This window comes from Tatumella sp. JGM94, assembly GCF_018257595.1.
Taxonomy (GTDB): Bacteria; Pseudomonadota; Gammaproteobacteria; order Enterobacterales; family Enterobacteriaceae; genus Tatumella; species Tatumella punctata.
In genome coordinates this window covers 222-57,892 of record NZ_JAERJN010000009.1, presented here as the reverse complement: position 1 = coordinate 57,892, position 57,671 = coordinate 222, and the positions used below count along the sequence as shown (strand labels likewise).

The window sequence follows — 57,671 nt, the reverse complement described above, 5'->3', positions numbered from 1 at the left end:
CAGACGGCTGGGGTTGCTGCCCCAGTCACCGGATGCGCCGGCCGGAATTACGGTCCGTGAACTGGTTTCCCGCGGGCGTTATCCCCATCAGCATCTGTTTGGCCGCTGGCGCGGTGAAGACACCCGTGCAGTCGATGATGCAATGCAGGCTACCCGGGTCGGTCACCTGGCCGGACAAACGGTGGATACTCTGTCGGGAGGACAGCGGCAGCGGGTGTGGATCGCCATGGTACTGGCGCAGCAGACACCGTTGCTGTTGCTGGATGAACCGACCACCTGGCTGGATATAACCCATCAGATCGAACTGATGGAATTAATCCGGGATCTTAACCGGCAACACGGACGCACCCTGGTAGTGGTCTTACATGAACTGAATCATGCCTGTCGTTATGCAACGCACCTGATTGCGATGCGTGATGGTCAGATTATTGCGGAAGGCAAACCCTGCGATATTGTGACCCCGGCGCTGATTGAGCAGGTTTACGGGCTGAAATGTATGATAATCAGTGATCCGGTAGCAGGGACACCGATGATTGTACCGCTGGGCAGAGAACAACCGTCCGTATAACCTGCTGTACCATGCCGGACGATACAATCTTCGTCCGGCATGAACAGTTTATGGTGCAGATGCTTTCAGATACTGATTGATGGCCGGGCCAAGCCGGGTGAATACCTTGTCAGAAAGAATCTCTGAATGAGCGCAGTTCAGCGGAACAATCTGTAATTGCGGGAGATACGGCGCCCAGCATTGCCGGGCATCCATGCCTGGCTGGCGGGTTTTTTCTGCCAGAAACATAACTGCATTACCGCCAAATTTCGCACTGCCAGCCGTTGTGAGTAAGCGTACTGCGCTGGCATAGTTAGCGCTGATAACATCAAACATTTCTGACATTTCTTCGCCTGCCATTGTGCGCTGGCTTTGCATAAACTGCTCTCGCTCACGGTCAACTTCGGCCAGCACTTCCGGATCCAACACATTTTTTCCCTGGCGTTCGTCCCAGTTCTGGGTTTCCGGCGGCCAGGTATCCAGCAGTCCGAGGAAAGCTACCTGCTCACCGGCCGCTTCCAGCCTGGCGGCCACCCCCTGAGCAAGTGTGCCACCCAGTGAATAACCGAGCAGATAATACGGCCCATGGGGCTGGCGCTGGCGGAGGCGTTGTAAATGTGCTTCGCAGACCTCATCAATATGCTGACTATTATTCAGAACCCCTTGTACGGCAGGGGACTGTATACCGGTGATTTGCCAGTGCGGGTCCAGATAACGTCGCAGGATACTGAATTGCCAGGCAAATCCGGAGGCCGGGTGGAAACAGAAAAGTTCTGGTCCGCCAGCTTCGCGTAACGGCAGCAGGTCAGAGAAACCCGCAGCCTCTGTGGTATTTTCTGTCGGCGCGGTCAGCAGCCTGGCAAGAGCTTCAACACCCGGAGCGATCATAATTTGTCCGACGGTCACGGGGATCGCTAAAACCTGGCGTAACCGTGCGGCAAGACGCATCGCCAGCAGTGAATGCCCCCCCAGAGCAAAGAAATCATCGCTGGCATAAACCTGGTCACAACCGAGTATGGCGGCGAACTCTGTCGCCAGTGTGCTTTCCAGTCCCGGCTCAGGCAAACGCTGTATTTTTCCGGCACCGGTCTCCGGCAGGGGTAAGGCTTTTCGATCCAGCTTGCCATTACTGCTCAGCGGGAAATCGTCCACCTGCATAATCACTATCGGTACCATATGGGCCGGCAAATGTGCTGACAACTCTGCACGCAGTTGTTCGCTGTCTGTCGGCTGATCGCTGATGACGTAAGAAATAAGCTGGCGGGCATCTTCCCAGCCCGCTTGGCTGCCATGACGGGGGGGCTGTAAAACACGCGCCACTGTAACTGCCTGACGTATACCTGCCAGTCCCTGTAGTAGATGATCTATTTCGGTCAGTTCGATGCGCTGGCCACGAATTTTCAGTTGATCGTCATTACGGCCGAGGTACTCGATAGCCCCTTTTTCCAGTCGTCGGACGACATCTCCGGTACGATACATACGTTCGCCATGTTTGCCGGGCAGTGCGACAAACCGGGTCGCTGTCAGTCCCGGACGGCCGAGGTAGCCCTCAGCCAGTTGTACACCGCTCAGCCATAGCTCCCCGGCAATACCCGGAGGTACCGGCTGCAGTCTGTTATCCAGAATATGCAGACCCGTATTCCATACGGGAAAACCTATAGGTACGCTGTTGCCAGTGACCGCCGCCAGGGCGTCCCCAAAAGCAGGATACACGCTGACGTCGACCGCCGCTTCCGTCGGGCCATATAAGTTGTGCAGTTCCGTGCCGCATAAAGTCTGCCACTGGCGGGCAAGAGAAGCCGGTAAGGCTTCGCCGCTGCAAAATACTCTGCGCAGTTGTTTTCCTGTCTGCGCCGCTGTTTCACTGTCCAGTGACGCAGTAAATGCTGCCAGCATGGAGGGGACAAAATGGAGCACAGTGACCTGATAGTCGAGAATTAACTGCAGTAAAATATCCGGTTCGCGGTGTGATTCCGGCGGAGCCATCATCAGCCGGGCCCCGGTGATCAGCGGCCAGAAGAATTCCCAGACAGAGACATCAAAACTGGCCGGTGTTTTTTGCAGCACCACATCACTGGCTGCCAGTGCATAGTGGTTTTGCATCCATAACAGGCGGTTGACTATTGCCTGATGGCCGACCAGTACGCCTTTTGGCCTGCCGGTTGAACCGGAGGTATAGATCAGATAAGCCCCGTCGCCGGGAGCGGGTTCTGTTGCTTTAAGGGGGACGGTTAAAGCAGGTAATAAAGACTGATAGTGATACCTGGCGACATCAGTGATCGCCTGAAAGCGTGCTGCCAGCCCGGCCTCAGTGATCAGCAGTTTCGGACCGGCATCTTCCAGCATTAGTTGCAGCCGGTCATCAGGATAACCCGTATCGAGTGGCAGCCAGATGGCCCCCAACCGGACAATGGCCTGCAGGGCCAGCGACAGATACACGGAACGGGGCAGGGCAACTGCCACAATATCGCCGTGTCTGACACCCGCCGCCAGCAGTTGCTGTGCCAGAGCCAGCACCTGCTGGTGCATTTCCCGGTAATCCAGCTGGCGGTGAATATCAGCCAGAGCAATCGCCTGCGGAGTGGATTGTGCCTGCTGTGCCAGCAGACTGTACAGTGTTTCTGCCGGTAAGCTGTGGTCTGTCTGGTTAATTTCAGCGATTTGCTGCTGTTCATGGCGGTTCAGTATGAGGGCTTCTGAACATTTAAGGCCGGCAGAGCGGCCGAATTGTTCAGCCAGCAGCGGCAGACGTTCCAGGTGTTCCTGTAATTGTCCGGCATCGTAACGTTCGGCATTCGCCAGTAATTCAACGGTCAGCTCACCGTTTTCGCCGGGATAAAGGGCTATTTCCAGGTCACGTACCGGTCCGGAAGCCAGATGGCGGGTTTCAGCCGGCAGCCCGTTAAAACACAGCTGATAATCGAACATTTTTACATTAATGACCGGACCGTACAGCGGATCATTATCCCCGTGCCTGCCTGCATCACGCATTACCTGTTCGGCATCATAGCGCTGGTGGCGGCGGTTGCGTTTTACTTCTTTTGTCAGACGGTTTGCCAGCTCAGTCAGAGTCAGGTCCGGATCATAGTCCACCGCCATCGGCAGTACATTGATTACCGGGCCGGTGGCGCATAATGCCGCAGACCCCAGCCGGCGCATAAAAATAAATCCGCAGCTGAAAGGTTGCTGGCCGGTCAGACGGGCCAGCCAGACCGCGATCAGCGCGATGGCTCCGTCTGTCAGAGTCAGCTGTTTCGCTGCCAGTTGTCCGGTAACTGGCTGTAATTCAGCGGCAGATAATGTCAGATGATGGCGCAACAGACGGGTCGCCGGAATTTGTCCGGCCAGCGGCTGTTCTGACAGAGTGACTGCCGGTGGCAGCGCTGCCACTTTCTCCTGCCAGTAGCCTGCATCCCGTTGCCATGCTACGGATTGCCGGTAGTCAAGATATTCACTCACTACTTCGCTGAACGGTATAAAAGGTGAAGGTCCGGCGGGGGCTGACTGACAACAGGCGGTATAGATGTCGGCGATACGTTTGGTCAGAGCGGTAAAACTAAAGCCGTCGATAGCAATATGATGATAACGCTGGTACCAGCGCCAGTGGTGATCCGCGACCTGTAATATCAGATGACGATACAGTGGTTTACCTGCAGCGAGTCGCAGATCACTGTGCAGATCCTGTTGTATCAGAGTATCAGCCGCCAGATACGGATCAGTCTGTTGCCGGAGATCGATATATTCAGGAGCAATCAGTGGCGCATTACCCTGGCCCTGTACTGCCTCCCCCTCGGTTTCCCGGAATACCATATGCAGAGTATCAGCTTCGGTCAGTCCGAGCTTAATTGCGGTGATTAAATGTGCCAGGGAAATATGCCCTGTCAGTTCGACAACGTGGGCAACCGCGTAAGCATTGCTGTGAGGTGACAGCTGATCTGCCATCCAGATACCCGGTTGTGCTGCGATCAGAGGCAGCCAGTTTACTTGCTCAGACATAACGACTTCCGGTATTCGGTGACTCTTCGGGACGGATATCCGTCCAGTGTGTTTCCAGCCACAGCAGGCATTGTTCCTGAGGCTGAGGGCCAGACACCGGCTGCCAGCCCGCGGGAATGGCCAGAAATGCGGGCCAGAAGCTGTACTGACCGGCATGATTTTTCAGGATAAAACCGTAAACATCAGGCTGATCAAAGGGATGAAGATTCTCCATATCATGTTCCTTCCTTTATTGCTTCGGAAACGGGATTAAGTATTGCCTGTAAGCCGTCGAGTAAACCTCCGCGCCAGCATAATGCGTCATGCCCTCCTTCGAACAACTTCAGTGTCGCATCAATATTCTGCTGCTTCAGGGCTCCCAGCATCACACTATTGGCCTGACAGATAATGTGTTCACGACGTCCTGCCTCAAGATAAATTCGTCGCGGTGCTGCAGCAAAAGCCTGCCGGTTAAGCTGTTCAGTCAGCCATCCGTCTGGCTTGCCACGGGCTGGCCACCAGAATGACCCGGATAAGCTGATTGCCGCAGAGAACACCTCTGGCCAGCGCAGGGCTGCATAGACGGCAGAGAGTCCGCCAAAGCTCTGACCCGCCACCAGCGTTCGTTCGGCAGCAGGCTGCCAGCGGGTCCATTGGCTAATCAGTGGTAATAACTCCTGCTGTATCGCCAGCCAGAACTCCGGATTACAGGTCAGCTCACGGGTGCGGTGCTGACGATCGATAATATCGATCATTACGTAAATAGCCGGTGGTAACCGGTGACGGGTGGTGAGGGAATGTAATGGCCCGGCCACCGGCATCTGGTCTGCCCAGAACTGGCCGTCCAGCAGCAGTACCAGAGGACGTGAAGCATCGTCCGGTGATCCTGTCTGGCAGAGATGTATTCTGCGCTGGTTACCCAGCAGAGCACTGTCCCACAGATATTTATCTGTTGGCGCCGCGGGCTGTCGGTTCTGATCCAGCGATTGCCATTCCGGCTGGGGCGGGGCATCGGGCATGTGCAGCGGGGACACAGACATTCCGCGTCCTCCTGACCAGTGGCGTAACGGATTCAGGGGATCGTGTCGGGCAACGGTAAATTTCTGGCGCCACCATTCACGGCGCTGATAAACATCAGCGGCATCATCAGGAGTATCGGTACTGCTATCGGGGATCAGGCAATAGCTGCCACGCCAGTCAGCCGGCAGGGTCGTTTGCCAGAACCAGACGTCGCTGCCGGCAATTCGCTGCAGTGAACGGGGCGGAGTTTTCTGATGGTGGTCAGTGATACCGGTGATGTTTATCCAGACATGCTGACAGGCAGAGGTTTTCTCGCAGCCCTGCGGATCGCGCCACAGGAATGTCACCAGACATTCACCTCCGGCCGGGTCTTCAATCCTGGGTAATCCTTGCTGTTGTTGTTGTTGCCACCAGGATTCACTCCCGGGGTGTTCAGTAAACCATTCAGGGATAGCCATCTGCGGGGTATTCACATCAGCAAAACAGTAATAGTGACTGATAATAGTATTGATAATTATTTCGGTTTGCAATAGTCTGTTTCACCGTCTGTTGTTAGCGCATTTATAACTGCTCACTGTTTCCGGATCTTCTGTAACCCCGCACAGCACAAGCAGTTGTCTGCAGGATCGCAGTCAGACACTGGATAAAAACCTGACTATATAACCGGATCTTCTGCTCCATATTTGCGCGCGGGAGAGGACCAGGATCTTACTATGAAAAAATTATCTCGGTTTTCCACGGCTGTATGCCTTGAGATTGGGGCTACAGCGTTCTTTTTATCCTTCCAGGCGGCCGCCGCAGAACCAGCCCCTGTTGACGGAGCAGTGACCAGCCAGCAAAAGGCATCTGAAACATCTGTCACCAGTAAGACAGACCCGCAAAATGGCACAATTATTGTGACCGCCAGACAGCAAAACTTACAGGCACCGGGTGTCTCGACGATTACTGCCGACGAAATCCGCAAGCATCCGCCGGCCCGCGATGTATCAGAAATTGTCCGGACCATGCCCGGGGTAAACCTTACGGGTAACTCGACCAGTGGCCAGCGCGGCAACAATCGTCAGATTGATATCCGTGGTATGGGGCCGGAAAACACCCTGATTCTGATCGATGGTAAACCGGTATCCAGCCGTAATTCAGTGCGCTTTGGCTGGCGTGGTGAACGTGATACCCGCGGTGATTCCAACTGGGTACCCCCGGAAATGATTGAGCGTATTGAAGTCATCCGTGGTCCGGCAGCAGCCCGCTACGGTAACGGCGCCATGGGCGGAGTGGTGAATATCATAACCAAACAGGCGACCAGCCAGTGGCATGGTTCATGGGATACTTACCTGAATGCACCGCAGCATAAAGCGGAAGGCGCCACCAAACGTACTAACTTCAGCCTGATGGGCCCCGTATCAGACAGCCTGACGCTGAGTATCTGGGGTAACCTGGATAAAACGCAGGCTGACTCTTACGATATCAACAAAGATCATACGACGCCGCGTTCCGGTATTTATACGGGCAGTTACCCGGCAGGGCGCGAAGGGGTAGTGGATAAAGAACTGCACGGTAAACTGAACTGGGAGTTTGCCCGCAACCAGCATCTGGAGTTTGAAGCCGGAACCAGTCGTCAGGGTAACCTGTATGCCGGCGATACTCAGAATACCAATACCTCCGATTATGTGAAGTCGATGTACGGCAAGGAAACCAACCGTATTTATCGCCAGAATTATGCCCTGACCTGGACCGGCGTCTGGGATAACGGGGTCAGCACTAATACTTATGCACAGTATGAAAGAACCCGTAACTCACGACTGGCCGAAGGTCTGGCTGGCGGCACTGAAGGTATTTTTAATACTGATGCCGGTTTTGCTGATATCGACCTGAGCGATGTATTATTGCACAGTGAAATCAGTATCCCGTTTACGGCGCTGGTCAATCAGAACCTGACCCTCGGTACCGAATGGAACCAGCAGAGGATGAAAGACGGTATTTCTACCAGCCAGGCACTGACCGGCAACAAAACGGGCGGAGCGATCGAGGGTGTGACTACCGGCACCCGTGATCCCTATTCCAGTGCTGATATCTTTTCTCTGTTTGCTGAAGATAATATGGATATTACCGACAGCACGGTATTAACGCCGGCACTGCGTTTTGACCACCATTCCATTTCAGGGACTAACTGGAGCCCGTCGCTGAATCTGTCCCAGAACCTGACCGACAATCTGACACTGAAGATGGGTATCGCCCGGGCATATAAAGCGCCTAACCTGTATCAGACCAACAACAACTACATTCTGTACAGTAATGGTCAGGGCTGTTATGGCTACACAGGAACCGGCGCGGGCTGTTATCTGATGGGTAACGATAACCTTAAAGCCGAAACCAGTGTTAACAAAGAGATCGGCCTGGAATACAAAAACGAGACGGGGCTACAGGCTGGAGTGACCTGGTTCCGCAATGATTATCGCAATAAAATTGAGGCCGGTAATAATATTCTGGGCACCAGCAGTACCGGAACGTATATCTATCAGTGGGAAAACGTACCTAAAGCGCTGGTGGAAGGTCTGGAAGGGACACTGAATATTCCGCTGACAGATACAGTCAACTGGAATAACAATATGACCTGGATGCTGCAGAGTAAAAATAAAACCACCGGCGATCGTTTATCGGTTATCCCGCAGTTTACGCTGAACTCCGGACTGACCTGGCAGGCGCGGGATGATCTTTCGCTGGCAACGACCTTCACCTGGTATGGTCGTCAGAAACCTAAACGCCTCGATTACCGCGGTAATGTGGTGGGTTATCCTGATACCCGGGAAGTCAGTCCTTACAGCATTGTCGGTGCCAGCGCGACCTGGGATGCCACCAAAAATGTCAGTATCACGGCGGGTATAGAAAACCTGTTTGATAAACGTCACTTCCGCGAAGGTAACGCTCAGTCAACAGGGACTATCACCTCAACAGGAGCGCTTAACCCGATTACCATCTACGGGGCAGGGGCGAATACCTATAACGAGTCCGGACGGACTTTTTATATGAGTCTTAATACCCACTTCTGATCCGCGGGTTACTTCCGTAAAAAAAGCCGCCTTCAGCAACGAAGGCGGCTTTCTGCTATCAGATGGCCGGTGACTAGTATTGCTGATATAAATCGCGATACAGGCGGCTTTCGAAGCGCACCAGAGGTACGCGGCGCGTGCGCTGGTCCTGCGGTGGTACAGCATATCCGGACAGGTACTGGACAAAAGCGACTTTGCTGCCGCTGGCTGTCGTCAGGAAGCCCGCCAGATTGTATACGCCTTGCAGAGAACCGGTTTTTGCTGACAACTTGCCATCGACCCCGGCCTCATGTAAACCGCCACGATATTGCAGGGTACCGTCATGGCCTGACAGGGGTAACATACTGATAAAGTCCAGGCTGCTGTCATTTTTGCCGATGTACTGCAGAGCCTGCATCATTGTTTCCGGAGAAACCAGATCATGGCGGGATAAACCGGAACCATCCATCTGTACTGTATTACCTAAATCAATACCGGCCTTTTCTTTCAGAATCCTTCTGACAGCGTCTGAGCCTGCGCGGTAGGTACCCGGCACATTAAAGTAATGATGGCCGATGGTACGGAAGATGGTGTCTGCATACATATTGTCGGAAACCTTCAGCATATGATGCAGCAGGTCATGCAAAGGTGCGGAATCGTGGCTGGCAAGTATTGTGCCTGCGGGGGTTGGCTGTGTCTGACGCAGCAGTTGTCCGCTGTAATCGATATCCGCCTGACGCAGTTCATCACGCAGAATTTCTCCGGCCCAGGCCGCGCCATTTTGTACAGCAAAGGCTAAAGGCAGCGGGTCGGCACGTTTGCGCAAGCATCCGGTCAGGGTATAACGGTTTAATTCTCCGGGTACCACATCCAGCTCGCAGTACTGACCTTCTCCGGAGTTCGGTGCGATGGTTTTTACCTCGCTGAACATATGAGCCGGATAGTAAGACGCAATGCGGATATAGGCATTCTGGCCGGGGGTATCGGCACTGTAAAGTGCGACGGAAAAGCAGTTTTTGTCGATGATCGCTGCACCCGGCGGGGCACTGAAACACTGGGTCAGATCATTCCACGGCCAGCCCGGAGCAGCATCGTGGCTGGCAAACACTGATGTATCAATCACCAGATTGCCCTGAATATGAGTGATCCCTTGTTTTTTCAGACTGTTTACCATGACCCGCAGGTCCTGGCGGGTAAAAGTCGGGTCGCCGGCAAACCGGGCAATTAAGTCTCCCTGTAATGTGCCGTTACTGATGTTACCTTTGGTTTCAAATGTGGTCTGAAACCTGAAATCTTTACCCAGCTCCAGTAATGCACTGAGTGCGGTGAATATTTTCATGGTACTGGCGGGGAGCGCCATCTGATGTGCACGGTAATCCACCAGGGGTTCCTGTGAGCCGACTTTTTGTGCCAGGAACGCAAGGCTGGCCCCGTCCGGCAAATATTGTGTATATTGCTCTACAGGGATAGCGGCCTGAGCCTGCAGAGTAAAAGCGAGAGTCAATCCTGATATAAGTCGTAAAAATCGCATAATCTCGGGCTAAGTGACGGAGGAAGCCGCAATACTACGTCCCATTGCAGGGCAAAGTAAACGATGACCCCCGGGGAACTCCGGGGTAAAATACGTATCAAAATGAAAAAATGATCCTTGCCTGTGGTTAATCATGCCCCGGGCAGGGTTGTTTTATGCTGAAATTAATGCGAGGCAGGACGCTATTTTCTGCTGTCATCAGTCAGGATGACACTTGTACACATAAGATAATGAGGAGTTGAAGATGAGTCAGGTTCCTATGACACTACGTGGTGCTGAAAAACTGCGTACAGAACTTGAAGAGCTGAAAACTGTTAAACGTCCGCGCATCATCGCCTCAATCGCGGAAGCACGTGAACACGGTGATCTTAAGGAAAATGCAGAGTATCACGCGGCACGTGAAGAGCAGGGATTCTGTGAAGGACGCATTCAGGAAATTGAAGCGAAATTATCTAACGCACAGATTATTGATATTACTAAAATGCCGGCCACTGGCCGTGTGATTTTTGGTGCAACAGTGACGGTTTACAATACCAGCACTGATGAAGAAGCGACCTACCGTATTGTGGGTGATGACGAAGCTGATTTTAAGCAAAATCTGATTTCTGTAAATTCGCCAATGGCACGCGGATTAATTTCCAAACAGCAGGATGATGTCGCGATTATCAAAACACCGGGTGGTGATGTGGAATATGAGATCCTGCGGGTGGAATACCTGTAATCTCTTGCTACGCTTAGATAACAGAACTCAGATTTAACAGATAACGTTATTTTATGGCTAAATATCGTAAATCTGTTCAGCAGGTCTGCAATGATGTACTTAGCGTGGTAACATAAATTGTCATGCTGAAATGTAAAAAACAGAAAAGGCCGCTGTGCGGCCTTTTCACCCACAGCAGACCTGTGGCAATTTCTGCTGGCACCGGAGCCGGTACCTGCCGAAATTTAGCGTGGCAAAGAGATTTTATTCTCTTTTGAACGACGATACAGCACCAGTACTTTGCCAATAACCTGAACTTCAGCGGCTTTGGTTTCGCGAACAATGGCATTAACAATCAAAGATTTAGTCTCGCGATCTTCGCCAGCTATTTTTACTTTGATCAGTTCATGGTGTTCGAGTGCATTTTCGATTTCAGCCAGAACACCTTCTGTCAGCCCGTTGTTACCTAACATAACAACCGGTTTCAGGGGATGGGCCAGACCTTTCAGGTGCTGTTTTTGTTTAGTACTCAGATTCATCGTATTATTTACTTACTCAGGGATTGAAAACGGGTCATTCTACCGCCATCTCTGGTATATCGCCAAATCAACGCGACATATACGTGGTGATTTATCGCGACGATATAGAATTAGTTGGAAAAATTATGACCGGTAAAAAGCGTTCGGCCAGTTCCAGCCGCTGGCTTCAGGAACACTTTAGCGACAAATATGTGCAACAGGCACAAAAAAAAGGGTTGCGTTCACGCGCCTGGTTTAAACTGGACGAAATTCAGCAAGGTGACAAATTATTTAAACCTGGTATGACAGTTGTTGACCTTGGTGCGGCACCGGGAGGCTGGTCACAGTATGTGGTACAGCAGATCGGTTCGAAAGGGCGCATTATTGCTTGCGACCTGTTACCGATGGACCCTATTGTAGGGGTAGACTTCCTGCAGGGCGATTTTCGGGATGAAGCGGTATTAGCAGCATTACTGGAACGCGTAGGTGATGAGAAAGTTCAGGTCGTCATGTCTGACATGGCACCGAATATGAGCGGTACTCCGGCAGTGGATATTCCACGTTCGATGTATTTGATAGAGCTGGCGTTGGATATGTGTCGGGATATTCTGGCGCCGGGTGGTAGTTTTGTAGTGAAAGTGTTTCAGGGAGATGGCTTCGATGAATACCTGCGGGAAATTCGCTCCCTGTTTACGAAAGTGAAAATTCGGAAGCCTGACGCTTCACGTTCACGTTCACGTGAAGTGTACATTGTAGCGACTGGGCGCAAACTATAGTACCCTACGCTGTCTGTTAACATCGTTGTAATATGAGGTTAATCCCTTGAGTGACATGGCGAAAAACCTGATTCTCTGGCTAGTCATCGCGGTTGTACTGATGTCGGTATTCCAGAGCTTTGGGCCCAGCGAGTCGAATGGCAAGAGGGTTGATTATTCAACTTTCCTGTCGGAAGTGAACCAGGATCAGGTCCGCGAGGCACGTATTAACGGGCGTGAAATTAACGTTATCAAAAAAGACAGTGGAAAATATACGACCTATATTCCTGTCAACGATCCCAAGTTGCTCGACAATTTGCTGACTAAAAATGTAACCGTAGTAGGTGAGCCACCGGAAGAACCAAGTCTGCTGACTTCTATCTTTATCTCGTGGTTCCCTATGTTGTTGCTGATCGGCGTGTGGATCTTCTTTATGCGTCAGATGCAAGGCGGTGGCGGTAAAGGCGCGATGTCTTTCGGAAAGAGCAAAGCACGTATGCTCACCGAAGATCAGATTAAGACCACCTTTGCCGATGTCGCAGGCTGTGATGAAGCGAAGGAAGAAGTCAGTGAACTGGTGGAATATCTGCGTGAACCGAGTCGTTTCCAGAAACTTGGCGGTAAAATTCCTAAAGGCGTTCTGATGGTCGGCCCTCCGGGTACCGGTAAAACCTTGCTGGCAAAAGCGATTGCCGGTGAAGCGAAAGTACCGTTCTTTACCATCTCCGGTTCTGACTTCGTTGAAATGTTTGTTGGTGTGGGTGCATCCCGTGTTCGTGATATGTTTGAACAGGCTAAAAAAGCCGCGCCCTGCATTATCTTTATCGATGAAATTGATGCCGTCGGTCGTCAGCGTGGTGCCGGTTTAGGTGGTGGTCACGATGAGCGTGAACAGACCCTGAACCAGATGCTGGTCGAAATGGATGGTTTTGAAGGTAACGAAGGTATTATCGTCATTGCCGCCACTAACCGTCCTGATGTACTGGACCCTGCGTTATTGCGTCCGGGCCGTTTTGACCGTCAGGTCGTGGTAGGGTTACCGGATGTGCGTGGCCGTGAGCAAATCCTGAAAGTACATATGCGTCGTGTCCCGCTGGCGACAGATATTGATGCGGCGATTATTGCCCGTGGTACACCGGGTTTCTCCGGTGCTGATCTGGCTAACCTGGTTAACGAAGCTGCTCTGTTTGCTGCGCGTGGTAACAAGCGTGTGGTATCGATGGTTGAGTTTGAAAAAGCCAAAGACAAAATCATGATGGGTGCTGAGCGCCGGTCGATGGTGATGACAGAGGCCCAGAAAGAGTCTACGGCATACCACGAAGCAGGACATGCGATTATCGGCCGGCTGGTACCGGAACATGATCCGGTACATAAAGTGACCATTATTCCTCGCGGACGTGCGTTAGGTGTGACTTTCTTCCTGCCGGAAGGAGATGCAATCAGCGCCAGTCGTCAGAAACTCGAAAGTCAGATCTCCACGCTGTATGGTGGCCGTCTGGCAGAAGAGATTATCTATGGCGTTGAACACGTTTCCACCGGGGCATCTAACGATATTAAAGTGGCGACTAACCTGGCACGTAATATGGTTACGCAATGGGGCTTCTCCGACAAGCTGGGACCACTACTGTACGCAGAGGAAGACGGTGAAGTATTCCTCGGCCGTTCGGTTGCCAAAGCGAAACATATGTCTGATGAAACGGCACGTATTATCGACCAGGAAATTAAACACCTGATCGACAGTAATTATCAGCGTGCCCGTACTATCCTTAATGAAAACATGGATATTCTGCATTCCATGAAAGATGCATTAATGAAGTACGAAACTATCGATGCACCACAGATTGATGATCTGATGGCGCGTCGCGAAGTCCGTCCGCCAGCCGGATGGGAAGAACCAAAAAATAATGGTTCTTCTTCAGACAATAACAATGGTACTCCTGCACCGCAGGCGCCTCGTCCGGTCGATGAACCGCGTACTGAGACCCCGGGCAATAACACCATGTCTGAATCATTCGATAAATAAGACGCTTTTACGTTAAAATACAACCCCGGCTTGTCCGGGGTTTTTTATTGCTGTTTTTTACTGCCGGGAGATACCGTCTGATGAAGTTGTACGCCAGGGATTCTGAACTCGACCTTTCATTTCCGCATGTGATGGGGATACTGAATATTACCCCTGATTCATTTTCCGATGGCGGCAGTCATGCGACTTTAACCGATGCTATCACCCATACCAATGAGATGGTGAATGCCGGTGCCACCATTATCGATGTTGGTGGTGAGTCTACCCGGCCAGGGGCTGCGGAAGTCAGTACCGAAGAAGAACTGGAGCGGGTTATCCCGGTAGTGACAGAAATTGCCCGTCGTTTCGACGTGTGGATTTCTGTCGATACCTCCCGGCCGGAAGTCATCCGCGAAGCGGCACAGGCCGGAGCACATATTATTAACGATATTCGTGCACTGCAGATGCCCGGAGCGCTATCTGCGGCGGCTGACACTGGCTTACCGGTCTGCCTGATGCATATGCAGGGCCAGCCAAAAACCATGCAACAGGCTCCTGATTATCAGGACGTAGTCGCAGACGTCGACCGTTTCTTTACTCAGCAGATTACCCGCTGTATTGACGGGGGCATAAAGAAAGAAAATCTGATACTGGATCCCGGCTTCGGTTTTGGCAAAAATCTTGCCCATAACTACCAGCTGCTGGCACATTTACATCATTTTCACCATTTCGGGCTGCCGTTACTGGCTGGTATGTCACGTAAGTCAATGATCGGCCAGCTACTGAATGTCGGCCCATCACAGCGGCTAAGCGGTAGCCTGGCATGCGCAGTGATTGCCGCTATGCAGGGCGCACAAATTCACCGTGTGCATGATGTAAAAGAAACAGTTGAAGCCATACGGGTTGCTGAGGCCACATTAAGAGCGAAAGGACAACATTATGAGTGAACATAAATATTTTGGCACTGACGGGATCCGTGGCAAAGTCGGAGAGGCACCGATCACCCCTGACTTTGTACTGAAACTGGGCTGGGCCGCCGGTAAAGTGCTGGCCCGCCATGGTTCAAAACAGATCATTATTGGTAAGGATACCCGTATTTCCGGTTATATGCTGGAGTCTGCCCTCGAGGCGGGACTGGCTGCTGCCGGTTTATCTGCCGCCTTTACCGGTCCGATGCCGACCCCGGCGATTGCCTACCTGACCCGCACTTTCCGTGCTGAGGCGGGGATTGTTATTTCGGCGTCTCACAATCCTTTTTATGATAACGGTATTAAGTTCTTCTCTACGGAAGGGACTAAACTGCCGGATGATGTGGAAACGGCTATCGAACGGGAAATGGAAAAAACCATTACCTGTGTGCCTTCTGCTGAACTGGGACGTGCCAGCCGAATCGTGGATGCTGCCGGCCGTTATATCGAGTTCTGTAAGGGCACTTTCCCCAGTGAACTCAGCCTGAACGGGATGAAAATTGTCGTCGATTGTGCCAATGGCGCAACCTACCACATTGCGCCTAATGTGCTGCGCGAACTGGGCGCCGAGGTCATTACCATCGCGGCTCAGCCGGACGGTATGAATATCAATAAAGAGTGCGGCGCGACGGATTTACGGCTATTACAGCAGAGAGTACTGGCTGAGCAGGCACATCTGGGGATCGCGTACGATGGCGATGGCGACCGGATTATGATGGTGGACCATGAGGGGAATAAGGTCGACGGTGACCAGATCCTCTACATCATCGCCCGTGAGAAGCTGCGCCAGGGGAATCTGCGGGGCGGGGTTGTCGGCACCCTGATGAGCAATATGGGGCTGGAGCTGGCCCTGAAGCAGCTGGGTATCCCGTTTGCCAGAGCGAAAGTGGGTGACCGTTATGTGCTGGAAAAATTACAGGAAAAAGGCTGGCAGTTAGGGGCCGAGAATTCAGGTCATGTGATTTTGCTGGATAAAACCACCACCGGTGACGGGATTGTGGCAGGTTTGCAGGTACTGACAGCGATGGTCCGCAATCATATGACACTGCATGACTTGTGCAGCGGTATGAAATTACTGCCACAGATACTGGTCAATGTCCGCTTTAGCGGTGAAACGGATCCACTGTCCGGTAACGCAGTGACGCTGGCGACAGCTGAAGCTGAAGCAGCACTGGCAGGCCGTGGCCGCGTACTGTTACGCAAATCCGGGACTGAACCTCTGATCCGGGTCATGGTGGAAGGTGAAGATCAGCAGCAAGTGACGGCACTGGCAAATAAGATTGCCGATGCTGTAAAAGCTGGCTGACGTTACCACGGTGCGAAGCGCCCGCCACTGTCCGGCGGCACAGCGGGCCCTCAGCCGGATAACCGATGATCGTCATCGCAGGTGGCTGGCGATAAATGCAGCGCTGTGCTGGTTTTATCGCCAAACGAGTGTGGCGGACAAAATTGCTCTTGCAGAGTCTGCGGCCATTGGTTAGTATTCAGACCCGCTTCTGATGGGTAGTGACTATCCGTCAGCGCCAGGTGAAGTTTTAACTGTACGGTAGCGTGCAAGGAAACAGGTTAATTATGTACGAAGCTCTTTTAGTTATTTTCCTTCTGATAGCAGTCAGCCTGGTAGGCATGGTTATGCTGCAGCAAGGTAAAGGCGCTGATATGGGAGCATCTTTTGGTGCTGGTGCGTCAGGAACATTGTTTGGTTCAACAGGGTCTGGTAACTTCATGACTCGTATGACCGGCATTCTGGCTGCGCTGTTCTTTATTATTAGTCTGATCCTTGGCAACCTGAACACCAACAAAAGCGCGAAAGGAAGTGAGTGGGATAATCTGAGTGCACCTGTAAAGTCTGAACAGACTCAGCAGCCTGCAAAACCAGCAGCACCAGGCAGTGACATCCCGCAGTAAGCAGTTCAGCAGTAACCCTACTTTCGGCGAATGACTTCTCTATCGTCTTAAGCAGTACCGAGGTGGTGGAATTGGTAGACACGCTACCTTGAGGTGGTAGTGCCCAATTGGGCTTACGGGTTCAAGTCCCGTCCTCGGTACCAATTCTTTATAACTTGCTTTTTAAGCATGTTCGGCGTAAAATTCGCCACGTTTTCGGACGCGGGGTGGAGCAGCCTGGTAGCTCGTCGGGCTCATAACCCGAAGGTCGTCGGTTCAAATCCGGCCCCCGCAACCACTTTCCCTTAGAGTTATTTTTCAAAATGTCTGCAGGTAACTGCAATCACCTGGTTTTGAAAAGAATTCTTTTGGTATGTGCTTTGTCGTATCACGGCAGACACAGGGTCCAGTGATAAAAAGCCCCGAATTTTCGGGGTTTTTTATTATCAGGTAATAGCAATTTTGGGCGTTAGCCCTTTTTTTATGTCTTGGGGGTGGGCTTGTCCACATTAGAGCAAAAATTAACTGAGTTAGTCACCGCTCCGGTAGAAGCGCTTGGCTACGAACTGGTCGGCATTGAGTTCGTTCGCGGCCGTGTATCGACACTGCGTATCTATATTGATAGTGAGAATGGCATCAACGTTGATGATTGTGCTGATGTCAGCCGCCAGGTCAGTGCAGTAATGGATGTCGAAGATCCGGTCACCGTTGCTTATAATCTTGAAGTTTCATCACCTGGTCTTGAAAGACCGTTGTTTAACGCAGCACACTATCAGCGTTTTACCGGAGATGAGGTAAGTCTGGTGTTGCGGATTGCGGTGCAGAACCGCCGTAAGTGGCAGGGCATCATTAAAGCCGTAGAAGGTGAAATGGTGACCGTGACCGTCGAGGGTAATGATGAAGTGTTCGCGCTGAGTAATATTCAGAAAGCGAATCTGGTCCCCCATTTTTAAACGTCCGGATTGAGGCTAACCAGGATGAACAAAGAAATCTTAGCTGTTGTAGAAGCCGTTTCTAACGAGAAATCCCTGCCGCGCGAAAAAATTTTTGAAGCGCTGGAAAGTGCGCTTGCAACGGCAACAAAGAAAAAATACGAACAGGAAATCGATGTTCGTGTTTGTATTGATCGTAAAAGTGGTGACTTTGATACCTTCCGTCGTTGGCTGATTGTTGATGAAGTGACGCTGCCAACCCGTGAAATCACGCTGGAGGCGGCTCAGTTTGAAGATGAGAACCTTACTCTCGGCGAGTTCGTGGAAGATCAGATCGAATCTGTGGTTTTCGACCGTATCACCACCCAGACAGCGAAACAGGTTATCGTCCAGAAAGTTCGCGAAGCCGAACGTGCGATGGTGGTTGATCAGTTCCGTGAGCAGGAAGGCGAAATCATTACCGGTGTGGTAAAAAAAGTTAACCGTGACAGCATCTCTCTGGAAGTGCGTCCGACCGACGGTTCTGCCACCAGTGCTGAAGCAGTGATCCTCCGTGAAGATATGCTGCCACGTGAAAACTTCCGCCCGGGCGACCGTATCCGCGGTATTCTTTATGCGGTGCGTCCTGAAGCCCGTGGAGCGCAGCTGTTTGTCAGCCGCTCTAAGCCTGAAATGCTGAAAGAGTTATTCCGCATTGAAGTGCCGGAAATCGGTGAAGAAGTTATCGAACTTAAAGGCGCGGCCCGTGATCCGGGATCACGTGCTAAAATTGCTGTAAAAACCAATGACAAACGTATCGATCCCGTAGGTGCCTGTGTAGGTATGCGTGGTGCTCGTGTACAGGCCGTTTCCAGTGAACTGGGCGGTGAGCGTATCGATATTGTGCTGTGGGATGATAATCCGGCACAGTTTGTGATTAATGCCATGGCACCTGCTGATGTCGCATCCATTGTGGTGGATGAAGACAATCACACCATGGATATCGCTGTTGAAGCCGGAAATCTGGCTCAGGCGATCGGCCGTAATGGCCAAAACGTACGTTTAGCCTCTCAGCTGAGTGGCTGGGAACTGAACGTAATGACGGTTGATGACCTGCAGGCGAAGCATCAGGCAGAAGCTCATGCAGCCATCGATATGTTTACGAAATACCTCGATATTGACGAGGAATTCGCTACTGTACTGGTAGAAGAAGGGTTCTCGACTCTCGAAGAACTGGCCTATGTGCCGGTAGATGAGCTGCTGGAAATTGACGGGCTCGAAGAAGAGATGGTAGAGGCTCTGCGTGAACGAGCTAAAAATGCGTTGACCACCCTGGCGTTGGCAAAAGAAGAAAGTCTGGGTAACCAGAAACCTGCAGATGATTTACTGGCTCTGCAGGGAATGGATAAAGACCTGGCCTATCGTCTGGCTGCTAAAGGCGTCAGCACTCTGGAAGAATTAGCTGAACAGGGTATTGATGACCTCACAGATATTGAAGAGCTTTCTGCAGAGAAAGCCGGCGAGCTGATTATGGCTGCACGTAATATCTGCTGGTTTGGCGGTGACGCATAACTAACAGGAAGGAACAGCATGACTGATGTAACTGTAAAATCGCTGGCTGCAGAAATTGAAACTCCTGTTGATCGTCTGGTACAGCAACTGGCTGATGCAGGCATCACTAAGTCTGAAAACGACTCTGTGACTGAACAGGAAAAACAAAGTTTACTGTCATACCTGAACCGTGAGCACGGTACTACGGATTCAGGTAAACTCACTTTGCAACGTAAAACACGCAGTACCTTGAATATTCCCGGCACCGGGGGTAAAAGTAAATCTGTGCAAATTGAAGTCCGCAAAAAGCGTACCTATGTGAAAGATGATGCCGAGGCGGAACGCCAGGCAGAAGCTGAAGCACAGGCACAGCGTGAAGCGGAAGAGGCAGCACGCCGTGAGGCAGAAGAAAAAGCCAGACGCGTTGCTGAAGAACAAGCGAAACGTGAAGCCGAAGATAAAGCTAAGCGTGAGGCAGAAGAAAAAGCCAGACGTGAAGCTGCGGAAACAAAAACTGTGACGAATCAACAAAAGAACGATATGACCCAGGCAGCACCATCAGAAAAAGCCCGTCGCGAAGCGGAAGCCGCTGAACTTAAGCGTAAAACCGAAGAAGAAGCACGCCGTAAGCTGGAAGCAGAAGCAAAGCGTGTTGCTGAAGAAGCCCGTAAACTGGCTGAAGAGAAAGGCGAAGAGTGGCAGAAGCCGGTGGAAACCGAAGACGCTTCTGACTACCACGTGACTACATCAACTCACGCCCGTCAGGCTGAAGACGAGAACGATCGTCAGGTTGAAGGTGGCCGTGGCCGTACCCGCACTGCGACCAAAAGCCCGCGTGCAAAGAAAAGTAACAAACACTCTGAAGCGAAAACTGACCGTGAAGAAGCACGTGCAGCTGTTCGCGGCGGTAAAGGCGGTAAACATCGTAAGGGCAGCGCTCTGCAGCAAGGCTTTAACAAGCCGGCGCAGGTGGTTAACCGTGATGTAGTGATCGGTGAAACGGTGACAGTCGCTGAACTGGCGAACAAAATGGCAGTGAAAGGTTCTCAGGTCATCAAAGTAATGATGAAACTGGGTGCCATGGCGACCATCAACCAGGTTATCGATCAGGAAACTGCTCAGCTGGTTGCCGAAGAAATGGGTCACAAAGTGATCCTGCGTCGTGAAAACGAGCTGGAAGAAGCGGTAATGAGTGACCGTGATATCGGCGGACATACAGAAGCTGAATCACGTGCGCCGGTGGTAACTATCATGGGTCACGTTGACCACGGTAAAACCTCGCTGCTGGATTATATCCGTTCTGCAAAAATTGCTTCCGGTGAAGCCGGTGGTATTACCCAGCATATCGGTGCTTACCACGTTGAAACCGGTAACGGCATGATCACTTTCCTGGATACTCCTGGCCACGCCGCGTTTACCGCAATGCGTGCCCGTGGTGCTCAGGCAACGGATATCGTTATCCTGGTAGTCGCAGCGGATGATGGTGTGATGCCTCAGACCGTAGAAGCTATCCAGCATGCTAAAGCGGCCAATGTACCGGTGGTGGTTGCAGTTAACAAAATCGATAAACCAGATTCTGATCCGGATCGGGTTAAAAATGAACTGACCCAGTACGGAATTATTCCGGAAGAGTGGGGCGGCGAAAACATGTTCGTCAATGTCTCTGCGAAAGCAGGTACCGGTGTTGATGACCTGTTACAGGCAATCCTGCTGCAGGCAGAAGTTCTGGAACTGAGAGCGGTACGCAGTGGTATGGCAAGCGGTGTGGTTATCGAATCCTTCCTTGATAAAGGCCGTGGTCCGGTTGCTACCGTACTGGTACGTGCCGGTACCCTGAACAAAGGCGATATCGTCCTTTGTGGCTTCGAATATGGCCGTGTCCGTGCGATGCGTAACGAACTGGGACGGGAAGTTCTGGAAGCCGGTCCGTCAATCCCGGTCGAAATTCTCGGTCTGTCAGGTGTACCTGCTGCCGGTGATGAAGCGACTGTGGTACGTGATGAGAAGAAAGCACGCGAAGTTGCTCTGTATCGTCAGGGTAAATTCCGTGAAGTTAAACTGGCTCGTCAGCAGAAATCTAAACTGGAAAACATGTTTGCTAACATGACAGAAGGTGACGTTTCTGAACTGAATATCGTACTGAAGGCAGACGTACAGGGCTCGGTTGAAGCTATTTCAGATTCATTACTGAAACTGTCTACCGATGAAGTTAAAGTGAAAATTGTCGGTTCCGGTGTCGGTGGTATTACCGAAACTGATGCCACTCTGGCAGCGGCATCTAATGCTATCGTGCTGGGCTTTAACGTTCGTGCTGATGCATCAGCGCGCCGTGTTATTGAAGCTGAAAGCCTGGATCTGCGTTACTACTCGGTTATCTATAACCTGATCGACGAAGTAAAAGCAGCAATGAGCGGTATGCTGGCACCGGAATACAAACAGCAGATCATTGGTCTGGCTGAAGTCCGTGATGTATTTAAATCACCGAAATTTGGTGCCATTGCCGGTTGTATGGTTACTGAAGGTGTGGTTAAACGTCATAATCCTATCCGTGTCCTGCGTGAGAACGTGGTTATTTATGAAGGCGAGCTGGAATCTCTGCGCCGCTTCAAAGATGACGTCAACGAAGTCCGTAATGGTATGGAATGTGGTATCGGTGTGAAGAACTATAATGATGTTCGCGCCGGCGATTCTATCGAAGTGTTTGAAGTTATTGAAATCAAACGTACTATCGATTAATCGTTACCAGGTTATGACTATTTGGGAGGCCGCTGGCCTCCCGAATTATTTGAAAGGAGCAAAAAGATGGCAAAAGAATTCGGTCGTTCTCAGCGTGTTGCTCAGGAATTGCAAAAAGAAATTGCCCTGATTATTCAGCGCGAAATCAAAGATCCCCGTCTCGGTATGATGGTAACCGTATCCAGTGTCGAAGTGTCACGCGACCTGGCCTATGCCAAAGTATTTGTCACATTCCTGAATGATAAAGACGAAGATGCAGTAAAAGCAGGGGTTAAAGCATTACAGGATGCTTCCGGCTTTATCCGTACTCTGCTGGGTAAAGCGATGCGCTTGCGTATTGTCCCGGAACTGACGTTTTTCTATGATAATTCCCTGGTCGAAGGTATGCGTATGTCTAACCTGGTATCCAATGTAGTTAAGCGGGATAACGAACGTCGCGGCGATAAGCCTGAAGAGCACGAGGAGGACTGATGGGACGTCCCCGTCGCCGTGGGCGTGATATCCACGGGGTATTACTGCTGGATAAGCCCACGGGTATATCCTCCAATGATTTGCTGCAAAAAGTAAAACGTATTTATAACGCGAACAGGGCCGGCCATACGGGCGCGCTGGATCCGCTGGCAACGGGCATGCTGCCCATTTGCCTCGGTGAAGCGACCAAATTTTCCCGTTACCTGCTCGACTCTGATAAACGTTACCGTGTTATCGCCCGGCTCGGCCAGCGTACCGATACCTCCGATGCGGATGGTAATGTGGTTGAAGAACGTCCGGTCCGTTTTACTGCCGCTGAGCTTGCTCAGGCGCTGGACAGTTTTCGCGGGCAAACCCTGCAAGTGCCTTCTATGTTTTCGGCACTGAAACATCAGGGACGCCCGTTATATGAATATGCCCGTCAGGGTATCACTGTTGAACGGGAACCCCGGCCGATCACTGTCCATGAGTTACAGTTTATCCGTCATCAGGATGATGAACTGGAGCTGGAAATTCATTGTTCAAAAGGCACCTATATCCGGACCATTATTGATGATCTGGGTGAAAAGCTTGGCTGCGGTGCTCATGTCACCATGCTGCGCCGTGTACAGGTCGCCCGTTATCCGATGGATAAAATGGTCACCCTGGAGCAGTTACAAACACTGGCCGCGCCGGACCCACAGGGACACACCGATCTGGCGGCCCTGGATGCGTTACTGATGCCAATGGACAGCCCTGCGGAAGACTATCCGCTGGTGAATTTGCCGGAATCCGTCAGTCACTGGTTTAAACTCGGTCAGCCGGTACAAATTGCCGGTGCGCCAGCCAATGGCCTGGTGCGCGTCAGTGAAGGCGACAGTCAGAAGTTTATCGGTATGGCAGAAATCGACGATCAGGGGCGTGTTGCACCGCGCCGACTGGTGGTTGAATATTTCGACTGAGTTATTTGCACTCATGTCGGCCGCAGAGTAGAATGACGCGGCTTTAAAGTGGGGAGCTGAATTAGAGATCGGCAACCTGAAATCAACACATATATTGGAGTTTATTATGTCTCTAAGCGTAGAAGCTAAAGCAGAGATCGTTGCTAAATTCGGTCGTGGTACCAATGACAGTGGTTCAACTGAAGTTCAGGTTGCTCTGCTGACTGCACAGATTAACCACCTGCAGGGTCACTTTTCTGAGCACAAAAAAGACCACCACAGCCGTCGCGGTCTGCTGCGTATGGTTTCCCAGCGTCGTAAGCTGCTGGATTACCTGAAGCGTAAAGATGTTGCACGTTACTCGAGCCTGATCGAAGCTCTGGGTCTGCGTCGCTAAGTCTGAAGAGTTTTTTCAATGGTCTGTACGTTGCGTTATCAGCCGTGCTGTTCCGGCGAAAAAATTTGAGCGAGTTTCGCGAAAAGGGGCCTGTATGGCCCCTTTTTTCGGGGGACTGGCAGTATTTCTGCTAAAACTCATGTATTGTTACCGTGAGTGATCTTTATTTGCACGATTCGCGCGGCTAATGAGAAACCTTATCCCACCGGCAGTACGGAAAGATTTGTCATTAGTCGCGAGGATGCTGGAAGATCAAAACCCATGATACAGAGAGCCTGAAAAAGGCTATCTGATTAAAAATTAAAGGATCTAAACTTTGCTGAATCCGATTGTACGTAAATTCCAGTATGGCCAGCATACCGTCACTCTGGAAACAGGAATGATGGCCCGTCAGGCGACTGCTGCTGTGATGGCAAGCATTGATGATACCTGTGTATTCGTGACCGTTGTCGGTCAGAAGAAAGCGAAACCAGGCCAGGACTTTTTCCCGTTAACGGTTAACTATCAGGAGCGTACTTACGCTGCCGGCCGTATCCCGGGAAGCTTCTTCCGTCGTGAAGGTCGTCCGAGTGAAGGTGAAACACTGATTGCGCGTCTGATTGACCGTCCGGTGCGTCCGCTGTTCCCTGAAGGTTTTGTCAATGAAGTACAGGTTATTGCAACTGTTGTTTCTGTTAACCCACAGGTTAACCCGGACATCGTGGCAATGATTGGTGCGTCAGCGGCCCTTTCTTTATCTGGTATTCCGTTCAATGGTCCCATCGGTGCAGCCCGTGTTGGTTACATCAATGATCAGTATGTTCTGAACCCGACCACTGAAGAGATGGCTAACACCCGTCTGGATCTGGTGGTGGCCGGTACCGAGAATGCGGTACTGATGGTTGAGTCAGAAGCTGATGTACTGAGCGAAGAACAAATGCTGGGTGCGGTGGTCTTTGGCCATGAGCAACAGCAGGTTGTGATCGAAAATATTAAATCTCTGGTTGCTGAAGCAGGCAAACCACGCTGGGACTGGCAGCCGGAAGCGGCAAATGAAGCTCTGAATTCACGTATTGCTGCACTGGCTGAAGCTCGTCTGAGTGACGCTTACCGCATTACAGAGAAACAGCAACGCTATGAGCAGGTTAACCTGATCAAAAGCGAAACTATTGCTGCACTGAAAGCAGAAGATGAAGCACTGGATGAAGGCGAAATCAGTGACCTGCTGCACGCCATCGAGAAAAACGTTGTCCGTGCACGTATTCTGAACGGCGAACCGCGTATCGATGGACGTGAAAAAGATATGGTTCGTGGTCTGGACGTTCGTACTGGTGTTCTGCCGCGTACCCACGGTTCAGCACTGTTTACCCGTGGTGAAACTCAGGCACTGGTTACGGCAACACTGGGTACCACCCGTGATGCGCAGAACCTGGATGAGCTGATGGGCGAAAGAACCGACAGCTTCCTGTTCCACTACAACTTCCCTCCGTACTCTGTGGGCGAAACCGGTATGGTGGGTTCACCAAAACGCCGTGAAATCGGCCACGGTCGTCTGGCGAAGCGCGGCGTGCTGGCGATGATGCCAAAAGCCGATGTCTTCCCGTACACTGTACGTGTGGTATCAGAAATCACCGAATCTAACGGTTCATCATCTATGGCATCAGTCTGTGGTGCTTCTCTGGCACTGATGGATGCCGGGGTGCCTATCAAAGCCGCAGTAGCGGGTATTGCGATGGGTCTGGTGAAAGACGGCGAACGTTATGTTGTCCTGTCTGATATCCTGGGCGACGAAGATCACCTGGGTGATATGGACTTTAAAGTTGCCGGTAGCCGCGACGGTGTGACTGCACTGCAGATGGACATCAAAATCGAAGGTATTACCCGCGAAATTATGCAGGTTGCATTGAACCAGGCGAAAGGTGCGCGTTTGCATATCCTGGGTACCATGGAACAGGCAATCAGCACCCCGCGTATCGAAATATCTGAATTTGCACCACGTATTCATACTATTCGTATCAATCCGGACAAAATCAAAGATGTTATCGGTAAGGGGGGGGCAGTTATCCGTGCTCTGACCGAAGAGACCGGTACCACTATCGAAATCGAAGATGACGGTACCGTAAAAATTGCGGCTACTGATGGTGACAAAGCGAAAGAAGCTATCCGCCGTATCGAAGAAATCACCGCAGAAATCGAAGTGGGCCGTATTTATAACGGTAAAGTCACCCGTATCGTTGATTTCGGAGCATTCGTTGCCATTGGTGGCGGTAAAGAAGGTCTGGTACATATTTCTCAGATCGCTGAAAAGCGTGTAGAAAAAGTGACAGACTATCTGCAGATGGGCCAGGAAGTTCCGGTTAAAGTACTGGAAGTCGACCGTCAGGGTCGTGTACGCCTGAGCATCAAAGAAGCGGCTGAAAAACCGCAGGCAGAAGAAACCGCAGCGACGAATCCGTCCGACGCCGGTTAAGCGTTCGATGATTTTCCTGCTCTCCGGACACCCGGAGAGCAGGATTTCTGTTATCGCGAGGGCAGGATTCCTTTGCACGGCAGGCGGATGACAGGATATTCATCCTAATGTTTGTATTCGGGAGTGGGATAATGAAGCCTTATTTGCGCTGGGGTTTTGTTGCGACAGCTTTATTGCTGGCAGGATGCAGCAGCTCTAATTGGCGTCAGAACGAAGTTCTTGCCGTGCCTTTGCAGCCAACGTTGCAGCAGGAAGTCATCCTGGCACGTATGGAACAAATTCTTGCCAGTCGTGCTCTCACCGATGATGAACGCGCACAGCTGTTATATGAGCGCGGAGTGTTGTATGATAGTTTAGGTTTGCGGGCACTCGCACGGAACGATTTTTCCCAGGCGTTGTCTATCAGACCAGATATGCCAGAAGTATTTAACTATCTTGGTATATACTTAACGCAGGCAGGTAATTTTGATTCTGCCTATGAAGCGTTTGATTCTGTACTTGAGCTTGATCCAACTTACAATTATGCGCATTTAAACCGTGGTATCGCGCTGTATTACGGCGGTCGATACAAGTTAGCGCAAGATGATCTGCTGGCGTTTTATCAGGACGATCCTAATGATCCTTTTCGTACGCTTTGGCTCTATCTCGACGAACGTGAGATAAATGCAGACAAAGCGAAAGTCGCGCTCAGGCAGCGTTATGACTCGGCGAACAGAGATCAATGGGGATGGAATATTGTCGAATTCTACCTGGGCGATATCAGTGAAAAAACACTGATGGCGCGTTTACAGGCGGATGCTACGGATAACACCTCGCTCGCTGAACATCTCAGTGAAACCAACTTCTATTTAGGTAAGTATTACCTAAGTCTGGGGGAGAAGGATAACGCGGAAGCGTTATTCAAACTGGCGGTTGCCAACAATGTGAATAACTTTGTTGAACACCGATACGCATTGTTGGAACTGGCGGAACTTGGCCAGGCACAAGACGATTTATCAGAATCCGACCAGCAATAGCTGACGACATTTAACGCCCTTTGTTTATGTATCCTGTCATCCTTCGGGGTGAGGGGTGTTTTATTCGTCAAAAACTTCTAATTTGAGCCGGTTCACACTTTTCAATGAAAATAACTGAAAGTTTTCATGACGAGTTATGTAGACTGGCCGCCGTTATCTAAGAGGCACGTGTACTACATGACTGATATTCAAACCACTTTTTCCGATCTGGGCCTTAACGAATCCATTTTGTCTGCACTGAATGACATGGGATACGTTAAACCATCGCCAATCCAGGCTGCCTGTATTCCTCATCTGCTGGAAGGCCGTGATGTTCTGGGTATGGCTCAGACCGGAAGTGGTAAAACAGCGGCATTCTCTTTGCCATTGCTGAACAACATTGATCCTTCTCTGAAAGCACCACAAATTCTGGTGCTGGCACCGACCCGTGAGTTGGCGGTACAGGTAGGTGAAGCTGCTACTGAGTTTTCTAAACATATGCGCGGCGTTAACGTTCTGGCCCTGTACGGTGGTCAGCGTTACGACGTACAGCTGCGCGCCCTGCGTCAGGGACCACAGATTGTTGTCGGTACTCCCGGCCGTCTGCTGGATCACCTGAAACGCGGTACTCTGGACCTGTCTAACCTGCGTGGTCTGGTGCTGGACGAAGCTGATGAAATGCTGCGTATGGGCTTCATCGAAGACGTTGAAACCATTATGGCGCAGATCCCTGAAGGGCATCAGACAGCGCTGTTCTCTGCGACTATGCCGGAAGCAATCCGTCGTATTACCCGTCGCTTTATGAAAGATCCACAGGAAGTGCGCATTCAGTCCAGCATCACTACCCGTCCGGACATCAGCCAGTCTTACTGGACTGCTTACGGCCGTAAGAGCGATGCACTGGTACGTTTCCTGGAAGCAGAAGATTTTGATGCGGCGATTATCTTCGTTCGTACCAAAAATGCCACCCTGGAAGTTGCTGAAACTCTGGAGCGCAGTGGTTACAGCAGTGCAGCACTGAACGGTGACATGAACCAGTCACTGCGTGAACAGACTCTGGAACGCCTGAAAGATGGTCGTCTGGATATTCTGATTGCCACCGACGTTGCCGCACGTGGTCTGGACGTTGAACGTATCAGCCTGGTGGTAAACTACGACATCCCTCTGGATGCAGAATCTTACGTACACCGTATTGGCCGTACTGGCCGTGCGGGTCGTGCGGGTCGTGCTTTACTGTTCGTGGAGAACCGTGAGCGTCGTCTGCTACGCAACATCGAACGCACCATGAAGCTGACGATTCCGGAAGTTGAACTGCCAAATGCAGAACTGCTGAGCAGCCGTCGTCAGGCGAAATTTGCTGAGCGCGTACAGCAGCAACTGGAAAGCAGCGATCTGGATCAGTATCGTGCACTGCTGGAGAAATTATCGCCGCAGGAAGATCTGGATATGGAAACTCTGGCTGCCGCTCTGCTGAAAATGGCCCAGGGTGAACGTCCGTTAATCGTCCCTGCTGATGCACCTCGTCCTGCACGCCGTGAGTTCCGTGACCGTGATGAGCGTGGCAGCCGTGATGATCGTCGTGGTAACCGTGAAGGTGGCCGTGATGGTGATCGTCCGCGTCGTGAGCGTCGCGATGTCGGCGAAATGCAGATGTACCGCATTGAAGTTGGCCGTGATGATGGTGTTGAAGTGCGTCATATCGTTGGTGCTATCGCTAACGAAGGTGATATCAGCAGCCGCTATATCGGTAACATCAAATTGTTTGGTACCCACTCAACAATTGAATTACCAAAAGGTATGCCGGGTGAAGTTCTGCAGCACTTTACGAAAACCCGTATTCTGAACAAGCCGATGAATATGCAACTGATTGGTGATGCACCACAGTCACGTGAGCCACGTCGTGGTGGCCGTGAAGGTGGTCGTGAGGGCGGCGGTCGTCGTTTTTCGGATCGTCGTGAAGGTGGTCGTGAAGGCGGTCGTGGTTTCGGTGGAAACCGTGAAGGTCATCGTGGTCAGCGTCGTGAAGATGGTGCCGCACCGGCTGCCCGTCGTCGCGAATATTAATCGTTAGTCACTACTGCCGGCGGGAACAGCATCGCTGTTTGCGCCGGGTCAGAAAATAAAAAAGCGATGGTGAAAACCATCGCTTTTTTTTATATCTGCTGGCCGGTGGCAGATCAGTGTTTCAGCGATTCTGCCGCGGCCATGGCCAGGGAGAACGAATAAATCCGTGCCTCATTATCAAAAATCTGCCCGTTAATCATCAGTTCATCTGGCTGGTATTGCTGCTGCAAAGATGCCAGTCCCTGGGTGACAGAGGCCTGGTCTCCGACCAGCGACATCCCCAGCGCCCGGTCAACACCATATTTTTCGGCCGGCGACCAGACCGTATCCATATTTTCGACCGGGGCAGGTAACGGCCCGGGCATACCACGACGCAGGTTAATAAACTGCTGTTGTTGTGAAGTAAACAGAAAGCGCGCTCTGGCTTTACTTTCGGCGGCAATCACATTCACACCAATCATCACATAAGGTGCTGCCAGCCGGTCGGAAGGACGGAAATTTTCGCGGTAAAGAGTCACTGCCTGCGACAGCATATCCGGTGCAAAATGAGAAGCGAAGGCGAAAGGTAACCCCATCCGCGCCGCAAGCTGTGCACTGTACAGGCTGGAACCCAGCAGCCATACCGGAACCCGTAGCCCGGTGCCCGGAACCGGCTGAACATCAAAAGCGGTACCTGCCGGAGCATCAAACCAGCGGATCAGCTGTTCAATGTCCTGCGGGAAGTTATCTTCGGCATTGCCACTCATATGACGGCGCAGTGCCATCATGGTCCGCTGGTCAGAGCCCGGTGCACGGCCAATACCCAGATCAATCCTGTCAGGATACAGAGTGGCGAGAGTACCAAATTGTTCCGCAATCACCAGCGGGGCATGGTTAGGCAGCATAACACCGCCTGATCCCAGACGCAGATGGCGGGTATTTGCGGCCAGGTAGCCAATCAGCACCGACGTAGCGGCACTGGCAATCCCGGTCATATTATGGTGCTCAGCCAGCCAGTAACGATGATACCCGGCGGATTCGGCGTATTTTGCCAGTGCCAGTGAATTGCTAAAAGCAGTTCGCGGGTCAGAGTGTTCAGGGACCGGGGAAAGATCCAGTACTGAAAGTTTGAAGGGCTTGAGCTCAGACATAGTCATACCTTTATCATACCGAAATCTCTGACGGATTACCGGCAGAGTGACGCAGAACACGTCACTCTCAATGTATCGGGTTTTGTTTAGGATCACCTAAGCCGATTGTGCCCCTGGCGGGTTATCCAGCGCCATCCCTTCAATATTGCGCCAGTAACCGTTGCAGTGGTCGATTGGTACTAAATCAAAGGGAGCCTCACCGTTCTGGTTGTTACGTAACTGTCGTATCAGCGCCGGTGTCTGTAAATCTGACGGTGATACACGGAAAACATCTACCAGCCCGTGCATCCCTTTCTGTGCATTGCCGAGGTGATAACAGTATCCGCTCATGGTCTGAATTCCGTTCAGTACAAACACCTGCTGCCCTTCCTGTGACAGTACCTTGCGGCCCTGCGGGTAACGGATACAGCAAGTCTCACAATGGTCTTTATCACGATTTTCCGAGCGGGCGGTAAAACAGCGTGCGGATAATGCCAGCGGCAGATATCCGTAACCAAACACTTCCACTTCAAACTGATCGCGAAATCCGGCGTCTTCGCACGCTTTCAGCAACTCTGACAGCCAGTCCCGCGACAGTTCCACCGGCATACACCAGCGTATCATTCCCTGTCTGAGGAGTATTTTCAGGGCCGGTGCGTTGTAGATATTCAGTGCATGTCCGGCAACAAAAGGCAGCCCATGCTCAGCGGCAAGATTGACGGTGCCCATATCGCTGGCCTCGATCATAAACTCACCGTTGCTGATATAGCGTTTTAATTCTTTCAGTTCGGAAGGGGACTGTAGCAGGGATAAGGTACTCAACACCACCTGCTTACCGGCTGTCGCCAGCGGGCGGGCCAGTTCCATCCATTGTCCGAAGGAGGTGGCACGGCGTTTGCTGCATACTGCCTCACCGAGATAAATAATATCTGCGGTACTGCTGGCCGCCTGCTGATAAAACGCATCTAATTTTTCTGTTGGCCAGTACCACAGTACCGGCCCGAGGGCGTATTTCATCGGCTATCCTTATTGCCATTGGCGGTGCAGCGCACCCAGTGTGGTTTGTGTGCCTTCCGCCAGCTCACCAAGTTGTTGCATCCAGCGCGGATCCACCCCGAAGTTACCGTCGGCATTCTGGCAATGATCAATTGCCTGTCGCCAGACTGAAGTTACCTGCCGTACATACGCAGGGCTGCGTTGCCGGCCTTCAATCTTCACTGAAACAATGCCCATCCGCTGCAGTTCCGGCAGCAGTGCCAGGGTATTCAGGCTGGTGGGTTCTTCAAGGACGTGATAGCGCTGCCCGTCGACCAGGTAGCGGCCTTTACACAGGGTCGGGTAACCGGCGTTTTCATCCGGCCGGAAACGGTCAATAAGCACGTTATTCAGCCGCGAATCCATACCCTGGCCTGTGGTCTGCCAGCGGACAAATTTGGCCGGAGAACAGGCTCCCGCCGTATTCGGAGATTCACCGGTCATCCAGGAAGACAGATAACAGCGCCCCTCCGCCATAATGCACAGGCTGCCGAAAGCAAATACTTCCAGCGGCACTGTCGTTTCCCGGGCCAGTTGCCGTACCTGATGTAATGACAGCACCCTTGGCAGCACCACCCGATGGACAGCAAATTCGCGCTGGTAGAAACGTATCGCTTCTGTATTCGTCGCAGAAGCCTGAACCGATAAATGCCGTTCCGTCCGGGGATAACGTGACGAAGCGTACTCCAGCAGTGCCGGATCGGCGAGGATCAGTGCATCAGCACCACTGTTTACTGCAACATCAATCGCCTGTTTCCAGCGGTTAAAACCGGCCGGATGAGCAAAGGTATTGATAGCAACATGCAACTTTCTCTGGTGCTGATGCAGATATTTTGCCGCCTGTTCCAGACGTTCAGGGGTAAAATTCAGCCCGGTGAAATGCCGTGCATTAGTATCATCTTTCAGGCCGACATACACTGCATCTGCCCCCTGTTCCACTGCAGTTTTCAGGGCGGGAAGATTACCTGCCGGACATAACAGTTCCATACGTCTCTCCACAGAATTTACAGGGAAGAAAGTGTAGGGAAATTTATCCGCCAGAAAGTTGATTCAGGGCAGAGTATTACCGGATAGTCACGAAGATCACCGGATCTACAGATAAAATGGCGTTTTTGTTCTGATGTCAGATTAAGGAAGATACCATGCTGCAGCGCTTACATTATCAACTGGTTAACAGGATGCCGGGATTACTGGCCACCCCTCTGGGCAGGGTGCCGTTGTTCTGCAAAAAAATGTGTCTCCGACAGCTGATCAACTGGCAGTACCAGCAATTGATTGCTGACGGTGAAATTGATTTTCTGCAACAACGCAGGCTGGGTATTGATATCAGTGATCTGCGCTGGAAATGGGTGATGACTCTGGAGGCAGGGCGGATTATCGTGACTGATGACTCAGTGGCGGATGTCTGGTTCCGGGCAGGAATTAATGATCTGATTTTACTCGCGGCAGGTCGTAAAGACCCGGATATGTTATTCTTCCAGCGCCGGCTGATTGTGGAAGGTGATACAGAATTGGGGCTTGCGGTAAAAAACCTGATGGATGCTATCGAACCCGAAGCAATGCCGGCGTTATTATATAACGGGTTGCAGCATCTTGCTGCATTTACAGAAGCAGGAATGACACAGGACGCCAGCGTTATTACGGTGCGCGAAGAGAACTCATGCTAATTCGGACTGAGATTGGTATTGATGCACCAGGCATCGACCGTTTATTAAAACACTGTTTTGGCTCAGAGCATGAAGCGAAACGGGTCAGAATGCTGCGCGAACAGGGGCTGCTTACTCTGGGTGTGGTTGCGACAGATGATGAAGGGCAGGTACTGGGTTATGCGGCGTTCAGTCCGGTAACTTCAGGCGGTGAAGATCATGGCTGGGTGGTGTTATATCCGCTGGCAGTGAACAGTGACCAGCCTGCGGGGCTGGATGAAAAACTGGTCTGTGAAGCCCTGGATACCCTGAATGAGTTTGGCTACAGTGCAGTGATCGCCGAAAATCAGACTGCCTGCCTGCCACGGGTCGGTTTTACTGTCGCTGATGGTTTGGAATACCAGTGCCCGGCCGGTCATACGCAACAGGCCCTGCTTATCTATCCGCTGGCAAATGGTCCGACAGAAACGGGCCACGGAACACTGACATTCTCAGCGCCTTTTTACGGATGATCTTTAAACCAGAGTAACAGGTTATCGGGTTGCTGAGCGACCAGTAACAGTTTATCCCTGCGGGATCGTTGCTTAAGCTGATATTCAAGTTTTGACGCCAGCGAACGATCACCGGCAGGGCATTGAAACACTAAACTTAGCGGACCTTTGCCGCGCAAAGCTTTAGCACCGTTACCCTGCTGATGGCGCATAAAGCGCCGTGCAACATCTGTAGTGATGCCCGTATATAAGGCACCTGATGCGGTACGCACCATATAAAGGGACCAGCACTTTTCCATCAGTATCTTTTTCCTGTCCTGATTTTTGCAGGCAGTGTAGCCTGCAGTTTCTCGTGATGCCATTGGGTAATGGCTAAGGTCTGAATATGTCTGATTTAACACATTGTATTAATTACCTTAAAAAACATCATGTACTGACCCTGTGTACCGGCAGCGGTGAAAGCCTGTGGGCTGCGAATTGCTTTTATGTGTTTGATGAACAGGAAATAGCTTTCTGGCTGATGACAGAAGAAAGTACCCGTCATGGTCAGCTGATGTTGAAAAACAACCGGGTGGCAGGCACCGTGACGACCCCGACAGAGTCAGTGATGAAAATTAAAGGCATTCAGTACACCGGTGAAATTTTTCGACCGCAGGGTGAGCGGCTACAGCAGGCAGTCGCCTGTTACCAGCGGCAGTTTCCGGTTGCCAGAGCGATGAAAGCCCCTTTGTGGGAAATCCGTCCTGATCAACTCAAAATGACCGACAATACACTCGGTTTTGGCAAAAAAATCCACTGGTCACGTTCGGCCTGAATGTTATTTGGCGGTACTGACGCAGGGAGGCGGGCAGCCCCTTTGCGATCCTCTGGCGTACAGGATACTGCGCCTGCGCCGCTTCCCCTTCTCCTTCCTTGATCTGTTGCCATGTACAAAAAGTCACAATAAATAAAATCAGGTTATTCATAAAGATAACTTTTATTTATTAATTTCTTTTGCAATCATCTCTGATGTTATCTATTAGTTAATGCCTGATGTGTTCATCGTAAATATATTATCGGTAACTTTACTTTATTTATAAATCATTTTTCCGGAGCTGAAACCAGGCTCTGTGAGCATTTCACCTGCATACAGTCACACAGTCACTTTTTCTCATTGTGTAATATTTTTTATCAATGAGTTGTCCGGTATATCTGTTTTCAGTGGGGGAGTCTATGCAAAACAGTAAAGCTTCAGAACCTCAGTCCTGGTCGCCGACGGCGCACCATATTGTCCGGCGTAATGAGAAAGGAATGTTACCTAATCTGACCTCGCTGAACGGCATTCGCTTTATCGCGGCGATCAGTGTGTTTCTGTTTCACTCGACCCTGGGTCCGATTCTGGCACCGTTTTCTGATCCTCAGGTCAGTCACTGGTATTACGTGATCTTCAGTAAAAGCGGCTGGGTCAGTGTATCTATGTTCTTTATCCTGAGCGGTTTTGTGATGGGATGGTCGTCCCGCCCGGTCGATCACCCGCTGCGCTTTTATAAACGTCGCTTTGCAAAGATCTACCCGGTAAATGTGGTGGTTATGGTGATTGTGGTCGCGACCGGGGTGATCAGTTTCCGGCGGCCGGATATCTGGTTACCTAACTTATTTCTGGTTCAGAGCTGGATCCCGCGGGCAGAGAATTATATTGGCGGGAATACACCCAGCTGGTTTTTATGCGCTATCATTTTGTTTTATATTATTTTTCCGTTTGTTTTCCGTTGGGTGAAAGCCCTCCCCGCAGATAAACTGTGGACCACCATCTTTATCTGCTATCTCGGCATGATCATCAGTCAGGTCATTATTTTCTATGCGACCCGTCATGAAACACCGCTGCCCGGCTGGCCTTTTAAAGTCGGTGAAATCGAGTGGTGGCTGTCTTACACTTTCCCGCTGACCAGGGTATTTGAATTCGTTATCGGGCTGGTACTTTCCCGTATTATTCTCGAAGGTTACTTTATCCGCATCAGTACTGTTACCAGTACTCTGCTGGTGGCCGCCAGCTACATTATTGATGTGAATTTACCTTTTCAGTTCAGTTATAACCTGATTACGTTATATCCGCTGGTTTTCCTGCTGGGATCTCTGACGGTCGGTGATATCCGGGGAAAAAAATCATTCCTGAATTTACCGGTAATGCAGTGGCTGGGTAATATTTCTTTCGGCTTCTATATGATCCATTTCACTATCTTAATCCTGCTGAAACGCTGGGCAGGGGGCGAGAAATTTAATCTCCCTGACGGGATTTTGATACTGGTATTCGCGGCAGTCGTCAGTGTGCTCCTGGGCTGGATCCTGTATAAATTTGTGGAAATTCCCTGCGGAAATTACCTGAATTCCAGGTCCGGATCTAAAAAACAGACTGCCAATGCGCAGCAGGCCCGCGAGTGACAGCAATGCTGTTCTGAGTCCTGATGATGCAGTCTTGTCGGGTCAGGGCTCAGCGCAGATACCAGATACGCTGATTTCTGCTGCCGCGCCATTTCAGGGTCAGATCTTTCTGGCTATCGATAAATTTACCGTCGATCAGTACATTAATACGAGCCACTATTTTGCGCTGTTCATTGGTGAGCCACTGAAAGCGGTAACCGCTCCACAGCCAGATATCTTTGCCGGGACACTCAGCATTTATCCGGCTGACCAGCCGTAATATTGTGCTGATATTGGCCGGATACAGTGGATCTCCGCCAGACAATGATAGTCCCTGGCGGGGAATGCGGCTGTCGTTAAGGTCGGTGATAATCTGATCTTCCAGGTCCGGAGTGAACGTATACCCTGAGTCCGGCCGCCAGGTTGACTGGTTGTAGCATCCCCGGCAGTGATGTTCACAACCGGAGACAAACAACGTACAGCGGGTACCCGGACCGTTTACCACGTCCAGAGGATAATAGCGGTGGTAATTCATATACCGGGCCTTATATACCGTTCGGCATATGTTTTACGCGACGCGTTACTTCTTCCTGCTTACCGGCGTTGAAAGGTCTGGCATCGGGGCTGCCAAGATAGCCGCATACCCGCCTGGTGACTGACACCCGGGCCGGATCATGATTTCCGCACTGCGGACAGGTAAATCCCTTACTGGTACAACTGAATTCACCTTTAAAGCCACAGTTATAACATTCATCAATGGGCGTATTGGTGCCATAGTAAGGAATACGTGAATAGCTGTAATCCCAGACATCTTCGAGAGCTTTCAGATTATGTTGCAGATTCGGGTACTCGCCGTAGCAAATAAAACCGCCATTAGCGATTTGCGGATAAGGCGCTTCAAAATCAATCTTATCGTAGGGGTTAGCGGCTTTTTCGACATCCAGGTGGAAGCTGTTGGTGTAATAGCCTTTATCGGTTACTCCGGCGACAAGCCCGAACTCTGCAGCATCCAGCCGGCAGAAACGGTCACACAGGTTTTCACTGGGAGTACTGTACAGACTGAACCCATAGCCAGTTTCGGTTTTCCACTGATCTGTTGCCTGCCGCAGCCGGGTGACAATCGCCAGCGCTTTTTCCTGCAATTCCGCCGAATCAAACAGGTGCTGCCGGTTACCTGTCAGGGCATTGATGGTTTCATGCAGGCCGATATATCCCAGAGACACGGATGCCCGGCCGTTACGGAAAATTTTGCCGACTTTTTCATCGGCCTGCAAACGTACCCCGCAGGCACCTTCCATATAGAGTATGGGGGCAACCCTGGCACAGGTATTTTCCAGACGGCTGATTCGGCTCATCAGTGCCTGTTTCGCCGTATCCAGCCGCTGTTCCAGCAATGACCAGAAACGGGTTTCATCACCGCCGGCTTGCAGGGCTATACGGGGTAAATTCAGGCTGACCACCCCGATATTATTACGTCCTTCATGGATCTGCCGGCCATCTTCTTCATATACGCCGAGGAAACTGCGACAGCCCATCGGGGTTTTAAACGACCCGGTCACTTTTACGACCTGATCATAATTCAGAATATCCGGATACATCCGCTGGCTGGCACATTCCAGTGCCAGTTGCTTGATATCATAATTAATGTCTTCGGGACGGCGGTTTACTCCCTCGCGGATAGCAAACACCAGCTTCGGAAATACGGCCGTTTTACGGTTTTTTCCCAGTCCGGCAAGGCGGTTTTTCAGGACAGAGATCTGAATCAGCCGTGAAGCACGTGACGTTCCCAGCCCGAAGCCAAAGGTGACAAAAGGGGTCTGGCCATTAGCGGTATGCAGGGTATTTACCTCATACTCCAGCGACTGAAAAGCATCGAAACACTCTTTACGGGTACGTGCATCCGCATAGCCTTCCACATCCTTAATCTGCCATTCACGGGCAATCTCCCGATGGCGTTGCAGGCTGGCATCAACGAACGGGGCCAGTACTTCATCAATACGGTTAATCGTTGTACCGCCATAAATATGGCTGGCGACCTGCGCGATAATCTGGGCGGTGACTGCGGTTGCGGTGGCTATAGATTTTGGCGGAGTAATTTCAGCGTTACCCATTTTAAACCCGTGGGTCAGCATGCCCTGTAAATCAATCAGCATACAGTTAAACATCGGAAAGAAAGGGGCATAATCGAGATCGTGGTAATGGATCTCGCCGCGATCATGCGCCTGCATCACCGCCGGCGGTAAAATATGCTGTCGTGCGTAATGTTTAGCCACAATCCCTGCCAGTAAGTCGCGCTGTGTAGGGATCACTTTACTGTCTTTGTTGGCGTTCTCATTCAGCAGAGCGGCATTGGTTTGTTCCACCAACCCCTGAATTTCCTGGTGTAAACGGCTGTGCTGTTCGCGTATTTTGTCGCGATCATGGCGATATTCAATATAACAACGGGCGACTTCCGGAAAACGGCCTGCCATTAATTTGTTTTCGACCGTCTGTTGTATCAGGCTGATATCCAGTACAGGCTGTCGCTGTAATTCGGTACAGATAACGGTGGTCATGGCTTCACAATAATTTTTATCTGTGACCCCCGCAGCTTCAGCTGCCGCAGTAATGGCATGCATAATGCGCTGGCGGCAGAAAGCGACCTTGCAGCCATCCCGTTTAATCACCAGATGATCCATGATTATTTCCTGTATATTGTGTTTTGGTGATTTTAAAACACAATATGTAGTGCATTAAGCGAAATAGTTGCAGAGAGTTTGATTAAAAACAAAGAAGCGGAGAGGAGGCTATCGTGGAAAAATGACACGGGCAGTATCTGAAACGATACTGTTCCCGGAATGTTCCGGGAACAGACAGACTGATTAGCGGCGTACAGCGATTGCTTCAATCTCAATTTTTACGTCTTTCGGCAGCCGGGCGACTTCAACGCAGGAGCGAGCAGGGAAACCGGCGTTATTTTCAGTAAAAAAAGCTTCGTAAGTCGCATTGACCGTGGCAAAGTCATTCAGGTCTTTCACAAAAACCGTTGTTTTTACAATATCACCGACACTCAGGCCGGCCTGCTCAATGATTGCCTGCACATTTGCCAGTGACTGACGGGTCTGCGCTGCAACATCATCTGCAACTTCACCGGTTTTCGGGTCCACAGGGATCTGGCCGGAAGTGATAACCATATTCCCGAGATCGACAGCCTGTACATAAGGGCCGATAGCGGCAGGTGCTTTTTCGGTACTGATGACGCGAGACATAAATTCCCCTTAATGATAATTCAGAAGGCGGTGGCGCCTTCTGCCAGATGTTTTCCCATTATAGAAGCGCCGGTGTTGATTACCAGTGTCCTATAACAACATGATGTGCAAATTCTTTTTCACAGTATTTGCATTTCAGTGAGATATCTCCGGCACGCTGGCGTACCGTAAATACCGAGTGAACCGGCTCATTATGGCTGATGCAATTACTGTTGGGGCAGGTCAGCACCCGTTCAATTCGTTCCGGCATTGCCGGGATACTCTTAGCCACCACATCATAGTTATCAATCCGGTTAACGGTGGCATGGGGGGCATAAATTGCCAGCTGATTAATCTGATCATCTGTAAGAAAGGTATTCTCAATTTTGATCAAATCCTTACGCTGCATTTCACCGGAAGGCAGATTCAGCCCGATAGTAATGCGCTGGTCTGTTTCGGTCAGCCGGAATAGCGACAGCAGACGGAAGCCGACACGGGCCGGAATATGGTCGATAACCGTACCGCATTTAATCGCTTCTACCTGTAATTTAGTATCCTGAGTCATGATTATCTCTCCCCGTTATGCCGTCAGTTGTTCGTTTAATACCAGCGCCAGTAATGCCTGGCGGGCATAAATCCCGTTTCCGGCCTGACGGAAATACCAGGCGTGGGGGGTACTGTCGACATCCGTATCAATTTCATCGACCCGTGGCAGGGGGTGTAATACTTTCATGCTATCACGGGCACCGGCTAAATCGGCGGCCCTTAACACGAACTGTGCTTTGACGTTGGCGTATTCTGACGGGTCGAGGCGCTCTTTCTGTACCCGTGTCATATATAAAATATCTGTCTGCGGCATCACCTCTTCAATAGAGGTATGGCGCGACCAGACAATCCCTTTTTCATCCAGTAAATCGGTGATATAAGCGGGCATTGCCAGCGCATCCGGTGCGATAAAAAAGAAACGGTTATTGCTGAATTTAGCCAGTGCCTGGGTCAGTGAATGCACGGTCCGGCCATATTTTAAATCACCGACCATCGCGATATTCAGGTTATCCAGCCGTTGCTGGGTCTCACTGATGGTAAACAGGTCCAGCAGCGTCTGGGTCGGGTGCTGATTGGCACCATCACCGGCATTCAGGATCGGTATATCACCGGAGAATTCTGTTGCCAGCCGTGCCGCGCCTTCCTGCGGATGTCGCATCACGATGGCATCGACATAGGTACTGATCACTGAAATCGTATCTGCCAGGGTCTCGCCTTTTTTCCCCAGCGAGGTATTACCACTGTCAGAAAAGCCAACCACTGAGGCTCCCAGCCGGTGGATGGCAGTTTCAAACGATAACCGGGTACGGGTGGAGGCTTCGAAGAAACAACTGGCGATCACTTTATGCTGCAGCAGTTCCGGCTGCGGTGAGGCTTTCAGCCGGGCGGCAGTGTCTAATACTAACTCCAGCTCTTCACGGCTGAGGTCATTGATAGAGATAATATGCTTTCGATAGAGAGGGTTAGCCATTATTGATGTCCTCGGCACGAGCAGATGGCGGGCAAAAAAAAGCCCCTGAAACAGGGGCTTTAACAGAATAGGTAGTAATGCCGGAGAAAAAAGGGCTATCGCCCGCAGCAAAGCGGATACGGGTATCAGAGTGTGTCATCATCTGTGCCATGCTTTCTCCCGGAAAATTTTCGCGCATTATACCGGCCCTGAAATTTCTGACAAGCATTGTCCGCCGGGAAAAAGGGATACCCGGAACAGGTATTATCCGGCATTCAGCAGATGGCGCACCTGTTGGTACAGAGAGCTTATCTGCCGGCTGTGTCTGGGAGCAATCCAGACATTATCGCTGCCGGCAACGACGCCTATCGTCTGGGTCAGTTGCTGGCAGTCAAGAATGCGGGCGATGGCCCGTCCATAACCGGCAGCGGTATGTACCAGAATAAACTCATTATTATGAACGACATCGACGACCATTTCAGCAATCGGACGGCTGGCCTGAGGTAACGGCTGCGCCAGCGGGCTGAGGGTATAAATCCGTTGCCCGCGGCTATTACGGATTTTGATCACCCCGAGGTTTTTAAGTAACCGTGAAATGGTTGACTGGCTGATCATCGGATAGCCATAGCGCTGGAGATCCTTGCGCAGAGCTTCCTGAGAAATATAGCTGTTTTGCAGGATCAGCCGCTGGCAGAGTGCCAGCTGTTGCAGTTCTCTGCTGGTGGCTGGCGAGGTAATAGGCATAAATGACATCTCCGTTGTCGGACCTGACAGAAACTGCCCGGATACCTTACATCCTCGTATCAGGCAGTCCGCTGGTCATCATAGTAGCGCAGAGACACTCAGCATAACTATGTTCATAATCACAAGAATAGCCAGTAGCGGAGCCACCCATTTCAGGTAACGGATATAAGGGATTCTGGCAATCGCCAGACCGCCCATTACCACACCGGAGGTTGGAGTAATCAGATTCACCAGCCCGGAAGCCGACTGGTACACTGTGACGACCAGATCCCGTCCGATACCGGCAAAGTCGGCCAGTGGTGCCAGTACCGGCATACTGAGAACCGCCAGTCCGGAAGAAGAAGGGATCAGGAATGACAGCACGATCTCAATCAGCCAGGTCACATTAATAAACACTACCGGCGGTAACCCCGTGACCAATTGCTCAGCCATATTGAGCAGTGTATGGGTGATCATTCCGTTATCCATCACCACTACGATCCCGCGGGCAATACCGATGATCAATGCCACACCGAGCAGATCCCGCGCACCGTCGATAAATGCCGTGGTAAAGTCCTCCTCACTTATCCGGGCTATCAGTCCGGTGATAATGGCTGCGCCCAGGAACATGGCGGAAATTTCGCCCATCCACCAGCCTTTCACTGCCACACCATAAATCATCATCACAAAGGCCGCAGCAAACAGCAGCAGGATAATTTTACGTACCGGGGTAAAGGCTAAAGGTTCATCCCCTTGCTGAGCCAGAAAGTAACGACGGTTCTCTTCCGCTTTATCGGCCAGTACGGATAAATCAGGGTGATTACGGATACGGATAGCATAGCGGCGGACCCACCAGACGCAGGTCAGCCAGCCACTGATCAGGATAATGATCCGCAACAGCATACCGTCGGTAAACGGAATCCCGGCGGCATTGGCCGCAATCACCGTGGAAAACGGATTAATCGTCGATCCGAGGGTACCGATACCGGCCCCCAGTAATACGGTGGCGGCAGCAACCATAGGATCAAAGCGGGCAGCGATCATCACCGGCACCAGCAGTGAATAAAACGGCAGTGACTCTTCTGCCATCCCGTAAATGGTGCCACCAAGGGCAAATACGCCCATCAGTATCGGGATCATCCACTCTTCTTTACCTTTCAGTTTTAAGGTAACCCGCTGGATCCCCGCATCAATGGCACCGGTTCTGTTGGTCACACCGAGGAACCCGCCGATAATCAGAATAAACAGCGCCACATCAATCGCCCCGGCATTACCCGTACGGTGATCCCACAGGCCATCGATGGGAGCCAGTAAAATATCGCTGATCCCCTGAGGATTAGGATCGACGGCCTGCCAGGTACCTGCCACCGGCACGGTTTTACCCAGGGTGTCATTCATTACCATCTGATACTGCCCGGCGGGGATCAGCCAGCTCAGTGCGGCGACCAGAATAATCAGCATAAACAGAATGGTATAGGCGGAGGGGAATTTAAAGGTCTTCATTGTTATTTCTCCCTGACAGGTACGCCGCCAGGCGTACCTGTGGTCGGTTAGTCTGCCAGGGTTGCGACCATGACTGCCTTGATGGTGTGCATCCTGTTTTCTGCTTCATCAAACACAATCGAACAGGATGACTCAAACACCTCATCAGTGACTTCCAGGCCCTTCAGGCCATAAGTCTCTTCGATTTCACGGCCTACAGAGGTGTGCTCATTATGGAAAGCGGGCAGGCAATGCATAAATTTCACACCGGGATTCCCGGTTGCCGCGATCACTTGCTGGTTTACCTGATAAGGCTGCATCAGGCTGACGCGCTCTGCCCAGGCCGCTTTGGCTTCTCCCATTGACACCCAGACATCGGTATACAGAAAATCCACCCCCCGCACCCCGTCACTGACCGATTCGGTCAGGAGAATCCGGGCACCGCTGTCCGCCGCAATAGCCTGACATTGTTGTACCAGGGTCTCTTGCGGCCAGAAATCACGCGGTGCTACCAGCCGGATATCCATACCGATAATGGCAGCGGCGACCATCAGTGAATTACCCATGTTGTTGCGGGCATCCCCCAGGTAAGCAATGCTCAGGGATGAGAGCGCTCTGTCTGGTGCATGCTCCTGCATAGTCATTAAATCAGCCAGAATCTGGGTCGGATGAAACTCATCAGTCAGTCCGTTCCAGACCGGTACACCGGCGAATTCCGCCAGCTGTTCGACAATTGGCTGACCAAAGCCACGGTATTGAATGCCGTCGTACATCCGGCCCAGTACCCGGGCGGTATCTTTCATTGATTCTTTATGGCCAATCTGTGAACCCGATGGCCCGAGATACGTAACCCTTGCCCCCTGATCGAAAGCCGCGACTTCGAAAGCACAGCGGGTGCGGGTGGAACTCTTCTCGAAGATCAGCGCAATATTCTTACCGGTTAACCGGGGATGCTCTTCGCCGCGCTGTTTATCCTGTTTCAACTGACGGGAGAGTGTCAGCAGGTAATCAATTTCTTCCGCTGTGTAATCCAGCAGTTTCAGAAAATGGCGGTGTTTCAGGTTAACTGACATATAAAATCCTTATCTGAATTATCCTTTTCCGGCTCCCGAAGAAGCCGGTGTTGAGTAACAGCACCGGCTGGCTGGCCGTTATCCGGCAACAATCAGTGTGCCTTTTTTCCCGGAAAGAATGCTGCAGCCGTCCTGCAGAGCACCAATCCCGGCAATTCCGTGGCACTGCCTGACAAACCGGCAGCAGGCCGACACTTTTGGTCCCATCGATCCGGCATCAAACCGCAGTTCTTCCAGTGAACTGGCGGTTGTCTGAGCAATGGCTTCCTGTGACGGGGTATTCCAGTTCAGGTACACGGCATCTGCATCGGTGAGGATCAGTAACGCATCCGCATTCAGCTGGCGCGCCAACAGGGCGGCAGACTGATCTTTATCAATCACGGCCTCCACTCCCTGTAACCCGTTTTCACCTTCTGTGACCGGAATTCCGCCCCCGCCGTTACAGATCACCAGATGATCATCGGCCAGCAATGTGATGATCGCCGCGCTCTCGACAATACTGACCGGCAGAGGTGAGGGCACCACCCGGCGAAAACCGTATCCGTCGGCTTTTATCTGCCACGGGTTGTCTGCCGGTAATGCAGCCAGCTGATCGGCTGAATACAGCGGACCGATAAACTTACAGGGATCCTGAAATGCCGGATCCAGCGTATCGACCTTCACCTGTGTCAGCAGGGTGGTAATATGGGTATCCGGCAGACAGTTTTTCAGGGCCTGCTGCAGCATATAGCCAATCATTCCCTGGGTTTCGGCCCCCAGCACATCCAGCGGGTAGGGGGTGACGGAGGTATAAGCAGCATTCTGTAGTGCCAGCAGCCCGACCTGAGGCCCGTTACCATGCACCAGTACCACCCGCCATTGTGCGGTCAGTCCGGCAATCACGCTGGCGGCAATCAGGATATTTTTTTGCTGAATACCGGCTTCCAGAGGGTCGCCGCGTTTCAGCAGCGCATTGCCTCCCAGAGCAACGACCAGTATCGGTTTTTTGTCCATATTATTTGTCCCGCTCATTAAATACCGTCCCTTTCCAGCGGACAGCTCATGCACCTTGCACCACCGCGTCCTCTGCCCAGTTCATCACCGGCGATGGGGAGTACGGTGATCCCGGCTTTATCGTATTTTTCGTTAGTCCGGAGATTGCGTTCGTAGCCAATCACCACCCCCGGCCGGATGGTCAGCACATTGTTGGCATCGTTCCATTGCTCGCGCTCTGCTTCGAAACGATCACCTCCGGTTGTGATCAGGCGGATATGGTCAATATCCAGAGCCAGCTCAAGAGCTTTGGTAAAACCACTTTCTTCCGTACGTCGCAGACCGCCATAACCATCCGGAGTCAGTGTCCAGCAAGGGATATGCTGGTTAATGATCTGCGGGTAGATAGAAAAAGTATTGATATCCAGGTGTGTCATCACGGTATCAAGATGCATACAGGAGCGTTGCTGAGGTAATTCCAGCACGATAACGCGGCTGGCCTGCTGATGTTTAAACAAGGCGCTGGCAAGAAATTCTATTCCCTGGGCGGTGGTACGTTCCGACAAACCGATAACTACCGTGCCGCGGCCAATAACCAGCACATCGCCACCCTCGAGGGTGGCATTATCATAGTTAAGATCGTCATCCCCGTAATAGCGGATAAAATCACCGTCATTAAAGGCCGGGTGCCAGCGGTAGATAGCCCGCAGGTTATGGGTTTCCCGCTGGCGGGCTATTTTTGCCATCGGGTTAATACTGACCCCCTGATAAATCCAGCATGAGGTGTCGCGGGTAAATAAATGGTTGGGTAACGGACGGGTAATAAAGTCGTCCTGATCACTCTGACGTCCGGCAATATTACGTATTTCCGCAGGTAATTCATCGCAGGTTAAGCCTCCGGTGAAATGACTGGCCAGCAGGCGGTGTGGCATTTGATCCAGCCAGCTACGGATATCGGCCGCAAAACGTGGCCCGAGGCGATAATCAGAAATTTGCGTTTCCAGCAGCCAGTGTTTTGCCGCCGGAACATCCAGCGTCCGGGTCAGTAAATCTGACAGTAGCAGTACCTCAATCCCCTGCTGTCGCAGGGTATCGGCAAACTGATCGTGCTCTTCTCCTGCCCGTTCAACAGATAATACATCGTCGAACAGCAGATCCTGGCAATTGCCAGGCGTCAGCCTTTTCAGGCTCAGATGAGGGCGATGGAGTAATACGCTGCGTAATGTACCAATTTCAGAACCAACATAATGCTTTTCCATAGATGCTCCTTATCGGTGGAATAAACAGTATCTGCTGAATTAAACAACAGACACTGTTCCTGATAACTCGCCTGAAAATAACGAATTACCAGCACTAAGAACTGTGACTATATTCAAGGAGTTGTTGGTTATTGTCAGGGGGTTGCCGCTTTATGAGAGGGATCATTATTTAGGATTTTATTTTTTTATATAAAATGAAAATATACCCGAATAATCAGCGTGGTTATTTCAACTAGCGTAGTCTGTAACGCTATTTTAAAAAGCACAAAAATAAATATGATATTGATATTTAACGACAAATTTATCGTGTTGAATTTTTATACATTATACAAGGTGATTATTTAATACGCCGAACTGGCCGGGGAATAGTTATTCACAGAAGTGGCAGGAAATGAAAAGTTATATTTATGAACTGATTCTTGTTTTTTATTATTATTCTCTGATAACAGTCAGTTATATACATCACTGCCGGCGATCGGATACCAGATATGCAGTTATAATGAATGTTATTTCCTTTTGTCTGCTTGCCAGACGACGGATTTTAAAATAACTATGCCACAGGCGATGGCTGCGCAGAAAAGAGCATGCAGTGACAGACAGCACTATCACTGCAAAATCGCGGGACTGATTACGGGCTGAGAGTCGCAACCATGACCGCTTTAATGGTATGCATCCGGTTTTCTGCCTGATCAAACACAATGCTGTGAGGTGACTCAAAAACGTCATTAGTCACTTCAATACCCTCAGTAAAGCCATATTGTTCGGCCATCTGTTTGCCCAGAGTGGTTTGATCGTCGTGGAACGCCGGCAGGCAGTGGAGGAACTTCACCTGTGGATTACCGGTAAGCGCCAGCATATGGTTGTTTACCTGGTACGGACGCAGCAGGGCAATCCGTTCGGCCCAGGCTTCTTTTGCTTCACCCATCGACACCCAGACATCCGTATAAATAAAGTCTGCGCCTTTTACTCCATCACTAACGGATTCCGTCAGGGTTATTTTCCCGCCGGTCTGCCGGGCGACGGCCAGGCACTCTTCCACCAGCTCTGCATCCGGCCAGCATGCTTTCGGCGCGACCAGCCGTAAATCAAGTCCGGTCAGTGCTGCCGCTTCCAGCATCGAATTTCCCATGTTATTACGGGCATCGCCTGCATACACCAGGGTTATCTGGTTCCAGGACTTACCCGGTAAGTGCTCCCGCATAGTCAGCAAATCGGCCAGTAACTGGGTCGGATGAAACTCCGTCGTCAGACCATTCCAGACCGGTACTCCGGCATATTCAGCCAGCGTCTCGACAATACTCTGTTCATATCCGCGGTACTGGATACCGTCATACATCCTTCCCAGTACCCGTGCTGTATCTTTGATTGATTCTTTATGGCCGATCTGGTTACCACTGGCACCCAGCCAGGTCACCCTGGCCCCCTGATCGTAAGCGGCAACTTCGAAAGAGCAACGGGTTCGGGTCGAATCTTTTTCGAAGATGAGCGCAATATTTTTTCCTTGCAGGGCAGGGGATTCCTCACCTTGTTTTTTATCCTGTTTCAGGCTGGCGGCCAGACTCAGTAACTGTTCAAGTTCAGCAGAGGTAAAATCCAAGAGTCTCAGGAAATTACGCTGGTAAAGCTTACTCATATATCGCTCCGGAGATAAAAATCATATGAATTAATATTCAATCTATATGTATGAATATTCATTTTCAACCTTATTTTCAGTTATCCTGCGCTTTAGAGTAGTGCCGCGCCTGTGGCTGTGGGAAAATAGCCGCTGATGCGGGGGAATGCCCCTGAGCGCACCTGAGGAATAATCCCTATGACATTTGAATCCTTTATGGAAGAACAGCGCGAAGAAACACGCGAAATCATTGAAGAATTACTGGAAGATGGCAGCGATCCTGATGCGCTCTATACCATAGAGCATCATTTATCCTGCGACAGTTTTGATGCGCTGGAAAAAGCCGCTGTTGATGCATTCAAACTGGGCTATGAAGTGACTGATCCGGAAGAGCTGGAACTGGAAGACGGCACCACAGTTATGTGTGTCGATATTATCAGCGAAGTGGCACTGAAGGATGAACTGATTAATGCTCAGATCGAACAACTGGTGAAAATGGCCGGTAAGCACAATGTGGATTACGACGGCTGGGGAACTTACTTTGAAGATCCTGATGCCGAAGATGAAGACGAAGAGGATGATGAAGACGGTTCTGACTCCCATGACAACGGTGTGCGTCACTAATTAGTTGTCAGTTTTCGTCGTAAGCCCGTCCCCTGGTCTGATGATAACGGATGGCCGGGGCAGCGTTCACCTGCAGATTTTTTTGTCTGATATCCACTGAATTATGAATGACTCAGCCCTGATAGCCCCCCTGTTACAGTTTTTACATTGCCGGACACCCCGGTCATGGCTTGATGAAGCCGCCAGACCAGAAAATCTGCCATTACTATTAATCGATCACCTGACCTGTGAACTGAAAGCCGCACAGACCGCGGCCTGGCTGCTCCGTAAATATGCAGCGGATAAACCCGGTAGTGAAACCCTTAATCACTGGTTGTTGCCTTACGAAAATTTTATCTACCGTGAATGTCCTGACAGTGATTTTATTGAGGCTCACCGCAGTCTGGGTAACCGGATTACACGGCGGGCAGAGTGTCCCCGCGCTGATGATCTGATTGATAAAATGGTGCTGTTGATAAAAGAAGAATTGCACCATTTTTATCAGGTCTGGGAAATTATGCAGTCCCGGGGGGTGGCCTACCATAAAATTACCGCCAGCCGTTATGCCAGAGGACTACTGCGCGAGGTGACCACCCATGAACCCGACACGCTGGTGGATAAACTAATCTGTGGTGCATATATCGAAGCACGTTCCTGTGAACGTTTTGCCGCACTGGCCCCGTACCTTGATCCTGAACTGGCAAAATTCTACCGTTCGTTATTACGTTCTGAAGCCCGTCATTATCAGGACTATCTGACCCTTGCACGACAGATTTCCCCCGGTGATATCAGTGCACGGATCCGGAAAATAGGCGAAACGGAAGCAGCATTAATTACCGGACCGGACACGGAGTTACGTTTCCATAGCGGTCCGCTATCACATTAGAGAAACCTTTTGATAACATTATGGTTTTTGTTTTAATGGCAAATCATTCGGGTGTTTATTCCATGTAGTGTAATCATTAAAGCCTAATGATCTGCATGTTATCTAATATTTAGCAGTAACGACTGCATTTTTGGCTTTATCCGGTTGGTTTGTCATTATCATTCATTTATTTTGAATAAGATAAGCAATTTGTTCAGCTTTCGTGCAACCGGACACAGGGCTATGATTCACCGCATCAAGGCAATACGGCCTTCAGACAAAAATAAATTAAGGTGACCCTCATGAAATCCATCAAAACTTTAGTTGCAGTTGCAGTCCTTTCCCTGATTTCTTTCGGTAGCTTTGCTCAGAGCGTTACCGCCTGTGCAAGTACTCTTGATGCCGCTGAAGCACAGATTGCAGCTCAGGCCCACAAAGCCGGCGCTTCTTATAAAATTACCGAAGCAAATTACAACAATGGCGTGCATATGACCGCCGAACTGAATAAGTAACAGAGACAGAAGGCTCCCCGGCGGAAAATATCCCCGGGGGAGTCTTTCCTGTAATATTCCCCCGCCACCTGTCTGCGCCTGTATTTTCAGGCTCCTCACTCAGTTATCTGCTGTGTTATATAAAATCCGGCCCGGACAGACGGATATTTTATCCGCGGAACAGAACCTGAATTCACCGGATAATTGCCGGTTGAATAGCTGAACAACTGCGCTACAGTCGGGACTGAAGTCACCGGCGATATGTGTGCCCTGTCCCGTCAGGCGACTGACGACATCTGACAGGCCTGGCGGTCATGTCATCAGGGGAATCATCATCCGGCCAGTGACCCAACCGTTAAAGGAAGCGACCATGAATACAATAAAAACCGTACTGGCGGTGAGTCTGGTGTCTTTACTTTCATTCAGTAGTTTTGCGGAAAGTGTGACTGCAACGGCAGATAATCTGGATGATGCGGAGGCGAAAATCGCGGCGCAGGCCAAAAAAGCCGGAAAATCGTATACCATCATTGAAGCCACTATGAATAATGGTGTGCATATGACGGCAGAGCTGCATAAATAAATCTGCCATCAAAAAAAACAGCTATCTGCGTCTGCGGATAGCTGTTTTTTTACGGATCCGGCCGCTGACTCTTATAGCAGATTTTTTTCCCCGCAGAGTGCGACTGCCGGGCGATCAAGTCCATACAACGACCAGTCAACGCCGTCAGCATTCAGCCGGAAAATGACGGTTGCCAGTGTATTCTCCTGATCCGGATCGTCTTTCGCCAGCCGGTAGACAGGCAGTTTTCCGTCAGTATCAGACAGAATAGTCAGCATCTGTTCGGCTGACAGTGCGGTTTCCGCGGATAACAGCTGATCGATCCTGTGCTGGCGTGCGGCTGAACTTCCGGTAATCACTTGTTCGCAGGCCGACAATTGCGGGTGTATCAGATGATTAGCGTGGCCACTGTTACCCGTCAGCATGGTCACACTGTTGCCCTGACCGGTCGCTTCTACGCTGAACAGGCGCGGATCACCGGCCTGCCCCAGCGTGTGATGAAATGCGCCTGCCCGTGCCGTCGCCGTCAGTATCAGGACGGCATCGTCAAGACTGGTAGCATTCAGTGCCGCTCTTGCCAGTATCTGACGAGGTAAACCCGCCGGACGTTGTACTGCCCTGATATTATTGACGGTATTCACAACGCCGTGCTGATTTACCGCAAAGGTGTGCCCGCACAGAGACCCGGGATAGGCGAAGCTGACAAAAGCACTACCCTGCAATGGCCTGATATCGGCGATAAAACAGTCATCCCGCAATTGCGGAAAGCCATCCTCATTATGGGCAATAAAACACTGACCGGCACTGTCACGACCCGCCAGAGTGGTGCAGCCATCTGAGGTTGAACGTACCAGATCACCGCGGCAATTCCAGGCAAAAACCGCGTCCAGCGGGGCATCTAATCCGTAGGCCATCCCCTGCAGTTCCTGCCATATCAGCGGATACTCGCGTTGCACAGCCTCAGCCATTGCCCGTGCCTGTGGTGAATCTTTCAGGCGAATAACCGTTTGCCACAGCGTGGTTTCCGGCAGCTTATTATGCCATGCCGCCTTACCCGCGCGGCCCAGTTGTTCGCCAATGGAAAAAGCACCACCACGGAGCGTGATTATGTTCATATACGGAGTATCTCAGTTTTAACTCAGGAAACGTGCTGCAGGAATTCCTGCAAACGGGCGCAGCCATTACCGCCCTCAATCAGCCCGGCGGGCGAACCATCTTCAGCAATGGTACCGCCATCGATAAAGATCAACCGTGAGGCAACATCCCGGGCAAAACCGATTTCGTGGGTCACAATGACCATTGTCATCCCCTCTTCAGCCAGAGAACGCATAACCTGTAATACTTCGTGGCGCAGTTCCGGATCCAGCGCGGAGGTAGGTTCATCAAACAGCATCATCTGTGGCTTGACGGCCAGTGCCCTGGCGATGGCAACACGCTGCTGCTGTCCGCCGGAAAGCTCTGAAGGGTAATGGTCAGCACGTGCTGCCAGACCGACCCGTGTCAGTAAATCCATCGCCTGTTTACGTGCATCTGCTTTACTGGCATGGCGAACCTTAAGTGGTCCGAACATGACATTTTCCAGGGCTGTCAGATGAGGGAACAGATGAAACTGCTGAAAGACCATTCCGGCTTCACGGCGGATATCCTGCTCATTAACATGCGGATCGGTCAGGTGCATACCTGCCACTATCAGAGCCCCGGAAGAAATTTCTTCCAGTTTATTAATACAGCGTAACAGGGTGGATTTACCGGATCCGGAAGGGCCGATAATAACGACTACTTCACCGGCATCAATTTTCAGATTGATATCATGCAGCACCTGCGTTGAGCCAAAATTTTTCGAGACATTTTGAAATTCAACCATACTCATAAAATATGCATCCTTTTTTCCAGAGTTTTAAGCAGGAAGCTCAGACACAGAGTAACAATCAGATACAGTGCTGCAACTGCGGTCCATACTTCGAGTGCGCGGAAGTTACCGGCGATAATTTCCTGTCCCTGACGGGTCAGTTCGGCAACCCCAATCACAATAAATAATGAGGTATCTTTGATACTAATGATCCACTGGTTACCCAGTGCTGGGATCATACGGCGTAATGCCAGCGGCATAATGATGTACCAGAGCGTTGCCCGTGAAGACAGACCCATTGCCAGTCCGGCTTCTTTAAAACCTTTATTAATTGATAGCAACGCACCACGGGTAATTTCGGCAATATAGGCGCCGGAATTTATCATAATGGTCACAACCGCAGCGGTAATCGGATCAATACGTACCGGTAAAGCGAGTGGCAGGGCGAAGTAGATAAACATCACCTGCACCATAATCGGCGTTCCGCGGATAAGCTCGACGAAAATCAATGACACCGTCTTTGAAAATCTGCCGCCTAATGCGCGACAGACACCGGCGATCAGCCCGATGACAAACCCTCCCAGTAACCCGACTACTGAAATGAACAGGGTCAGTTTGAGCCCCTGTAATAATATTGGCACGGCTTGCCAGACATAACTGATATCAAAATTCATAATCTTATCCGCATGGTCAAATAGACAGTGGGCCAGCCATCACTGGCCCGAAAAACAATTACTTAGGTTCTTTGTCGAACCATTTTACGTAGATTTTGTTATAGGTACCGTCAGCGCGTAACTCTTTCAGCGCTTCGTCAACACGTCTGGTGTAAGGGCTGTTTTTCTGCAGCGCAAAACCGTACTGCTGTGGCAGCACGCTATCGTTTTCACCGGTCGCTTTGATTTTTCCGTTACCGGCAGTTTTTACGTAATACAACACGTTCGGCGAGTCATGAACGACCGCATCAATATTGCCGGCCTGCAGATCGAGATAGGCGTTATCGATGTTCGGGAACTCGACATAATCAGCTTTTACATTGGCTTTCATATAGGTTGCAGCGGCCGTACCCTGCTTCAGGCCCACTTTTTTACCCGCCAGATCGCTGAACTTATTAATACCGGTGGCTGAGCTTTTTACCGCCATCAGCAAGTCAGCGTTGTAGTATGGGGCGCTGAAATCAACAACCTGTGCACGTACCGGCGTAATAGTGATCCCAGCCATAGCGACATCAATATTACGTGACTGCAGACCAGGGATCAGACCACTGAAATCCATAGGTTGCAGGGTATAGTCGACATCCATTTTTTTAGCGATGGCATTCCACAGATCAATATCAAAACCAACATATTTGTTGTCTTGTTTGAATTCGAATGGAACAAATGCGGTATCAACACCGACCGTCAGTGTATCTTTAGCAACAGCATTAAAGCTGAATGCACTTGCCAGTAAGGCCAGTGAAACACCTACAGTATTAATTGTTTTCAGCATAACGAGTCCTTTTTATAAGATCGGATGATGTGTGTCAGTCATACTCAAAAAAGCAATAACCATGCCAGAATTAAAAAACAAATAACCCGGGGAAATAAATTATATAACCAAATGATTTAAAAGGGTTTTATATGTTATTTGGTTGTTAACTTTCAGCATTCTGGCTGTGGCGCGGGTAATCAGTTTTTCTTATAAAGGCGGCGAAAGAGTTTGCACTTCTTTGGTGCCCCCGGCGGAGCGGGGGAGCACCATTTTAGTGCGATAGCGGGCGGAGTCAGAAGCCTATGGGTGTATGCTGCGCCGGGGTTCGGGCAACATTCATAACCATTGCCAGTAAGCTGTAATAGCCATTGATGCCGATCAGATCCATGACCGCTGCTTCACCGAACTGTGCCACGGACTGCTGCCAGATATCGTCACTGACATGCTTTTGCTGATGTAACTGCTGGCAGAACTGATATACCAGCCATTCATCCTGTTGCAGAGCTGTATCAGCAGGCCGTTGCTGATGCTGTATCGCGTCAATTGCCTGTTCTGAAATCCCCTGTCCGCGGGCAATGGGCGCATGAATCTCCCATTCGACCGGCTGACCCCAGTAACGTGCTGTCACTAAAATAGCCAGTTCAGATAACCGCAGGCCGATTGCACTACGGTAGCGCAGGTACTCACCCAATCGTTGTGCATGAGCCATTAGTTCAGGGCTACGCAATAATGCCTGAAACGGAGGCAGTAATGCTCCGCGTGGCCCCTGAATCACTTCTTCGGCCAGTGTCCGCTGTTCATCGCTCCAGTCCTCTGGTGCCAGCGGTGGCAGGCGGTTAGTTATGGTCATCGGTCAGGCACCTGCTGCGTTGTGTGTTTCGCGGATGATCACCTGTTTCAGGGTATCGACCACCACATCCAGTTGCTGCTGAGTCACAATAAATGGCGGTGCAATCAGGATATGGTCACCCTGCTGTCCGTCAATCGTGCCACCCATCGGATACACCATCAGCCCCTGTTCAAGGCAGCCGCGTTTAATGGCGGCGTGCAGCTTCAGCGCCGGGTCAAAAGGGGCTTTGCTCTGTTTGTCTCTCACCAGTTCAATCCCGGCAAATAAGCCGCGTCCCCGGGTGTTACCGACAAATTCCAGTCCGGCAATCTCATTGTCTAATTGTTGTAGTAAATAATTTCCCTGGTGCTGCACATGACTTAATAAATTATCCCGCACAATTACTTGCTGTACAGCCAGTGCGGCGGCGGCAGCGGTCGGATGGCAAATATAGGTATGGCCATGCTGAAACAGTCCGCTGCCCTGACGTAGCGGTTCAATCACCTTATCGCTGACCAGCACGGCACCAATAGGCTGATAGCCGCCACCCAGTCCTTTTGCGACAGTGACAATATCCGGTACCACGCCATCCTGTTCGAAAGAATGCAGAGTTCCGGTACGGCCCATACCACACATCACTTCATCGGCAATATACAGCACACCGTATTTATCACAGAGCCTGCGCACTCCGGCAAAATACCCCTTCACAGGAGGGACAGCACCGGTGGTGGCACCACTGACAGTTTCGGCGATAAAGCCAATAATTTTTTCCGGGCCGGTCTCAACGATGGTTTGTTCGAGTTCATTCAGTAACCGTTCGGTATATTGCTGTTCGGTTTCATCGTGGCGCTGATCACGGTAGGCATTACAGGCCGATACCCGCGCGACATCCATCAGTAACGGTGAAAATTGTTTACGACGCCATTCATTACCGCCTACCGCCAGTGCACCCAGAGTATTACCGTGGTAGCTCTGACGACGGCCAATAAAAGTGGTTTTTTCCGGCTGTCCGGTTTCCACACAATACTGACGGGCCAGTTTCAGGGCGGTCTCGACCGCTTCAGAACCGCCGGAAACAAAATAGACGGAATTCAGATCCCCGGGAGCGCTGCCTGCCAGCTGATCAGCCAGCTTTTCTGCCGCATCACTGGTGAAAAATCCCGTATGGGCGTAGGCGAGTGTATCGATCTGCCGGTGCATTGCTGCCAGCACATCCGGATGAGCATGGCCCAGGCAGGATACTGCCGCACCGCCACTGGCATCCAGGTAACGTTTACCTGAAGCATCGGTAATATAAGCACCCTGTGCCGAGGTAGCGATCGGCGGAGTAAAATGAAGACTGCGGTGAATAATATGGCTCATTGATCATCCCGTTACTGGTACGGCAGGGGAAACCCCGGATAAGAGATATACTCTCAGATACAATTGGATCATTCAATATAATAATGATTCATTTGTATCATTTCGGGTGTTGCGGATCAGCGCCGGGTGGGAGACTATTTACCGGGGAATATATAGGCCCCGGAATCAAACAGATAGCGCTCAGCACTCTCTATCCGGCGGATAGCCTCGTCACCATGTCTGGCGACCAGGGCGGCCATCAGGCATTCGGCAATTCCCATCCCTGAAACCACGGAAGGAAAAAAAGACGGACTGCTGACCGGAAACAGCAGGTTACAGGTGGCGGCTTGTGCCAGAGGGGACAGAGGAGAATCAGTGATAGCAATCAGAGTGGCACCGGCGGCCCGGGCATATTCGGTAATTTGCAGAGTCTCCCGTGAATAGGGGGCAAACCCGACGACAACAACCAGGTCGCGGCAAGTAATCTCACGGGTAAAAATCTCCTGATTGCTGGCCAGCCCGTCAATCAGAGACACCTGACGGTGGAACAGGCGATAGATATAGTAGAGTGACCATGCGACCGGAAAACTTGCCCTGAAACCGCAGATATAGACCTGGTCAGCGCTATCCAGCAGGCTGACCGCCTGTTCCAGACTGTGACGGTTATTTTCCTGAGTTTGCTGTAAATTGGCCGCAAAGGCTGAAAAAACTTCGTCATATAATGCCGGATGCTGCTGCTTATTTTGCAGATCGCTGGCACGGGCAGCGTAGCTGTCATCCGCCAGCCCCATGCAACGGATAAAGGCATCTTTCAGCTCTCCCCAGCCATTGAACCCCAGCCGTTTCGCCAGCCTCAGCAGGGTGGCGGGTCTGACTCCGGCGTTTCCGGCAAACGCCCGCATCGATAACACTACCAGTTCATTATTGTGTTCCAGTATGAACTCTGCGGCTTTTTGCAGCTCCGGCGTCAGGGCCGGGTAATGTTCAACAATAATTTTACGCGGGTCCATAAGGGGAGGTCTCCGGGGGTTATTGGTTCAGGGGGGATGATAGCGTGCCTTTAGGGATTTGTATGTATTCACTCAGGAGCAGAGGGCGCAATGGCCGCGCCCTCTGCACACCGGGCCTGTGGATTAGCACCTGTGCGGGTATGCCGCATATCAGTCCGGCGGGGTTCTGTTCGCCATAACGTCAGGTCATTTTTTGCTGCCCCGCAGCGGGCGACCAGGCAAAGGGCGCAATGGCCGCGCCCTCTGCACTCCGGGCCTGTGCGGCAGATCGTTCCGCCGCTGCGCGGTACCTTCGTTCATTCCCGTGACCTTGACGGACCGGCCGCGATTCGCTCCTGCTCAACACGGCCTCTCGCCGCTTCCCTGCGGCTCGCCCTGGCCACACTCATTCACTCAGCGGCCCGGATGCCGCCTCCGGTAACCTGCCTCAGCTATCGATAACGCTGATTGCAGAAAAACTTTTTCAGCGATAAAGGTATCTGATTAATTTCGATTTATTACCGGGGCGGTACTGTAACGCTGATGCGGGTATGCCGCATATCAATCCGGCGGTGTTCTGTTCGCCATAACGTAACGTTATTTTTTGCTGCCCCGCAGCGGGCGACCAGGCAAAGGGCGCAATGGCCGCGCCCTCTGCACACTCATTCACTCAGCGGCCCGGATGCCGCCTCCGGTAACCTGCCTCAGCTATCGATAACGCTGACTGCAGAAAA

Annotated in this window: 53 protein-coding genes and 2 tRNA genes (1 of these 55 only partly in view); 27 read left to right on the top strand and 28 right to left on the bottom strand. The window is 51.2% G+C overall.

The genetic code is table 11. The features are described from left to right. Nucleotides 1–568, top strand: the 3' portion of a protein-coding gene (locus JK216_RS08345; protein ID WP_212707638.1) for an ATP-binding cassette domain-containing protein. Its footprint begins 239 nt before the window's first position; the window shows 568 of its 807 coding nt (coding positions 240–807); its start codon lies beyond the left edge, outside the window; its stop codon occupies nt 566–568. Nucleotides 569–616: 48 nt separating this feature from the next. On the opposite strand, the gene JK216_RS08340 is transcribed toward JK216_RS08345, so the two are convergent. The 3 genes from JK216_RS08340 to fes are packed head-to-tail and all read right to left on the bottom strand — an operon-like array spanning nt 617 to nt 6,000. After that, on the bottom strand, nt 617–4,543 hold the full coding sequence (locus JK216_RS08340) for an enterobactin synthase subunit F (RefSeq protein ID WP_212711530.1): 3,927 nt from the start codon (nt 4,541–4,543) through the stop codon (nt 617–619). Next, nucleotides 4,536–4,757, bottom strand: coding sequence for an MbtH family NRPS accessory protein (locus JK216_RS08335; protein ID WP_212707640.1), 222 nt, complete (start codon nt 4,755–4,757; stop codon nt 4,536–4,538). The genes JK216_RS08340 and JK216_RS08335 overlap by 8 nt, the downstream gene beginning before the upstream one ends. A 1-nt stretch (nt 4,758) precedes the next feature. Further along, the gene (gene fes / locus JK216_RS08330; RefSeq protein WP_212711539.1) at nt 4,759–6,000 is read right to left on the bottom strand and encodes an enterochelin esterase; all 1,242 of its coding nucleotides are present in this window, start codon (nt 5,998–6,000) and stop codon (nt 4,759–4,761) included. Between the two features lie 255 nt (nt 6,001–6,255). On the opposite strand from fes, the gene JK216_RS08325 reads away from it, so the two are divergent. Further along, nucleotides 6,256–8,589, top strand: coding sequence for a TonB-dependent siderophore receptor (locus JK216_RS08325; RefSeq protein ID WP_212707641.1), 2,334 nt, complete (start codon nt 6,256–6,258; stop codon nt 8,587–8,589). A gap of 73 nt (nt 8,590–8,662) precedes the next feature. Here JK216_RS08325 and dacB read toward each other — a convergent pair whose 3' ends face one another. Further along, nucleotides 8,663–10,099, bottom strand: a complete 1,437-nt coding sequence (gene dacB, locus JK216_RS08320; protein ID WP_212707642.1) for a serine-type D-Ala-D-Ala carboxypeptidase — start codon at nt 10,097–10,099, stop codon at nt 8,663–8,665. 244 nt (nt 10,100–10,343) lie between these two features. Here dacB and greA point away from each other — a divergent pair, with 244 nt between their 5' ends. Continuing rightward, nucleotides 10,344–10,820 carry a transcription elongation factor GreA gene (gene greA, locus JK216_RS08315; protein ID WP_212707643.1) on the top strand — a complete coding sequence of 159 codons (477 nt, stop codon included), beginning with the start codon at nt 10,344–10,346 and terminating at the stop codon, nt 10,818–10,820. A gap of 224 nt (nt 10,821–11,044) precedes the next feature. Here the strand turns inward: greA and yhbY are convergent, their stop codons facing one another. Further along, the gene (gene yhbY, locus JK216_RS08310; protein WP_212707644.1) at nt 11,045–11,338 is read right to left on the bottom strand and encodes a ribosome assembly RNA-binding protein YhbY; all 294 of its coding nucleotides are present in this window, start codon (nt 11,336–11,338) and stop codon (nt 11,045–11,047) included. A gap of 125 nt (nt 11,339–11,463) precedes the next feature. Between yhbY and rlmE the strand changes: the two genes are divergently transcribed. From rlmE to JK216_RS08225, 16 genes are all read left to right on the top strand, one after another. After that, entirely contained in the window at nt 11,464–12,093 is a 630-nt protein-coding gene (gene rlmE / locus JK216_RS08305) for a 23S rRNA (uridine(2552)-2'-O)-methyltransferase RlmE (RefSeq protein ID WP_212707645.1), read from the top strand. 55 nt (nt 12,094–12,148) lie between these two features. Continuing rightward, nucleotides 12,149–14,095 carry an ATP-dependent zinc metalloprotease FtsH gene (gene ftsH, locus JK216_RS08300; protein WP_212707646.1) on the top strand — a complete coding sequence of 649 codons (1,947 nt, stop codon included), beginning with the start codon at nt 12,149–12,151 and terminating at the stop codon, nt 14,093–14,095. A gap of 80 nt (nt 14,096–14,175) precedes the next feature. Then, nucleotides 14,176–15,021, top strand: coding sequence for a dihydropteroate synthase (gene folP, locus JK216_RS08295; protein ID WP_212707647.1), 846 nt, complete (start codon nt 14,176–14,178; stop codon nt 15,019–15,021). Then, the gene (gene glmM, locus JK216_RS08290) at nt 15,014–16,348 is read left to right on the top strand and encodes a phosphoglucosamine mutase (RefSeq protein WP_212707648.1); all 1,335 of its coding nucleotides are present in this window, start codon (nt 15,014–15,016) and stop codon (nt 16,346–16,348) included. Before folP ends, glmM begins: the two co-directional genes overlap by 8 nt. 266 nt (nt 16,349–16,614) lie before the next feature. After that, nucleotides 16,615–16,950: a preprotein translocase subunit SecG gene (secG, locus tag JK216_RS08285; RefSeq protein WP_212707649.1), complete on the top strand. Its 336-nt coding sequence runs from the start codon at nt 16,615–16,617 to the stop codon at nt 16,948–16,950. 56 nt (nt 16,951–17,006) lie between these two features. Beyond that, nucleotides 17,007–17,093, top strand: a tRNA-Leu gene (locus JK216_RS08280). 57 nt (nt 17,094–17,150) lie between these two features. After that, a tRNA-Met gene (locus JK216_RS08275) sits at nt 17,151–17,227 on the top strand. Nucleotides 17,228–17,429: 202 nt separating this feature from the next. Beyond that, nucleotides 17,430–17,882 carry a ribosome maturation factor RimP gene (gene rimP, locus JK216_RS08270; RefSeq protein ID WP_212707650.1) on the top strand — a complete coding sequence of 151 codons (453 nt, stop codon included), beginning with the start codon at nt 17,430–17,432 and terminating at the stop codon, nt 17,880–17,882. Nucleotides 17,883–17,906: 24 nt separating this feature from the next. Continuing rightward, nucleotides 17,907–19,412 carry a transcription termination factor NusA gene (gene nusA / locus JK216_RS08265; protein WP_212707651.1) on the top strand — a complete coding sequence of 502 codons (1,506 nt, stop codon included), beginning with the start codon at nt 17,907–17,909 and terminating at the stop codon, nt 19,410–19,412. Between the two features lie 18 nt (nt 19,413–19,430). Then, nucleotides 19,431–22,127 carry a translation initiation factor IF-2 gene (gene infB, locus JK216_RS08260; protein ID WP_212707652.1) on the top strand — a complete coding sequence of 899 codons (2,697 nt, stop codon included), beginning with the start codon at nt 19,431–19,433 and terminating at the stop codon, nt 22,125–22,127. A 66-nt stretch (nt 22,128–22,193) separates the two neighbouring features. Then, nucleotides 22,194–22,598 carry a 30S ribosome-binding factor RbfA gene (rbfA, locus tag JK216_RS08255; protein WP_212707653.1) on the top strand — a complete coding sequence of 135 codons (405 nt, stop codon included), beginning with the start codon at nt 22,194–22,196 and terminating at the stop codon, nt 22,596–22,598. Continuing rightward, nucleotides 22,598–23,539 (top strand): tRNA pseudouridine(55) synthase TruB, encoded by a 942-nt coding sequence (gene truB / locus JK216_RS08250; protein ID WP_212707654.1) that lies wholly within the window; start codon nt 22,598–22,600, stop codon nt 23,537–23,539. Before rbfA ends, truB begins: the two co-directional genes overlap by 1 nt. 106 nt (nt 23,540–23,645) lie before the next feature. After that, on the top strand, nt 23,646–23,915 hold the full coding sequence (gene rpsO / locus JK216_RS08245; protein WP_212707655.1) for a 30S ribosomal protein S15: 270 nt from the start codon (nt 23,646–23,648) through the stop codon (nt 23,913–23,915). A 316-nt stretch (nt 23,916–24,231) separates the two neighbouring features. After that, complete coding sequence (pnp, locus tag JK216_RS08240) at nt 24,232–26,364, top strand: polyribonucleotide nucleotidyltransferase (protein WP_212707656.1); 2,133 nt, start codon at nt 24,232–24,234, stop codon at nt 26,362–26,364. Nucleotides 26,365–26,495: 131 nt separating this feature from the next. Further along, the gene (nlpI, locus tag JK216_RS08235) at nt 26,496–27,380 is read left to right on the top strand and encodes a lipoprotein NlpI (protein WP_212707657.1); all 885 of its coding nucleotides are present in this window, start codon (nt 26,496–26,498) and stop codon (nt 27,378–27,380) included. A 177-nt stretch (nt 27,381–27,557) separates the two neighbouring features. Continuing rightward, nucleotides 27,558–29,423 carry a DEAD/DEAH family ATP-dependent RNA helicase gene (locus tag JK216_RS08225; RefSeq protein WP_212707658.1) on the top strand — a complete coding sequence of 622 codons (1,866 nt, stop codon included), beginning with the start codon at nt 27,558–27,560 and terminating at the stop codon, nt 29,421–29,423. Nucleotides 29,424–29,536: 113 nt separating this feature from the next. Here the strand turns inward: JK216_RS08225 and JK216_RS08220 are convergent, their stop codons facing one another. The 3 genes from JK216_RS08220 to JK216_RS08210 form a co-directional block, all read right to left on the bottom strand. Beyond that, entirely contained in the window at nt 29,537–30,553 is a 1,017-nt protein-coding gene (locus tag JK216_RS08220) for a luciferase-like monooxygenase (protein ID WP_212707659.1), read from the bottom strand. A gap of 96 nt (nt 30,554–30,649) precedes the next feature. Then, nucleotides 30,650–31,549, bottom strand: coding sequence for a U32 family peptidase (locus JK216_RS08215; protein ID WP_212707660.1), 900 nt, complete (start codon nt 31,547–31,549; stop codon nt 30,650–30,652). Between the two features lie 9 nt (nt 31,550–31,558). Then, nucleotides 31,559–32,554, bottom strand: coding sequence for a peptidase U32 family protein (locus JK216_RS08210; RefSeq protein WP_212711531.1), 996 nt, complete (start codon nt 32,552–32,554; stop codon nt 31,559–31,561). A gap of 155 nt (nt 32,555–32,709) precedes the next feature. Here JK216_RS08210 and JK216_RS08205 point away from each other — a divergent pair, with 155 nt between their 5' ends. Both JK216_RS08205 and JK216_RS08200 read left to right on the top strand, forming a co-directional pair. Continuing rightward, the gene (locus JK216_RS08205; protein ID WP_212707662.1) at nt 32,710–33,234 is read left to right on the top strand and encodes an SCP2 sterol-binding domain-containing protein; all 525 of its coding nucleotides are present in this window, start codon (nt 32,710–32,712) and stop codon (nt 33,232–33,234) included. Beyond that, nucleotides 33,228–33,725, top strand: coding sequence for an N-acetyltransferase (locus JK216_RS08200; protein WP_212707663.1), 498 nt, complete (start codon nt 33,228–33,230; stop codon nt 33,723–33,725). The genes JK216_RS08205 and JK216_RS08200 overlap by 7 nt, the downstream gene beginning before the upstream one ends. Here JK216_RS08200 and JK216_RS08195 read toward each other — a convergent pair. Next, entirely contained in the window at nt 33,716–34,003 is a 288-nt protein-coding gene (locus JK216_RS08195; RefSeq protein ID WP_212707664.1) for a GIY-YIG nuclease family protein, read from the bottom strand. The two genes, JK216_RS08200 and JK216_RS08195, sit on opposite strands and share 10 nt — an antisense overlap. A gap of 86 nt (nt 34,004–34,089) precedes the next feature. Between JK216_RS08195 and JK216_RS08190 the strand changes: the two genes are divergently transcribed. Both JK216_RS08190 and JK216_RS08185 read left to right on the top strand, forming a co-directional pair. Continuing rightward, the gene (locus tag JK216_RS08190) at nt 34,090–34,518 is read left to right on the top strand and encodes a YhbP family protein (RefSeq protein ID WP_212707665.1); all 429 of its coding nucleotides are present in this window, start codon (nt 34,090–34,092) and stop codon (nt 34,516–34,518) included. Between the two features lie 398 nt (nt 34,519–34,916). Next, nucleotides 34,917–36,122: an acyltransferase gene (locus JK216_RS08185; RefSeq protein ID WP_212707666.1), complete on the top strand. Its 1,206-nt coding sequence runs from the start codon at nt 34,917–34,919 to the stop codon at nt 36,120–36,122. 49 nt (nt 36,123–36,171) lie between these two features. On the opposite strand, the gene nrdG is transcribed toward JK216_RS08185, so the two are convergent. From nrdG to argF (JK216_RS08125), 12 genes are all read right to left on the bottom strand, one after another. Continuing rightward, a complete protein-coding gene (gene nrdG, locus JK216_RS08180; protein ID WP_212711532.1) occupies nt 36,172–36,636 on the bottom strand; it encodes an anaerobic ribonucleoside-triphosphate reductase-activating protein in 465 nt (154 codons plus the stop codon). Nucleotides 36,637–36,646: 10 nt separating this feature from the next. Continuing rightward, nucleotides 36,647–38,779, bottom strand: coding sequence for an anaerobic ribonucleoside-triphosphate reductase (gene nrdD, locus JK216_RS08175; RefSeq protein ID WP_212710555.1), 2,133 nt, complete (start codon nt 38,777–38,779; stop codon nt 36,647–36,649). A 183-nt stretch (nt 38,780–38,962) separates the two neighbouring features. Further along, nucleotides 38,963–39,349: a RidA family protein gene (gene ridA / locus JK216_RS08170; RefSeq protein WP_212707669.1), complete on the bottom strand. Its 387-nt coding sequence runs from the start codon at nt 39,347–39,349 to the stop codon at nt 38,963–38,965. Between the two features lie 79 nt (nt 39,350–39,428). Then, a complete protein-coding gene (gene pyrI / locus JK216_RS08165; protein WP_212711533.1) occupies nt 39,429–39,893 on the bottom strand; it encodes an aspartate carbamoyltransferase regulatory subunit in 465 nt (154 codons plus the stop codon). Nucleotides 39,894–39,908: 15 nt separating this feature from the next. Next, entirely contained in the window at nt 39,909–40,844 is a 936-nt protein-coding gene (gene pyrB, locus JK216_RS08160; protein ID WP_212707671.1) for an aspartate carbamoyltransferase, read from the bottom strand. Then, nucleotides 40,837–41,022, bottom strand: coding sequence for a hypothetical protein (locus JK216_RS08155; protein WP_212707672.1), 186 nt, complete (start codon nt 41,020–41,022; stop codon nt 40,837–40,839). Before JK216_RS08155 ends, pyrB begins: the two co-directional genes overlap by 8 nt. Before the next feature lie 65 nt (nt 41,023–41,087). Continuing rightward, nucleotides 41,088–41,567, bottom strand: a complete 480-nt coding sequence (locus JK216_RS08150; RefSeq protein ID WP_212707673.1) for an ArgR family transcriptional regulator — start codon at nt 41,565–41,567, stop codon at nt 41,088–41,090. Between the two features lie 78 nt (nt 41,568–41,645). Further along, complete coding sequence (locus tag JK216_RS08145; protein ID WP_212711534.1) at nt 41,646–43,049, bottom strand: YfcC family protein; 1,404 nt, start codon at nt 43,047–43,049, stop codon at nt 41,646–41,648. A 47-nt stretch (nt 43,050–43,096) separates the two neighbouring features. Continuing rightward, the gene (argF, locus tag JK216_RS08140; protein WP_212711535.1) at nt 43,097–44,101 is read right to left on the bottom strand and encodes an ornithine carbamoyltransferase; all 1,005 of its coding nucleotides are present in this window, start codon (nt 44,099–44,101) and stop codon (nt 43,097–43,099) included. Nucleotides 44,102–44,179: 78 nt separating this feature from the next. After that, nucleotides 44,180–45,094 (bottom strand): carbamate kinase, encoded by a 915-nt coding sequence (arcC, locus tag JK216_RS08135; RefSeq protein WP_212711540.1) that lies wholly within the window; start codon nt 45,092–45,094, stop codon nt 44,180–44,182. 17 nt (nt 45,095–45,111) lie between these two features. Further along, on the bottom strand, nt 45,112–46,332 hold the full coding sequence (arcA, locus tag JK216_RS08130; protein ID WP_212710553.1) for an arginine deiminase: 1,221 nt from the start codon (nt 46,330–46,332) through the stop codon (nt 45,112–45,114). Between the two features lie 628 nt (nt 46,333–46,960). Further along, nucleotides 46,961–47,965, bottom strand: a complete 1,005-nt coding sequence (gene argF, locus JK216_RS08125; protein ID WP_212711536.1) for an ornithine carbamoyltransferase — start codon at nt 47,963–47,965, stop codon at nt 46,961–46,963. Nucleotides 47,966–48,142: 177 nt separating this feature from the next. Here argF (JK216_RS08125) and rraB point away from each other — a divergent pair, with 177 nt between their 5' ends. The 4 genes from rraB (at nt 48,143) to JK216_RS08105 (ending at nt 50,483) form a co-directional block, all read left to right on the top strand. Beyond that, nucleotides 48,143–48,568: a ribonuclease E inhibitor RraB gene (gene rraB / locus JK216_RS08120; protein ID WP_212707677.1), complete on the top strand. Its 426-nt coding sequence runs from the start codon at nt 48,143–48,145 to the stop codon at nt 48,566–48,568. 103 nt (nt 48,569–48,671) lie between these two features. Beyond that, nucleotides 48,672–49,433, top strand: coding sequence for a tRNA isopentenyl-2-thiomethyl-A-37 hydroxylase MiaE (gene miaE / locus JK216_RS08115; RefSeq protein ID WP_212707678.1), 762 nt, complete (start codon nt 48,672–48,674; stop codon nt 49,431–49,433). Between the two features lie 281 nt (nt 49,434–49,714). After that, a complete protein-coding gene (locus JK216_RS08110) occupies nt 49,715–49,924 on the top strand; it encodes a YdgH/BhsA/McbA-like domain containing protein (protein ID WP_212707679.1) in 210 nt (69 codons plus the stop codon). A 349-nt stretch (nt 49,925–50,273) separates the two neighbouring features. Further along, nucleotides 50,274–50,483 carry a YdgH/BhsA/McbA-like domain containing protein gene (locus JK216_RS08105; RefSeq protein ID WP_212707680.1) on the top strand — a complete coding sequence of 70 codons (210 nt, stop codon included), beginning with the start codon at nt 50,274–50,276 and terminating at the stop codon, nt 50,481–50,483. Nucleotides 50,484–50,554: 71 nt separating this feature from the next. Here the strand turns inward: JK216_RS08105 and JK216_RS08100 are convergent, their stop codons facing one another. From JK216_RS08100 to JK216_RS08070, 7 genes are all read right to left on the bottom strand, one after another. After that, nucleotides 50,555–51,577: a C45 family peptidase gene (locus JK216_RS08100; protein ID WP_212711537.1), complete on the bottom strand. Its 1,023-nt coding sequence runs from the start codon at nt 51,575–51,577 to the stop codon at nt 50,555–50,557. A gap of 23 nt (nt 51,578–51,600) precedes the next feature. Continuing rightward, complete coding sequence (gene glnQ / locus JK216_RS08095; protein WP_212707693.1) at nt 51,601–52,326, bottom strand: glutamine ABC transporter ATP-binding protein GlnQ; 726 nt, start codon at nt 52,324–52,326, stop codon at nt 51,601–51,603. Nucleotides 52,327–52,328: 2 nt separating this feature from the next. Next, nucleotides 52,329–52,985: a glutamine ABC transporter permease GlnP gene (gene glnP / locus JK216_RS08090; RefSeq protein ID WP_212707682.1), complete on the bottom strand. Its 657-nt coding sequence runs from the start codon at nt 52,983–52,985 to the stop codon at nt 52,329–52,331. 58 nt (nt 52,986–53,043) lie between these two features. Continuing rightward, nucleotides 53,044–53,793, bottom strand: a complete 750-nt coding sequence (glnH, locus tag JK216_RS08085) for a glutamine ABC transporter substrate-binding protein GlnH (protein ID WP_212707694.1) — start codon at nt 53,791–53,793, stop codon at nt 53,044–53,046. Nucleotides 53,794–54,070: 277 nt separating this feature from the next. Then, entirely contained in the window at nt 54,071–54,628 is a 558-nt protein-coding gene (locus JK216_RS08080) for a carboxymuconolactone decarboxylase family protein (RefSeq protein WP_212707683.1), read from the bottom strand. Between the two features lie 3 nt (nt 54,629–54,631). Next, a complete protein-coding gene (locus tag JK216_RS08075) occupies nt 54,632–55,969 on the bottom strand; it encodes an aspartate aminotransferase family protein (RefSeq protein ID WP_212707684.1) in 1,338 nt (445 codons plus the stop codon). 134 nt (nt 55,970–56,103) lie between these two features. Beyond that, the gene (locus JK216_RS08070; protein WP_212707685.1) at nt 56,104–56,958 is read right to left on the bottom strand and encodes a MurR/RpiR family transcriptional regulator; all 855 of its coding nucleotides are present in this window, start codon (nt 56,956–56,958) and stop codon (nt 56,104–56,106) included. Nucleotides 56,959–57,671 lie beyond the last annotated feature (713 nt).

Bases quoted from the DNA above. Each gene is read 5' to 3' on its own strand.
- JK216_RS08340 (WP_212711530.1), bottom strand. From the start codon at position 4,543: ATGTCTGAGCAAGTAAACTGGCTGCCTCTGATCGCAGCACAACCGGGT.
- JK216_RS08335 (WP_212707640.1), bottom strand. From the start codon at position 4,757: ATGGAGAATCTTCATCCCTTTGATCAGCCTGATGTTTACGGTTTTATC.
- fes (WP_212711539.1), bottom strand. From the start codon at position 6,000: ATGGCTATCCCTGAATGGTTTACTGAACACCCCGGGAGTGAATCCTGG.
- JK216_RS08325 (WP_212707641.1), top strand. From the start codon at position 6,256: ATGAAAAAATTATCTCGGTTTTCCACGGCTGTATGCCTTGAGATTGGG.
- dacB (WP_212707642.1), bottom strand. From the start codon at position 10,099: ATGCGATTTTTACGACTTATATCAGGATTGACTCTCGCTTTTACTCTG.
- greA (WP_212707643.1), top strand. From the start codon at position 10,344: ATGAGTCAGGTTCCTATGACACTACGTGGTGCTGAAAAACTGCGTACA.
- yhbY (WP_212707644.1), bottom strand. From the start codon at position 11,338: ATGAATCTGAGTACTAAACAAAAACAGCACCTGAAAGGTCTGGCCCAT.
- rlmE (WP_212707645.1), top strand. From the start codon at position 11,464: ATGACCGGTAAAAAGCGTTCGGCCAGTTCCAGCCGCTGGCTTCAGGAA.
- ftsH (WP_212707646.1), top strand. From the start codon at position 12,149: ATGGCGAAAAACCTGATTCTCTGGCTAGTCATCGCGGTTGTACTGATG.
- folP (WP_212707647.1), top strand. From the start codon at position 14,176: ATGAAGTTGTACGCCAGGGATTCTGAACTCGACCTTTCATTTCCGCAT.
- glmM (WP_212707648.1), top strand. From the start codon at position 15,014: ATGAGTGAACATAAATATTTTGGCACTGACGGGATCCGTGGCAAAGTC.
- secG (WP_212707649.1), top strand. From the start codon at position 16,615: ATGTACGAAGCTCTTTTAGTTATTTTCCTTCTGATAGCAGTCAGCCTG.
- nusA (WP_212707651.1), top strand. From the start codon at position 17,907: ATGAACAAAGAAATCTTAGCTGTTGTAGAAGCCGTTTCTAACGAGAAA.
- infB (WP_212707652.1), top strand. From the start codon at position 19,431: ATGACTGATGTAACTGTAAAATCGCTGGCTGCAGAAATTGAAACTCCT.
- rbfA (WP_212707653.1), top strand. From the start codon at position 22,194: ATGGCAAAAGAATTCGGTCGTTCTCAGCGTGTTGCTCAGGAATTGCAA.
- truB (WP_212707654.1), top strand. From the start codon at position 22,598: ATGGGACGTCCCCGTCGCCGTGGGCGTGATATCCACGGGGTATTACTG.
- rpsO (WP_212707655.1), top strand. From the start codon at position 23,646: ATGTCTCTAAGCGTAGAAGCTAAAGCAGAGATCGTTGCTAAATTCGGT.
- nlpI (WP_212707657.1), top strand. From the start codon at position 26,496: ATGAAGCCTTATTTGCGCTGGGGTTTTGTTGCGACAGCTTTATTGCTG.
- JK216_RS08225 (WP_212707658.1), top strand. From the start codon at position 27,558: ATGACTGATATTCAAACCACTTTTTCCGATCTGGGCCTTAACGAATCC.
- JK216_RS08220 (WP_212707659.1), bottom strand. From the start codon at position 30,553: ATGTCTGAGCTCAAGCCCTTCAAACTTTCAGTACTGGATCTTTCCCCG.
- JK216_RS08215 (WP_212707660.1), bottom strand. From the start codon at position 31,549: ATGAAATACGCCCTCGGGCCGGTACTGTGGTACTGGCCAACAGAAAAA.
- JK216_RS08210 (WP_212711531.1), bottom strand. From the start codon at position 32,554: ATGGAACTGTTATGTCCGGCAGGTAATCTTCCCGCCCTGAAAACTGCA.
- JK216_RS08205 (WP_212707662.1), top strand. From the start codon at position 32,710: ATGCTGCAGCGCTTACATTATCAACTGGTTAACAGGATGCCGGGATTA.
- JK216_RS08200 (WP_212707663.1), top strand. From the start codon at position 33,228: ATGCTAATTCGGACTGAGATTGGTATTGATGCACCAGGCATCGACCGT.
- JK216_RS08195 (WP_212707664.1), bottom strand. From the start codon at position 34,003: ATGGAAAAGTGCTGGTCCCTTTATATGGTGCGTACCGCATCAGGTGCC.
- JK216_RS08190 (WP_212707665.1), top strand. From the start codon at position 34,090: ATGTCTGATTTAACACATTGTATTAATTACCTTAAAAAACATCATGTA.
- JK216_RS08185 (WP_212707666.1), top strand. From the start codon at position 34,917: ATGCAAAACAGTAAAGCTTCAGAACCTCAGTCCTGGTCGCCGACGGCG.
- nrdG (WP_212711532.1), bottom strand. From the start codon at position 36,636: ATGAATTACCACCGCTATTATCCTCTGGACGTGGTAAACGGTCCGGGT.
- nrdD (WP_212710555.1), bottom strand. From the start codon at position 38,779: ATGGATCATCTGGTGATTAAACGGGATGGCTGCAAGGTCGCTTTCTGC.
- ridA (WP_212707669.1), bottom strand. From the start codon at position 39,349: ATGTCTCGCGTCATCAGTACCGAAAAAGCACCTGCCGCTATCGGCCCT.
- pyrI (WP_212711533.1), bottom strand. From the start codon at position 39,893: ATGACTCAGGATACTAAATTACAGGTAGAAGCGATTAAATGCGGTACG.
- pyrB (WP_212707671.1), bottom strand. From the start codon at position 40,844: ATGGCTAACCCTCTCTATCGAAAGCATATTATCTCTATCAATGACCTC.
- JK216_RS08155 (WP_212707672.1), bottom strand. From the start codon at position 41,022: ATGCGCGAAAATTTTCCGGGAGAAAGCATGGCACAGATGATGACACAC.
- JK216_RS08150 (WP_212707673.1), bottom strand. From the start codon at position 41,567: ATGCCTATTACCTCGCCAGCCACCAGCAGAGAACTGCAACAGCTGGCA.
- JK216_RS08145 (WP_212711534.1), bottom strand. From the start codon at position 43,049: ATGAAGACCTTTAAATTCCCCTCCGCCTATACCATTCTGTTTATGCTG.
- argF (WP_212711535.1), bottom strand. From the start codon at position 44,101: ATGTCAGTTAACCTGAAACACCGCCATTTTCTGAAACTGCTGGATTAC.
- arcC (WP_212711540.1), bottom strand. From the start codon at position 45,094: ATGGACAAAAAACCGATACTGGTCGTTGCTCTGGGAGGCAATGCGCTG.
- arcA (WP_212710553.1), bottom strand. From the start codon at position 46,332: ATGGAAAAGCATTATGTTGGTTCTGAAATTGGTACATTACGCAGCGTA.
- argF (WP_212711536.1), bottom strand. From the start codon at position 47,965: ATGAGTAAGCTTTACCAGCGTAATTTCCTGAGACTCTTGGATTTTACC.
- rraB (WP_212707677.1), top strand. From the start codon at position 48,143: ATGACATTTGAATCCTTTATGGAAGAACAGCGCGAAGAAACACGCGAA.
- miaE (WP_212707678.1), top strand. From the start codon at position 48,672: ATGAATGACTCAGCCCTGATAGCCCCCCTGTTACAGTTTTTACATTGC.
- JK216_RS08110 (WP_212707679.1), top strand. From the start codon at position 49,715: ATGAAATCCATCAAAACTTTAGTTGCAGTTGCAGTCCTTTCCCTGATT.
- JK216_RS08105 (WP_212707680.1), top strand. From the start codon at position 50,274: ATGAATACAATAAAAACCGTACTGGCGGTGAGTCTGGTGTCTTTACTT.
- JK216_RS08100 (WP_212711537.1), bottom strand. From the start codon at position 51,577: ATGAACATAATCACGCTCCGTGGTGGTGCTTTTTCCATTGGCGAACAA.
- glnQ (WP_212707693.1), bottom strand. From the start codon at position 52,326: ATGGTTGAATTTCAAAATGTCTCGAAAAATTTTGGCTCAACGCAGGTG.
- glnP (WP_212707682.1), bottom strand. From the start codon at position 52,985: ATGAATTTTGATATCAGTTATGTCTGGCAAGCCGTGCCAATATTATTA.
- JK216_RS08080 (WP_212707683.1), bottom strand. From the start codon at position 54,628: ATGACCATAACTAACCGCCTGCCACCGCTGGCACCAGAGGACTGGAGC.
- JK216_RS08075 (WP_212707684.1), bottom strand. From the start codon at position 55,969: ATGAGCCATATTATTCACCGCAGTCTTCATTTTACTCCGCCGATCGCT.
- JK216_RS08070 (WP_212707685.1), bottom strand. From the start codon at position 56,958: ATGGACCCGCGTAAAATTATTGTTGAACATTACCCGGCCCTGACGCCG.